This window comes from Psychrobacter sp. NZS113 (assembly GCF_015864825.1).
In the GTDB taxonomy this organism is placed as follows: domain Bacteria; phylum Pseudomonadota; class Gammaproteobacteria; order Pseudomonadales; family Moraxellaceae; genus Psychrobacter.
Genome location: NZ_JADYWL010000009.1, coordinates 56,938 through 114,608 on the forward strand (window position 1 = coordinate 56,938; position 57,671 = coordinate 114,608).

Below are 57,671 nucleotides of genomic sequence, written 5' to 3' on the forward strand. Positions count from 1 at the left end.
CGCGTTTAGGTGTCGATGAGACTACGGCCGATAACTATGCCGACGACATCAGTAAAGTACTAAAGCTTATGCATACGCTTGCTAACGTGGATACCACTGACATCAAACCATTATCGAACATCCATGAAGCTTGCCAAGAGTTACGCGCTGATGTTGCCAAACACGATATCAACCGCGAACGCAATCAATCGGTCGCACCAGCCGTTGAAGACGGTTTGTATCTGGTACCACAAGTGATTGAATAAGCGGTCGATTATCTCTCCTCCTTTATACCATTCGATTTTATGTTATTAACATTTTGACGGACGACACCTTATGTCTGAACTTCATTTATTAAGTACTCAGCAGCTGATTACGGGCTTACAAGACAAACAATTTAGTAGTCTTGAACTGACTGAACACTATATCAAGCGTATCGATGCGCTAGACAGCAAGATTAACAGCTTTATCACTCACACCTCTGAGACTGCACGCGCGCAAGCAAAAGCGGCAGATGAGATGCGTGCACAGGGCGATCAACGTCCCCTACTCGGCGTACCGATGGCGCACAAAGACATCTTTTGTACCCAAGGCGTGCTAACGACTTGTGGCTCAAAGATGCTGCATAACTTTGTGTCACCTTATGATGCAACTATCGTTTCTAACATCGATAAAGCAGGCATGATTAGCTTGGGCAAGCTCAACATGGATGAGTTTGCGATGGGCTCAGACAATAGCAGCTCATACTACGGCACGGTACAGAACCCTTGGAACCTAGAGCGCGTCCCTGGTGGCTCGTCAGGTGGTAGTGCTGCCGCCGTTGCCGCTGGTTTCGTCCCAGTTGCTACCGGTAGTGATACGGGTGGCTCTATTCGTCAGCCTGCCTCATTCTGCGGCTTAACGGGTATCAAGCCTACTTATGGCCGCGTATCACGCTTCGGTATGATTGCCTATGCCTCAAGTTTGGATCAAGCTGGCAGCATGGGACGCAGCGCTAAAGATTGCGCTTATTTGCTACAGCCAATGATTGGTCACGATCCACGCGATGCAACTTCTATCAAATATGACATGCCTGACTATGTACAAGACATCAATGATGCTGAAGCCGCTGCTGGTGACAAACCATTTGCTGGTTTGCGTATTGGCGTGGCTAAAGAGTACTTTAGTACAGGGCTTGATAGCGAAGTTGAACAAGCAGCACGTGCGGCTCTTAAGAAGTACGAAGAGCTGGGCGCAACGATTGTAGAAGTGAACATCACTGATCCTGAAATCACGCTTGCTACTTACTATATGCTGGCCCCTGCCGAAGCATCATCTAACCTGTCACGCTTCGATGGTGTACGTTTCGGCTATCGCTGTGAAAACCCAACGGATCTGATCGATCTATACACACGCTCACGCTCTGAAGGCTTTGGTCCTGAAGTACAGCGCCGCATCCTGACCGGTACTTATGCGCTCTCGGCAGGCTACTTTGATGCTTACTATACTAAAGCACAGAAAATCCGCCGCTTAATCGTCAAAGACTTCGATGAAGCATTTGCGAGCTGTGATGTGATTGCCAGTCCAACCGCACCAACTGCTGCCTATAAATTAAGCGACAATCTTGACCCTGCGACCATGTACTTAGGCGATGTTTATACCATCGCGGTCAACTTAGCGGGTCTGCCTGCGCTTAGCCAACCAGTTGGTTTGACTACAGAAGGTCTACCAATTGGCTTACAATTAATCGGTAAGCACTGGCAAGAGAGTCAACTGCTCACGACCGCGCATCTGTTCCAGCAGCATACCGATCATCATCTACAACACTCTGCCATCGCAAAGGAGACGGTATAATGAGTACAGCTACTACTGATAACAATGCCGTCCGTGAACACGCCGTGCGTAAAGAGCTATTCATCGATGGCTATGAAGTCGTCATCGGCATTGAGATTCACTGCCAGTTGAACACGGAGAGCAAGATATTCTCAAGTGCGCCGACTGACTTTGGTCATGAGCCAAACAGCCAAGCCAGCATTGTAGACTTGGGTCTACCTGGCGTATTGCCAGTGCTAAATGCTGGCGTGGTCGATCGCGCGCTAAAATTCGGTATCGGCGTCAATGCTGAACTGGGTCTGTTTAATACGTTTGATCGCAAAAACTACTTTTACCCTGATTTGCCTAAAGGCTATCAAATCACTCAGATGGCCAATCCTATCGTCGGTGAAGGCTACATCGATGTCGTGGTCAATGAAGGTGAAAAGAACGAATATCCGAAACGTATGGGTATCACCCGCGCACATTTAGAAGAAGATGCTGGTAAATCTGTGCATGATGCCGTCGATGGTATGACGGGTGTCGATCTCAACCGTGCAGGTACGCCGCTGATCGAAATCGTCTCTGAACCTGATATGCGCTCTGCTCACGAAGCACTTGCCTACATCAAAGCGATTCATCAGTTGGTCACTTGGCTGGGTATCTCTGACGCTATCATGGCAGAAGGCTCGTTCCGCTGCGATTGTAACGTCTCTGTGCGCAGACCAGGTGATGAGCTTGGTACGCGTACCGAGCTAAAGAACTTGAACTCGTTCCGCTTTATCGAACGTGCTATCAATCGTGAAATCGAGCGTCAAATCGACATCATCGAGGAAGGTGGTAAAGTCGTTCAAGCAACTATGCTGTATGATCCAGAGCGCGATGAAACTCGTGTGATGCGTACCAAAGAAGATGCCAATGACTATCGCTATTTCCCTGATCCTGATCTGCTGCCTGTCCGTATTGAGCAGCATACGGTTGATGCGATTAAAGCAGCCATGCCTGAGCTACCTGTAGCACGTCGTGCGCGCTTCGAAGAAGCACTTGGTCTATCAGAATATGATGCTCGTATCCTCACTGGTAGTCGTCAAATTGCCGATTACTTCGAAGATGTGGTCGCAGAAGTGGGTCAGTCAGATGCCAAAATGGCTGGCAACTGGGTCATGGGCGATTTGCTGGGTGCGTTGAATAAAGACGACAAAGAAATCACTGACTCCCCTATCAGCGCTAAGCAATTGGCTGGTATGCTAAAACGTATCAAAGATGACACGCTATCGGGCAAACTGGCTAAGAAAGTCTTTAGTGCTCTATACGAGCGTGAAGGCGGCGATGCTGATGATGCAGCCGATAAGATCATCGAAGCAAAAGGTCTTAAGCAAGAAACTGATACGGGCGCTATCAAAGCCATCGTTGAAGAAGTCATCGCTAAGAATCAAGCGATGGTCGATGAGTATCGTGGTGGTAAAGAAAAAGCCTTTAACGGTCTGGTTGGACAAGTCATGAAAGCCAGTCGCGGTAGTGCCAATCCGCAACAAGTGAACCAAATCCTAAAAGAGCTTTTGGGTTAAGGTAAACGACTAAATGGCTATGCTGATGGCTATACGCAAAATTGCGAGTTAGAGTTTGGGCAAAATAAATAGCTCTTGCAATATGTGCAATTTTGCGTAAAATAGTCAGTCATTCGGGGCGTAGCGCAGTCTGGTAGCGCACTACACTGGGGGTGTAGTGGTCGCAGGTTCAAATCCTGCCGTTCCGACCAAACATAGCAGTAAAGAGAAAAGCCAATCATTGTTTTCAATGGTTGGCTTTTTTTTGTGCTAAATTTGACTGGTAATTGTATGATGGTTCATCAAGGAAGTAATAATAAATCTTGTAAGGCTAGGACTAATTACCCGAACGACAGCTATTTACACACCCTTATGCTGTCACTGCCTTGCACCTATTTTGATTAAAGGGTGTAGGGGTGTGTATTGTGGCTTTATATGACATTAATGAATATTTAACACTAAATGATGTTGCTGAGTATTTAACAGATAAATGCAGCTATGATTTTGATTTAGAATGCTCAATAGACCAAAATAGACTCATTGAAACTATCATTCAACTTGTGCGAAATGATAAATTGCACCCAGTATTTCATTATAGTGGTAGTGTGGATTTTTTAGAAAAAAAAGTAATAACAAGTAAATCAGGTCGTTTCATTAACCATGAAATGGTTTTATTAAATATCACTGGTAGTATGAGTGTTAGAGATTATTATTTTCTTAGTGATAAGAATTTTGACAAGTTAATTGAGAATAACTGTTCAAACTATATTAATATTATCAACTGTACTATTGAGCCTTATCACATAGATGGAAAGCAAGAAATTGTCGAAAATAATATTCTTTATTATCGTGAAATAAAAGAGGATTTTTCAATTATTTTTCACGATTTACTTTATCCAAAGTTAGACCTAGATAAACTTTTCAACCAAACCGATACCGCAGTTATCGAGAAGCCAAGACAAAAAGTGGCAGACCTTCAAAACGAGCTAGCACAAGCCAAAACTGAAATAGAAGACAAGTCAGCCGATGACAATAAAGAGTTAAACCCCAAAGATAGTGCTTATCATTTGATAGCAGTTTTGAAGGATTTGTTATTAGACCCTAATACTACACCCTATATGTTTAAGACCGATAACCAGAAAAGCACTAACCAGCCAACGCAAGCAGGATTAGCCGAGTATATTGATGCAATGAATCTTAAAGGTTTAAAAGCGAGGAATATAAACGGTATGTTTTCGGATGCAAATAGACTGCTAAGTGATTTGAAAAAATATTGATCTCATGAATTGCAAATGCAAGCTACATATTGCAAATGCAATGTGATAAAAAACCTTATCTCTTAGGATAGTTTCAAGTAAGCCGTATCAATCAAGTTACGGTAAATTATGGAGCTAGACACATGAAACAGAAAACTCATATTCCAACCAATCCAAAACAAAAACCATATCAATATCAGCCTAAATGGCAACTCTCTCTACTCAAAGCAGTAGTTAGCATCCTATTACCTTACTTGCTATCACTGCCTGATATCAGCATTCATATCTATCACATTAATATCATGTTTTAGCGCCAAAAGCTTAGCACTACCCTAGCCGATACTCGTATCCTATAGACTTTTATATAGCGAGCCGTTAGGGTAAATGCTACACCTTTATACTGGTTTATCCTATGTCCGAGCCTATCGCTCAACCCACCTCTACCCGCCCTATAGATGATGCCCCTTGGGAGCGTTACCGTCGACCCTACGTGCGTGATTTGGCTTATGCGCTTGCTTGTCCTAACGTATTAACTCAGTGGATAGACTTTGCACCGCATGAGAATACACATGCTATTTCAGTACATAGTTCTCACTTTTGGCAAGCACAGTTTGAGGCGTATGAGCAGCGGTTAACAGAGCTGGATACCACCACTGACTATCAAGCGTTGACTCGATATTTACTTAAGCGCCCAAGTCCTAATCGACTGGGGTTTCACTTTGAAGGGTTATTATCATTTTGGTTAGAAGATGGATTTGCGCACCAATTGCATCCGTACGAGACACTCGCTAATAACGTGCAGTTATTTAACGGTAAGCAAACGACTGGTGAAATAGATTTAATCTTGTATAACCATCAAGACAAGCTGGTTGAGCATTGGGAGCTGGCCATCAAGTTTTTTATGGGATCAGCCCCTTTTGAACCTGTGAACTGGGTGGGGATTAATGCCAATGACAATTTGCAGCGCAAGATGACACACATGCAGACCAAGCAGTTTCGGGCGGTGTGGGTAGATACAGACAATCATGGGCAAGTTAAAATTGACAAACGTTATGGCATTATAAAAGGTCGATTCTTTTTGCCTATAGGCATAAATAACTTTAACTACCCTGCTTGGCTAACACCCAGCTTTCCGATGCATGAATGGTGCGATAAGAATAATATGGCTAATCTCGCTAGCATCGACATGACACAGTTACGAGCCGCGCATTATATAGAATGGTTTACCAAGCGCGACTTTTACGATGCGTATCAAACACAAACGGTTTGGTCAGATAATGAGCCGCCTGCGACAGGATTATATTTTGTGAAAGATAGACCAATCGTTATTTGTCCCAATCAACCAAACCAAATAGATGAAGCGTCTTAGCTAACCTAGGGCGTGTCATCAATTAGCACATTAATACATTTAGTGGCCTTAAAATGGCTAAATTTTGCTAAACATCGTCAGCAATTTTGCCAATATGTTCATATTGACGGCAATTTCTTCCTTGTTTATCTACAATTTTTCTCATTTTAAGCCTCACAATCTAATTGAGGACACGCCCTAGATACTTAAAACGGACAAGCTTAATAATTTTCAATCACCTGCATCAGCTCATATCTAAGCATGTCTGCACTGGGCATACGCTCTGCATGAAAGCGCACCATCGCAATACCAGCACTGGCAAGCGCTTTGTCTTTCTTGTCATCAGCCTTTTGCCGCGCTTTACTACTATGCGTCCAATCATCAAGCTCGATAGCCACCAGCGTGGTCTGAGCATCGACATCCACGATCACGTAGTCAACGCTCTGGCGACAGATACGATTGAACCAAAAGCTACGTTCTGATGTCTCACTACTATTGGCTTCAATGATTCGTGATAGCTGAACTTGCACGAATATGTGATATTCAGGCAGCGCGTTTTTTAACTTATTAAAAAATATCACTTCAGTATCCGTCATAATCGGCATCGGCGCAAACGGCCAAATAGCCAACTCATCACCGCGTACTGGCTTTGGATCAGGCTCAACGACGGTGCGTTTTTCTAACAGTTTTGGTACGGTAATCAGCCCTAAAAACCCAACGGCCAAAATTAAAAATATAACACCAAACGACATGGTTTTACCTTATACATGATTAAAGCGGTCAGATAGCTATGGTGACTTCGTGGAAGTGGCAACACATAACTGACCACGGCAAGGCAGTCTTGATAGACTGACAGGTTATAAAAAGAGAAGTAGAGAAAAACGGTGCTTATCGTAACCAAGCTGACCTAAATCGGCAAACGATAAAACAAAAAACACGACAATAGATGTCGTGTTTTCATGATGACGATAAGGTCAATTCGGTATACTAGAATACAAACTTAGCAAACCAGCTATCAAGCTATCACCAGTATAATACCCAAGCGCCCGTTGTATTCACTTTAGGGTCACTATTAATCTTATCCTTTAGCGCCAAGGCTGCGATTTTACCACGCTCAGGGCCGACCACGACCCGGACGCCGCGACTGGTACGACTGGTTTTAACCTGATAGCCTGCTGCTTGGAACTTTTTTACCAAATCATCAGCTCTATTCTGATCATTTGCCAAGGCCACTTGTACCCCAAAGCTACCTTTGGCATCTGTCTCTTTGACTTCTTTACGAGCTTCGCTGAGTTTCTGCTGTGCTTCCCGCTTGGCTTCTGCTGTTTTCTTAGCCAAGTCAGCTTCTTTTTGACGAGCCTGCTCAGCGGCGGCGGCTTCACGTTCTAAGCGCTGCACTTGAGCCCGTGACGGAATCGTTATACTTTGACCCAATTGTAACGAGGCCAGCGGCGAGATATTATTGGCTTGAGCCAATACTTCGACAGGCATATTGTATTGTCTTGCTAGCTTGATGAGCCCATCACCTCTTTTGACTTCATAATCAGAAGGTGACTTTGGTGGCTCTTTCTTAGCCGCTTCGGTAGCTTCTCGCTTTTGTGCTGCCAGTGCTTGTGCTTCAGCCTGCTTTTTGGCCTCTGCTTGCCTCTTTACTTTCGCTTGCTCGTTTGCTTCAGCTGCTTTTTTACTATCCGCTAATTTTTGAGCAGCGGCTTCTGCTTTAATGGCAGCTTGACGCTGGGCTTCTTGTTGCGCTTGAACAGCCTTTTGCTTTTCAGCATCACTAGTTTTCTTGGCATCAGCAGCCAACTCACTATCCGTACGAGGCTGAACGGTCAGATCTTGAGCGACATCTTTTGCCGCTTCTGGAGTCTCAGCATCTTCAACAACGGGTGCACTGTTGGCTACATATTGCTGACTTTCAGCACGTGCTTTCGCCAATGCTTCGGCCTCAGCTGCTTCTTGTTCTGTTAAAAATTGCTGTGCACGCTTCTCTTGTTCTGCGACACGAGCAGCCCGCTCTTTTTGTTTCTGTGCCAAGATGCGTTTTTCTGTCTCGATATCAGTTGTCAACGGTTGTGCAGCTGCTTGCTCAGTATTTGGCGTATCTACCATCGCTGAGGTTGGAGCAGGCTGCTCATTGCTATCGCCTATCTGTTGCACCATAGCGTATAGCATCACGCTACCGCCTATAATCATCCCAATGCCCAATAAGGCTTGTCTCGAAAAGTTCATCCGTTTACGTCTCTTAGTTGGTAATAAGGTTGATTGAGCGGCGCAGCTGTCGTCTCAAAGTTATATCGTAAAACAGTGATGACTAGCGATTGCCGCGGGTTACATGTATCAGTTTTCAAATGCACTATCGATCTTTTAGTATCAGTGCTCTTAGTTTCAATACTTTTAATCTCAATACTTTTAGTTTCAATGCTCTGAAGTATTTTGATTATAAAGCATATTTTCTATACTGTCTGCCATCACGCTACCGTTAAGATTAACATTAAATAGCGGCGGTTTTAACTTAAATTATCGGCATCTAATGCAGATAGAGCTTCTCCTATTGTATGGAAAGAGCCACATACTACGATTAAATCTTGCGGCTGACTGGCCGCTCTCACTGCATAGGTTGCTGCTTGCAAACGCTCGAACTCATGTACTTGTGCACTATCGACATGATTTGTCAGTATACCCTGCAAATGCTCAGTGCTGGCTGCTCGTGGATAGTCAATTTCAGCGATAAACCACTCACTAATTGGCAAACCTGCCTCGGATAAACGCTGTACCACTTTTTCAATGTCTTTATCAGCCAACATGGAAAACAGCATTTTAATGGTTACAGGTGCGCTATCAGTACGCTCAGCGGTATTTTGATCTACCACATGCTGCTGCCAAAGCGGTAATAGTTGTGCCAATAAAAACTCAACACCTTGCTCGTTGTGCGCCACATCAAACAACCAATGACGATCATCTATCTCGCGATAATCGAAGCGACCTGCCAATTTAACCGTTTGCAATGCTGTTTCGATAGCATGGGTATCGACATTTAACGGACTTGCGAGTACCGCTGATAATGCATTAGCAGTATTGGTCAATGACAATGCTGGGCGTGGCAACTGCATGGTAATAGAGGCATTGCTATATTGCCAAGTCGTTGAATCAATATCACGATGGCTGAAATCTTGCCCCACTTGATAACAGTTTGCTTGATGCTTATCAATCGCGTGCTGAACGCTGCTCGGCATTTCGATAGCACCATAGATTAGACTAATATTATCACGCAATATACCTGCTTTTTCTGCGCCGATATCTTCCACATTGTCACCTAACCAGTCGACATGATCGATTGCAATATTGGTAATCACGGCCATATCAGGATCAATAATATTGACGACATCTAGACGGCCACCTAGCCCCACCTCTAACACCCACACATCACAATCTGCTTCAGCAAATATAAGTAATGCTGCGAGTGTCGTCATCTCAAAAAACGATAGCGTCAAATCGCACTGTAGACGTGCAGCTTCTACTTTGCTAAAGGCGCTAATCAATGTCTGGTCACTGACCATCTCGCCATTAATGCGCACACGCTCGTTAAAGACACTCAAATGCGGTGATTGATATAGGGCTGTTTTATAACCTGCTGCTTGACACATTTTCGCGATGACAGCGGTCGTCGAGCCTTTACCATTGGTACCTGCCACCGTAAACACGTAAGCATCATCTTTAGCTGACTGCACTACACCTAAGGCTTCAGCGACTGGCAATACGCGTGATAACCCCATGTCTATCGCCGACACGTGTATCTGCTGCATATAATCCAGCCACTCCGTTAGGCTAGCATTGTTATTAGGGCTATTCGGGTTATAAAGTGAAGTGTCAGACATAGATGAAACCTATATTGAAATATTCGAATAGAAAATTGGTGATTAGAAAGCTATCGGTTAGAAAGTCATCGATTAGAAGATACGCCCTAGTATATAACTACCTGGCCAAAACCAAAAATAGCATTTACCGTTATATGACGATAAATGCTATTCAAGAGTTCTGCATATTTAGAGATAGATAGTAGCATGCTACTAAGCAGTTAACCAACCGCCTGCTTATTTGGAAGGAAGCCTCTACAATGTATTAAGCATCAACATTAGGCATGCGGCTTAACTTTGCCAACAAGCGATAGATCGTTTCAATCATCTGATGGCGATGTACCACTTCATCTACCACGCCATGCTCTAATAAGAACTCTGCACGCTGGAACGGTTCTTCCAATGTCTCACGTACCGTCTGCTCAATCACGCGCTTGCCCGCAAAGCCAATCATCGCCTTTGGTTCAGCTAAATGAATATCACCAAGCATAGCAAGTGATGCAGTCACGCCACCATAGACAGGATTGGTCAAGACAACAATATACGGAATACCGGCAATTCTCAAACGCTCAATCGCAGCAGCCGTTCGTGCCATTTGCATTAATGACAATAGGCCTTCTTGCATGCGTGCACCACCAGAAGCAGCGAAACACACTAAAGGTACTTTATCTTCGAGGGCTTTTTCGGCAGCTTGCACGAAACGATCGCCAACGACTGACCCCATAGAGCCACCCATAAAGCGGAAATCAAAGGCACAAGTCACCACATCGAGGTTACGCAGTTTGCCATATAACACAATCAGCGCCTCAGACTCACCTGTTTTTTCTTGGGCTTCCGCCATACGCGCAGGATATGGCTTACTATCCACAAAACGCAGCGGATCTTTGGCCACGAATTCTTGCCCGAGTTCACCATTGACCTGATCAAGTAGCCAGTTTAGACGCTCACGAGCACTCATCGGTAAATGATGATCGCAATGCGGGCACACATAACTGTTAAAAATCAGCGATGTATTAGTAATCATCGAATGACAATTACTGCATTTGGTTGATGGTTCGGTTTCTACCGCACTCAATGGTGCAGTCAATTGCTGCTTAACGCCTGGTATCGGACGATTAAACCAAGATTGCCCAGCAACGTTATTGTTAGGCTCAGCATTATTAGAAGTAGTCATATCAGGTTTTGTTATCGTATCAGTCATATTATTCGCCATTATCAAAGGCTTATCGACAAGCTGGCTCATTCACTTGTCCCTAAGAGTAAATTTAAAAGTCACATACAGTCATAACATGAGCAGTTATAAGGCACGCCTACGCGAAACTGTAACAATTTATGTGTGATGTTAGTTTACACACGTAAACTAACTTTAGCAAAGTCATTTGACAGTGTCTTTATAAACATTGTTATTTATAAAGACTGCGGTTTATAAATAACGCTATTAGCACTATAACGAAAACTTAAGTGACGATAATTTAACGTTGCTTAACTCAGGCACTCAAACTATCAAGCGCACCACGTAACTCGTCCATTTTTACCATGATTCGTTGCTGAGCAGCTGCAACAGCATCGGCATCATTGGCATCTATATCAGCAAAGTTCTGTACCAATGCACTACCAACAATCACACCATCTGCATGAGTACCAATTGCTTTGGCAGAGGCACCATCACGGATACCAAAACCGACGCATACTGGCAAATCCGTCTCTGCTTTGATGGCTTGGACTTGAGTCGCGACAGCATCAGTATCGAGCGTGGCCGAACCTGTCACACCTTTTAATGACACGTAATAGATATAACCACCACAATGCGTCAATACTTGCTCACGGCGCTCAGGCAAAGTCGTTGGCGATAGTAAGAAAATCTCATTCATCGAATGATCGGTCAAGTGCTGCGTGAAGCTACCCGCCTCTGCTGGTGGCAAATCAACCATCAAGATACCGTCAACACCTGACTGCTCACATAGCGCGACGAAGTTATCATAACCAATGATTTCAACTGGATTAAGATAGCCCATTAGGATAATTGGCGTCTGCGTGTCTGTTTGACGAAACTCTTCGACCATTTTTAGTGCATCACGAGTGCTCGTACCTGCTGCTAATGCCCGCTCACCTGCCAATGCGACGGTTGGGCCATCTGCCATTGGATCAGAGAACGGCAAGCCAACTTCGATCATATCTGCGCCATGTTTCACTAAATCGTGCAATAGACCTACAGTGGTCGCAGGATTAGGATCGCCTGCCATCACATAAGGAATGAGGGCTTTTTTGTTTTGTGATTTTAAAGTTGCAAAAGTGCTTTCAATTCTAGTCATAGTGGTCTCTTAATTGTTATAAACCGACTCATTTGACCCCTTATTAAATAATCTCTATTGAGTAATTTAAGTAATAAGGGGAACTGAGCCATTTTTCTTATAAGATGTAGATTAATAGCATATAAAAGCTACTACAACTCAATGCCTTCCGCCTTCATCACTGAATGCAAATCTTTGTCACCACGACCTGACATATTGACGATAATGGTTTGATCTGGTGTCATTGTCTTAGCCAGCTTTAGTGCATAAGCAACGGCATGAGCAGACTCTAGCGCAGGAATGATGCCTTCTTTGCGCGTGACTTCATGGAAGCCTTCTAACGACTCTTTGTCAGTACAGCCCACATATTCAACACGCTTCATATCTTTTAAGAAGCTATGCTCAGGGCCAACACCAGGATAATCCAGTCCAGCTGAGATAGAATGCGTCTCTTGGATTTGACCTTCGTCATCTGCCATTAGGTAAGTACGGTTGCCGTGTAGCACGCCGATACGACCAGCCGCTAGTGGCGCTGAATGGCGACCTGTTTCGATGCCATCACCGGTTGCTTCGACGCCGTACATTTTGACATCAGTATCATTTAGGAAGTCAAAGAACAAACCAATCGCATTTGAGCCACCACCAACACAAGCAACCAAGGCATCGGGTAATTTGCCTGTTTTTTCTACATGCTGAATGCGTGCTTCTTTACCAATAATCGCTTGGAAATCACGAACCAGTAACGGATAAGGATGCGGGCCTGCAACCGTACCAATAATATAATACGTGCTATCGACATTGGTTACCCAGTCGCGCATGGCTTCGTTCATTGCGTCTTTGAGCGTACGTGAGCCAGAAGTCACTGGCACAACTGTCGCACCGAGCAAACGCATACGATAGACGTTCATCTTTTGACGCTCAACATCGTCCGCACCCATATAAACGATACACTCAAGACCTAAACGGGCTGCAATCGTCGCCGTCGCTACACCATGCTGTCCTGCACCAGTCTCAGCGATGATACGTTTCTTGCCACACATTTTGGCAAGTAATGCTTGTCCAATAGTGTTGTTAACTTTGTGTGCGCCAGTATGGTTTAAATCTTCACGTTTGAAATATATCTGCGCACCACCAATCTCATCACTCAAGCGCTTAGCATGATAAAGCGGCGTTGGACGACCGACATAATTGACCAAATCGTTGTGATACTCTTCCCAGAATGCAGGATCGGCTTTTACTTTGGTATATAGCACCTCTAGCTCTTCTAGTGCGGCCATCAACGTTTCAGAGACAAAGCGACCGCCGTGTACGCCAAAATGTCCACGGGCATCAGGGTATTGGTTAAAATCCTGTACGTCTGCTGGATTGGTAAAGGTATTGATAGCTTGTGCGGTAGCAGATAAATTATTGTTATCGACATGACTCATGGTAATTCCTACTATATTAAGTGGTATTTTTTAGGATAAATCAGGGAGAAATAGTTTAAGTAACGAGCTATTGAGCTGATATTAAGCTAGCTACTTGTGTTCGAAGGTTCGCTAGGCGTCGCGTTTTGCCATCGGTCGCGTTTTACCGCTTTCATAAAGGCGCGCATTTTTGCAGGATCTTTTTTACCTTTATCTATCTCAATACCGCCGCTGACATCGACTGCATAAACAGGCAGCACTAAAGTAGCCGCGATATTTTCAGCATCCAGTCCACCCGCTAAGATAATCGGTAACGAGCTATCTTGCGGTATGAGACTCCAATCAAAGCGTGCGCCCGTACCACCATACTTATGCTGATGGTAGGCATCTAATAAGATACTGCTCGCTCCTGCTTGGGCAAACTCGTCAATCTGAGCGCGCACGCTAGCAGCACTGTCAGTATCGGCATTGACGCGCAACGCTTTAATCCAGCGTTTATTGACTGTGCTCGCCAGCTGCTGACATTGCTCAGGACTCTCATCGCCGTGGAATTGTATGATATCAAAAGGCACATTGTCTGCTAGCTCAACTAACTCATCTTGAGGCATATTAACCACCAACGCCACCACGCTCACAAAAGCAGGTACAGCAGTACTTAATATCTGGGCTTGCGCTAGCGTCACGGCACGCGGACTGGGCGGATAAAACACCAAGCCGACCGCATCAACACCTAACTGTGTCGCAGTCTGTATATCACTAAGCTGAGTAAAACCGCAGAACTTGACGTGCATTTTGTGACCTTGCATTTCATGATACTAAATATGACACCGATTATAACGGCATCAGATAGGTTCAAGCTAAAGGTAAATCGTTATATGTGATGATGTTTTGTTAATCAAACAGCAAAGCCATTGCATCCAAAAACTTATCCTAGCATACTTTTATTCCCAGTTTTGTTTATGATTGCGATTGATTAATACAGGAATACTTGAATGTCTAAGACTGCATCGGTAACGGCTAATCCAACTGACTGCAACGACAGTGATAGTGGCAAAGTCACTGGCACAAATCCGCCGCATTACTTGATGTGGTTTCGCCGTGACCTACGAGTTCATGATAATACCGCCTTAGCCGCGATTTGTGAACGGGCAAACGAAGATAATGCACGAGTCAGTGCCATATTCTTTTTCACGCCTGAGCAGTGGCAAGCGCATGATACGTCGCTTGTACAAGTCGATCACATCGCCCGTACCTTGCCTATCCTCGCAAAAGACTTACAAGAACATTTAAACATCACTTTAACAGTACAGGTTTGCCCAAACTTTTCTGACTCTATTGACGCGCTATTAGCTATCTGCAATGCCAATCATATCAGCGCTATCATGGCCAACCATGAGTACGAAGGTAATGAGATCGATCGTGATGAACAATTAACTGCACAACTGGCAAAAAGCGATATTGAGTTTGTACGCTGGCATGATCAATGTATCTTACCACCGCAAACCATCACGACCAACGATGGTGACAGCATGTACCAAGTGTTTACGCCGTTCTACAAAAAATGGCGACATACGTTGGAGGTGAGCGATATACAAATGCATGAAGCACCCGCTGTTAGTGACAATAATAACGTGACTTTAGAGCCGACGGAAAATGCGGCAAACACGGTAAAAGAAATAAAAAATCTCAGCACAAAAACGGTCAACGCCTATCAAAAACAGTCAAACAGCAATGAAACTGATAATAATACAGATACAAGTGCCCAACTCGAAAATGCTCGTGACGCCTATCCTGCTGGTGAAACAGCGGCTTGCCAACGTTTAGAAGACTTTATCGCTGAGGATATCAATAACTATGATGTGAGTCGTGATGTGCCTAGCTTGCATGCGACCAGTCAGTTATCGGCTTACCTCACTATTGGCACAATCAGCCCCAGACTGTGCTATCTACAGGCAAATAAAGCTCAAGAAAAATTACACGGTAACGACAGCGACAACAACGACATCAATCGCTGGATAAGCGAGCTGGCATGGCGCGATTTTTATCGTCATGTCTTGGACTATAAGCCAGAGCTGATTCGCCATCAAGCGTATAAGCATGAGACCGATACTAAGATTAATTGGTCATACAATATTGATGACTTTGATAAGTGGTGCACGGGCAAAACAGGCGTACCGCTAGTTGACGCCGCGATGCGCTGTCTGAATGCAACAGGGTTTATGCACAATCGCCTGCGGATGGTGACGGCGATGTTTTTGACTAAAGATCTATTAATTGATTGGCGCTGGGGCGAGCGATACTTTATGCAGCAGCTGATAGATGGTGATTTTGCCTCTAACAATGGCGGCTGGCAATGGAGCGCTTCTACGGGCACTGACTCAGCGCCCTACTTCCGTATCATGAATCCCTTTAGCCAAGCCAAAACCCATGATACAAAGGGCGAGTTTATTAAGACTTGGCTACCTGAGCTAAAAGACATCCCTGCTACTATCCTGCACTCAGAAGAGAAAATGCGTAAAGCACTCGGTAAAAAAGGAGACTTCGCCGATACAGATTACCCTGTACCGATGGTTGAGCATAAAGCCGCTCGACTGTTGACAATCGCTGAGTTTAAAAAAGAAAGCTAATTTGAGGAAAAATAAACAGTAGATTAGCCATTCGTAACCGATGGAAACTGACATGCACCTGCGCCTTGCGTGGTTACTGTAACGATTGCACCAGTCATGGCAAACAATTGCTGCAACTGCGTCTGTGCATTTTGTAATGCCATCGTCATCACATCACCGCGACAAGCGCGTTCTAGGACTTCTTTCTTGGCCATGCTTTGCGCTTGTTGCCAGATTTTTGGATCGACTTGCATCATCCCAAATGCACCTGTTTGCCAGTCATAAATCTCTATATCATCTAAATATACTGAAAATATCTCTGATGGTGGTAAGGTGATATTGATTTGTGGCATGGTCGATGCAGTCGTGTTAGCTTCCGATGTTTGGTCATCATTTACATCGGATGCAACAGGCTGTACCACACGTACCATATCAGGTGTCAACGCGCTCAAATCAACCCCTGCCTCTACACGTCCATGCGCAATGAACAGTCCTTTTTGCTCATCTTGCCACAGCTTCTGCCAACTACCACCACGCTGGCTTGTGATAACGGTATCAACACTAAACGAAACGGTTTCTAAACGATTTAAGTTTTGAATTTGCGTAACCACGCCCTCACGAGTAATGGTTTCTATTGGCACTTCTTTAGTGCTGTTTTGAATGCTGTAAATCGCAAAAACGATGGCAGATAAACCGATAAGCAACACAATCCATGACATCATGGCAATAGGTTTTTTGGCCTGTGGATTGGTATTAGTAGTATTAACAGGAGTTCGATTATCAGGACTATTCATAGAGGCATCCTCAAAGTTTTATCGTATGAAGCACATGACAGATTGTGGTGTAAAATATAAATGCTATTTGCGCGAAGTAACTTCAAGTAATAGCTACCAATACTCTACATAATTACTAATGCGTTGCTGGTCAAAAAATTCGTCAATATTTGCTAAAAATAGGCTTAGAACTGGTAAATAATCGAGTTATAACAACCTCATCACTCCCTTTATGCAATGTTCGGTCTGAAAAGACAAAAAGTCATTGCGTCTTAGGCAAACTTTACCTAACATAGTCAGATTGTATGAATAAAATGTCAGTATCAAAGTATTTATCAGGCTTTTAGCCTGAATATTTTGTATTTCAGCATACTGATGCATCAATCAAGATTTCCCCTCTTCTATATTATTAGAGCGGTTTTACTAAGATGCTCTTTATGAGCATTTTTATTCGCTGAATGTTAGTCAATTGCTAAGTTATAAAGGTAAGCTTGCGGCGGCCATGAAACGATTAGCCATACGCTCAACATCCTACTATTTCTTCTTATTTTTTATCGTTGATAAGGTTACGCTTTATTTATGAAAGCCAGTCAATTTTTATTTGCTACATTAAAAGAAACTCCAAGTGATGCCGATATCGCCTCAAGCCAATTGATGGTGCGTGCTGGCCTTATTCGAAAAATCGCTTCTGGATTATATATTTGGCTGCCTATGGGGCTACGCATCTTGCAAAAAGTCGAGCGCATTGTTCGTGAAGAGATGCAGAATATCGGTGCACAAGAAGTGCTGATGCCGATGACTCAGCCTGCTGAACTTTGGCAAACGACTGGACGTTTTGACGATTATGGTCCTGAGCTATTACGCTTTAAAGACCGTCATGATCGTGATTTCGTGCTTGGTCCAACGCATGAAGAAGTCATTACCAATCTTGCCCAAGGTGAGCTACGTAGTTATAAACAGCTACCGATTACTTTCTTTCAAATTCAAAACAAATTCCGTGATGAGATTCGTCCACGCTTTGGTGTGATGCGCGCGCGCGAATTTACGATGAAAGATGCTTATTCATTCCACGTTGACCAAGCTTCATTGGCCAAAACTTACCATGATATGTATGACGCTTATACGCGCATCTTTACCCGTTTGGGTTTAGACTTCCGTGCAGTACAAGCGGATACAGGGTCTATCGGTGGTTTTGCTTCTCATGAGTTCCATGTATTGGCAGACAGTGGCGAAGACGATATCGCGTTCTCAGATTCTTCTGATTATGCAGCTAACGTTGAGCTGGCTGAATCGGTAAGCACCGCTGAGCGTCAACCGCCAAAAATGGAACGCGAAGACGTTTTAACGGAAGATATGACCAGCTGCAAAATGGTAGCTGAGCATCTAGATGTCCCGTTAGAGAATACAGTCAAAACCTTAATCGTCCACGGTCATACCGAAGACGATGAGCCACAACTGATTGCTATCGTGTTACGCGGTGATCATCAGCTCAATACTATCAAAGCTGAAAAAATTGAAGAGGCAAATGTGCCACTGACATTAGCTTCTGATGAAGAGTTAAAAGCAGCTGGTTTGCACAAAGGCTATATCGGTGTTGACCTAGACATGCCTGTCTTTGTCGATCGTTCAGCTGCTACGTTGTCAGACTTTGTATGCGGTGCTAATGAAGTCAATAAGCATACCATCGGTATGAACTGGGCTCGTGATGCTCGTATCACACGTATCGTCGATGTACGTAATGTGCAAGAAGGCGATCCATCTCCTGATGGTAAAGGCACATTAAGAATCAAACGTGGTATCGAAGTCGGTCACATCTTCCAGTTGGGTGATAAATACTCGCAAGCCATGAATTGCCGCGTTTCTGGTGAAGATGGCAAACCCGTCACGCTAATGATGGGTTGCTATGGTATCGGGGTGAGCCGTATCATCGCTGCTGCCATCGAACAGAATAATGATGAAAACGGTATCATGTGGCCGAAGACGCCAACGGTTAATGATTCAATCGCTCCTTTTGAAGTCGCTATCATACCGATGAAGTCAAAAGAAGAGACGGTCATGCAGACTGCTACAGCGCTGTATGAAGAACTCAAAGCTCAAGGCATTAACGTGTTGCTAGATGATCGTAACGAGCGTCCAGGCGTTAAGTTTGCTGATCTAGAATTGATTGGTATTCCGCATCGTATCGTGGTTTCAGACCGTAACTTGGCTGAAGGCAAGTACGAATACGTCAATCGCCGTGAAGCAGAAAAGCAAATGCTAAGCCGTGAAGAAGTCATGGCAAAAGTAAGCGGTAAATAGTTTTAATCTTAAAAACTGTGCCGTAAAAAGCGCCTATCTCATTCAATGAGATAGGCGCTTTTTTCGCGTATGATTTAGCTAAAAAAAACTACTTAATATTATATCTTTTAGCAATGACCTTGCTACGTTTCTGTGTCTCGTTAGCGGTGCAGACATCAGAATTAATCATGGCATATACCACGGTGTTATTCATAGGGCCGTCATGCTCAAAGTCACACTGCTTGCTGCGAGCTTTTAGCCAGGTAATCTGTTCTTTATCAAGCTGCTGCTTTTGAGTAGGTGATAAGGTACGATACGCATTCATGTATATTTTGTTAAGCCTATTTTTTTCAACTTGGACCGCATCCTTACCACAGTCATAAGCCACTTCCATATAGGCATCTTCACAAGTGTACTCACTTTCGGCGGATGCCGCTTGTGCTGATGACATCGTAGACAGAGATAGTACAGCTACACTTACTACTGTTACAGCATAAGTTATAAATTTCATACTGGTATCCTTACCTTAGATGAGCAAAGTTAATTGATTATAGGACGTAACCGCAACTCATAACATCGATATTTATTTACTGACGAATTAAACGGCTTGGCTGTGGTAGTAGATTTATATCACTGACACGGCAAGGATTGATATCGATACCGCCTCGGCGCGTGTACCATGCGCGAACCATCAATGCGCTTGGCTCATAGTATCGACTCAAATCAGCAAATATCTGCTCGACACATTGCTCATGGAAGCCATTATGCTGACGGAAACTTAAAATATAACGCAGTATATTAGCCGCATTAACAGGCTTATCCGTCGTAATCGATACTGCCAACGTTCCCCAGTCTGGCTGATTGGTCACCGGACAATTACTACGCAGCAAATTAGAATAAAAAGTATAAGGCTGAGGGTTGTCACTTATCACGCTCTCGCCACTCGTCTCTACTTCATTATCACGCAGCAATGACGCATCAGGATGCTCACACAGCGCCACTTTCTCACTGCTATTTGCCAAGGCATCATCAATACAAACGCCTTCAGGCTGTGCAATTAATAATCCCGACTGCTCATTGCCTTGCTCGTCATCTAAGCCAAATAAATCAACGGTGACTTCTGCCTGCACACAAGCTGATAAATCTTTAGCAATCAGCGTCTGCACCTCTACCCAACGGGCAAATTCGGTAAAATTAATACTGTTTAAATACAGCTTAAGCGATTTTGACTCAACGATAAACGGTGAGCTAGCAGGAATCCCAAAGCGCGCGATGGCCACTTGCGAAATACCTTGCGTGTTCAACCAAGACATCTCAAACGCCTGCCACCAATCGATGCCAACCGTTAATTTATCATCTTGCCAGCCAATTACATCACGCCCCATACTGCGGGCGATAGGATATAGCGTCTCTGGGCTATACTCAGTTGGATAGTCCGTGGTTTGCTCACCTAAAATACCGTGGATACTCATAAATTACCTTCTAAGCTAGAGAATACGTTCAAATAATAAAGGGGTTATTTTACAGTAATAATACGCTAGTCGATAATGAATTTGGTTTAAGCAAATATCAGTACTCAACCGACCAGCTTGCTTGTTAAAGCCACTGTTTCAACAGGCTGTCTCAGGTTACCGACCACCTCAACCTATAAAAATGTGCCATAAAAAAGCCCGACAATGTCAGGCTTTGATAGTAAAACGGTTTGTTTATTTATAACAATTTTGGCTACAAGCGTACACGTGAGCCATTACTAAGTAAGCGATAGGCGATAGTATAGAATATTGCACAGAATACGAAAATAGCAGCCATCGAGTACCAGACATTCACATCAGAGTAGCCAAGGATACCGTAACGGAATGAATTGACCATATATACGATAGGGTTCAATAATGAAATATTTTGCCAAAATGGTGACAAATTTTCCATCGAATAAAATACACCACCAAGATAGGTAAGTGGCGTCAATACAAAGCTTGGAATGATAGAAATATCATCAAATGAGCGAGCAAACACGGCATTGATAAAGCCGCCAAGCGAAAACAAGATAGAGGTGCCCAGTACCGTAAATATGGTCACAAATAAATGTTCAATGCCCAAGTCAGTAAAAAACAGCGCGACTATCGAGACAATGACACCAATGGCCAATCCACGGAAGATACCGCCACTGATATACCCCATCAAAATCGCATGTTTGGATACAGGCGAAACCAATAGCTCCTCAATACTAGAAGTGAATTTAGCACTAAAGAAGCTCGACACCACGTTGGAGTAACTGTTGGTAATAATCGACATCATAATCAAACCAGGCACGATGAACTGCATGTACGGCACTCCGCCCATCTCACCCACACGCGAACCAATCATTTTACCGAAGATGACAAAATAAAGACTCATGGTAATGACTGGTGGCAGCAATGTCTGTGGCCAAATACGTAAAATCCGGCGAACTTCTTTTAGTAATATAGTACGAAATGCAATCCACTTTTTGCTCAATGACATGGTTTTATTAGGATCTATCATTTCTTGACTCATAATCCCGCCTCCTTCATGCTGTCTGCACTTTGAATATTTTTGTCTACTAAGCGCATAAACAACTCTTCTAATCGATTGGCTTTGTTACGCATGCTTCCCACAGTGATGCCCTGCTCCGATAACTGGGCAAAGACGTTATTCATCGACTCGCCTTCTGTCAAGGTCACTTCGAGTGTTTGATTATCCGGCTGGGTTATCCCTGTCACACCTGTCAAAACCAATTGACTAGTAACGGGTACTTCCAAATCAAAGACGAATGTTTCCACCGATAGCTGTGCTAACAAATCTTTCATTTCCGTGTTAATACGAATCTCACCATGATCCAAGATAGCGATACGCTTACACAGCTGCTCTGCTTCTTCAAGATAGTGAGTAGTCAGAATAATAGTGGTCTTTTCTTCGATATTAATCTGTTGCATAAACTCCCACATAGATCGACGCAGCTCAATATCGACCCCAGCCGTTGGCTCATCTAAAATCAATAATTTTGGCTTGTGAATCAATGCACGTGCAATCATCAAACGACGTTTCATACCCCCTGATAGCTCACGTGATTTACTATCGCGCTTATCCCATAGACCCAGCGCTGTTAGTAGTCGTTTCGCTCGTGGCTTGGCTTCTTTTGCAGGAATACCGAAGTAACCTGCTTGTGTAATCAAAATATCTTCGACTTTTTCGAACATATTAAAATTAAACTCTTGCGGTACGATACCAAGGTACTGCTTTGCGACGGAAGGGTTTTCCAACAAGTCAGTGCCAAAGATATGCACGCTGCCTGTGGTCGGTTTAAACAGCGAACTGATGATACCAATCATGGTTGATTTACCAGCACCATTGGGACCCAATAATGCAAAGAATCCACCTTGTGGCACAGTTAAATCGACTCCTTTTAGAGCCGAAAACCCATTATCATAAGTTTTGGATAAGTTTTTTATCGTAAGTGCTGGTACTTCTGACATGAAGACCTCTTTGTTTGTTATAGATGTATATAAAAATACTTTGAGATGACGAATAGCTGGAATAGATGTCGTAAAATCATAAAATGAGGCTGCTGCTGACGAATTTCAACTACAATGCAGCTGAAGTCTCATATTGATAATATTTATGATGAAAAAAGCGCCTATCCCATTGAATGAGATAGGCGCTTTATAGATATCTATCGTAAAAGCTTGGGACAGATTAGCTTGCTGCTTCAACCATATAATCTACGGCATTTTGAACTTCTTCATCAGGGATATCCGCGCCACCTTTGGCAGGCATTGCATTGAAACCATTGATAGCATGGGTATATAGCGTATCTGTACCTTTTGCTATACGTGGTCCCCAAGCGCCGGCATCAGCAAAGACAGGAGAGCCTAACAAACCCGCTGCATGACAAGTATGACATACGGCATTGTATACGGCTTTACCATCGCGAGGTCCATCACCAGGTGCTGGGCCAGCAACACGTGCCGTCACATCACACACTTCATCATCTTCAAAGCATACGGTAGCAACAGGATGAATACGAGCAATCAGGTTAGGATATAGTGCAATCAGTTTTTGCACTTGTGGCGTATCTTGTGGAATCGGTTCTTCAACAGCAGCAGGTGCTGCAGCGGCTGTTTCTTCGGTAGCTTCGCCATCTACTGGTGCGGCTTCATCAGCAGGAGCTGCGCCATCTGTTGTATCTGCAGCAGCTTGGGCATCATCACCTGACTGCTCAGGAGCATTTTCTACGACTTCCTGTGTCTCTGCTACAGCAGAGACAGTTTCAGGCGTTTCTACAACACTTTCAGCTTGGCTCACCGCGATACTAGCGATTCCTAGAATGGCAGCTGCCGATAACATAACTACTTTTCTCATTCGTCACGTTCTCTTATTACGTATACAAAGGCCTGCACAGCTCAGACATTCTGCCTATCCTCCTTTGACAACCTTTAGTCATCAATAGCAAACAGCCATCCCGCGTGCCAGCACACTTGTAATCGGTGATTATAAATATGAATTCTCCATGACATTATAAGGGAAAAGACAGGTAAATTGCCATGCCTGTTTAATGACTATCTTGTTTTTTCTTAAAAAACATCAATCGCTACCGTCATTTATTGGCTTTATGGTTTTTATTTGTTAGACTAAGCGGTCTTTATTTTTCGACACTTATTCGATACTTAGTAATACGACTGATTATTCCTACCATTGATTGATATGTTGTGTTAGTTAAGTTAGCGCAGTATTCATCTATCAAGTGTCCGTGAATAGAGTCGTTGGTTTAGCATATTATGCGCTCGTAGCTCAGTTGGATAGAGTATCGGTCTCCGAAGCCGAGGGTCGTGGGTTCGATTCCCGCCGAGCGCACCAATCATCGTATTATAGCCTTCCCTAGCATTACCCCAAATTGCATATACATCTCAAACACACTTCAAAAGGTTTGCCACTTTTCTGTGCCTGTATACTTCTAAATTTCTCACCTATAGTCGGTTCAGTATAATTTGGGTACAAGGAAGCCGAGTGAAAGTACTACAAGTAGTAGACTGATCGAGATTGACACCGTACCCAATTCATAGAGGATTGACTATATAGCAAAATTACTCTGCGTCTTGCAAATGAGCAGTCAGCTGAGCGCGGCTGGGTACACGGTGGTAGTTAATTACAGGTACATCTCCTAAGCGTCGTTGGCCAACCTCTATCTTTTTATCAATAGTAATCATCGCAATTTTTTTGTCTTGCTTGCTGAGTAATAAATGATTCGCCTTACGGTTTACTCGATAATTAGGGAAATACTGTTTCAATAATGCTGAGGTTTTTTGCAGGCTGTCATTAATAGGTTTATTCGCCTTTGTACTCATTTTTTGGCTGTGTTTTTCGCCCGCTTTGGCACCGCGCGCCTTTGCCAATAGCCATAAGACTGCGATAATGGTAAACAGTATGACAAGCCACCAAATTCCATCTATCATAAGAAAAAACATCCATCATTAGCAAGGGTTCGCTCATGTTAGCAGAATTATCACCAGCGTTAATAGCAGAAGTAGAACTTGCCACCAAGTTATTGAAATCAAAACAGCGTATTTGCATTTTGACAGGGGCTGGTATTTCTGCAGAAAGCGGCATCCCGACGTTTCGAGACAAACAAACAGGGCTATGGGAAAACTATGGCGTAGAAGATTTGGCCACGCCAGATGCGTTCATCCGCGATCCAAAGCTAGTATGGTCATGGTATCAATGGCGTCGGCAAGTGGTCGCTGACAAAAAGCCGAATCCTGCACATGATGCCTTGGCACAGTGGCAGTATCATGCTCAGTCTTCCAATCAGCAGGTGACACTCATCACCCAAAACGTCGATGACTTGCACGAGCAAGCCGGTAGTACCGTGACCCATTTACATGGCAATCTGTGGTGCAATCGTTGTAGTCAATGCGAGATGCCGTACCCAAATCAAGCAAGAAATTTGTATAGTGGCGAAAATGCGCTTAGCTTTGATGAAACGCTGATAATCTGTGAACATTGCGATGGATATATCAGACCAGACATCGTGTGGTTTGGTGAAGCATTGCCTTTAAATGAGTGGCAAACAGCTGAAAATGCTGCGACTAACTGCGAAGTATTTATTAGTATTGGCACCTCAAGTCTCGTCTACCCTGCCGCTGGACTGGCGCAGTTAGCCAAACAGAGTGGTGCCAAAATTATCGAGATAAATCCAGACCCGACACCGAATACACTCGTTGATATAACGTTAGCAGAAAAAGCGGGCATCATTCTGCCATTATTAATACAAGAGATTACTGCGCTATAGCCGTAACGGTATGACAGATACTGACATCCAATATGGAATAGAGCTAAATGCTATGTCGTATGATGATTCCATTAAATGAAAGTCTTCTAATAGCATAATAAAAAAGGCTTAACGTTTCATAAAAAACGTTAAGCCTTAGATACTAAAACCTAATCATAGTTGATTTACTGTAGTGCCAGATCAACTTTCGCTAGATATTCCGCTTTTAACTCATCATCTATAAAAGAAGACCTAAATGAATTCTTTACTAAAGTAACGATGTCGTCTTCTGTTAACGGTAGATTTTCACAGATATTTATAAAGTTCTGATTGATATAGCCTTTGAAATACGCTGGATCATCAGAATTGACACTGATATTCAGACCGTAATCTAGCAGCTCTTTTATATTGTGTTCTTTATAATTCCCGAAGACTTTTAGTTCGATATTAGAGTTCGGGCAAACAGTCAGTGGCATTTGCTCATCTTTAAGCCTTTGCATAAGCTCTGGGCTTTTTATAGACTGCACGCCATGATCTATTCTATCGATATTCAATAAATCCAATGCTTCGTAAATGTAGGAAAAATCTGCCTCTTCACCAGCATGTGCGACCAACTTAAAGCCCGCTTCTTCTGCCGTTTTAAAGACATCTTTGAACTTCGAAGGAGGGTTGCCTAACTCTGAAGAGTCAAGACCAACGCCAATAATATCATCTTTAAACGCCATCGCTTCTTCTAGCGTTTTGAAGGCTTCTTCTTGTGATAAATGTCTTAAAAAACACATGATGATGCAAGAAGTGATGCCATACTTTTCTTTGGCATCAGCAAGCGCTTCTTTAATACCCGTAATTACAGCTTCAAAAGGTACGCCTCTTTCTGTATGAGTTTGTGGATCAAAAAATATCTCTGTGTGGATAACATTGTCTTCGACACATTTGAGAATATATTCCCATGTTAAATCATAGAAGTCATCTTTGGTGATAAGTACATTTGCGCCTGCATAGTAAATATCTAAAAACGTTTGCAGGTTGGTAAAATTATAGGCGTTACGCACATCTTCTATGTCTTTGTAAGGAATCTCTATCTGGTTTTTTTTCGCCAATCTAAACATCAGCTCAGGTTCTAACGAGCCTTCGATATGTAAATGCAGTTCAGCTTTCGGTAGTTTCTGTATTAAATCAATCATAGTATTCCAATAGTTGCTTTTTGTATTAGGGTGCTATCGAGAAAGGCATTTATAAAAGGACTTTCATATATAGAAATACTTTTATAAATACAGTATCTATATAAATGCTTAAGTTATATCTCAATCGTTCTCTTTCTAGAAACGCTATTATATTTCAATTCGCGCCAAAACTATAGAGAAGCAGTGGAATCTAGAACAACGGCTATCATATGCAATGATGGACATTACTTTAAAAACACCACAGTATCAGACAACTCGTTACCCGCTGGATCATGCTCAAGATGATAGTACTGGCGCATTACTTGCCCCACTTCATCCAGTAGTTCAGCCAGACTACCTTCCGTTTTTTGATTGGCAATGCCTGATACGGCTTTGTCGCACATTGCACGCCAGACGGTGGGGCTAACATGAGCGCTAATACCACGATCTGCAACGATCTCTAGCTGATGCTCGCAAACATTGACGTAGATTAAGACACCTGTGTTTTCTTCAGTATCCCAGACGCGATATTCACTAAATAAATCAATCGCACGGGCACGGCAGCCAACATGATAAGCATCTTGAATGGGTAGATGGTTTTCTACAATCAAAAACACCTCACCACGATGCCCACGCTCTGCCTGTGTTACCTTTTCTGTAAGACGGGCTTTGGCATCTTCTGTCAGCCACTTACTATGCAAGAGAGGGACAAACAAAACTTGACGCCACCAGCGGGCAAAACTGGGATTTGAAGTGTTGTTTTCTGCCATTGTATTATTTCCTCAAGTACGTCATTGCTAATGGGGGTTTAGTATTTGTTCACATCAAGAGTTCTAGCCAGCGTCTACCATGATCCACCAGCTCCACCGCCGCCAAACCCACCACCGCCACCGCCAAAGCCGCCGCCACCGAAACCACCACCGCCAAAGCCGCCGCTACTACCACCGCCCATGCCAGGCAGGAATATCATGCCACCACGTTTACGACCACCGCCAGAGCCACCTTTGCCGCCACCGCCGCCACGTGAGATCAAAAATAGCCATAAAAATATCGCCATAATCACGGTCATAAAAAAGCCGCCACCCAAAGCTAGTGAACCAGCAAAGAAGCCACCCGTCGTCAAGATAGAGCCAAACACACGACCAAAAATATTGGTAATAAAGCTACCAAATATCATCGCCATGATAAATAAGAAAATAGGCGACGGTACTTCGTCAGATCCCTGCTGTGTACTGCGCTCAGCTGCTTGGGCATCAGCACGAGCCAATACCTCAGGATCAGCAGTCAGGCGCGCCTTTAATGCCCCGACACCTGCCAGTATCCCAGCACCATAGTTATTTTGCTTAAACAACGGCGTGATATCTTCACGAATAATCCGGCTAACCGCCGCGTCTGGCAATACACCCTCTAATCCATAACCCGTCAAGATATACATATCACGGTCATTGACAGCGACCACCATCAGCAAGCCGTCATCAATAGCTTCATCACCTAGCTGCCATTTTTCAGCCACTTCTAATGCATAGTCAAATATTGGCACACCATTCGTTGTAGGAACGATTACCACTGCGGCTTGGGCAAAACCTTGCTGATAAATACTTCTAAGCTGTGCCTCTAGACGTAGCTTTTCTTGAGGATTTAAGATATTGGCCTGATCAACCACGGGCGAGTTCAGTATCAGCTTATCAGCATCGACACTCTCTGCACTTGACTGTATTGGTGCTTGAGCGGTTGGCTGCGAGTTTGATGTCGCTTCGTCGTTCGCCGCATTAGGATTAATCGCATCGTTGCCAAGGACTGCATCATTGATAGCATCATTACCCAATACAGCATCGTTGATGGCTTCATTGGACTCACCTGCTTTGGCAAGTGCCACCAAGTCTTCGACACTACGATCTTGCAAGCTCGACGTGTTATTGGTCGCAGTAACTTCGTTAGGCGCAGCGTGTAGCATAGGCACACCACTGACGCTGAGTGTGAGCAGTAATACTGATAAGATTGCTTTTGAATGATTCATCTAATCTATACCACCTCAAGTGACATCTGTACTATAGTCAATTCCATATAAATTGGATATAACATCAGGCTCGCTCAGTCTACCATCTGTAGTACTTTCACTCGCCTGCTTTGTATCCAACCTACTTTTGACTAACTATAAATTGATAGGTATTCATACTTATCAATACCTTTAAAATAAATCTGGCAGACTACTCTAAACAAATAGAGCAGCTAATACTGTTCTATCGATAGCTTCATTCAATGCGCTTTATTGAGCACTCGCTGCATCGTCATCACCAAAATCAACAGTCGGCGCCGTTGAAATAGCTTCTTCGTTCGCCACGCTAAAGTTTGGCTTGGTATCCATACCAAATACTTTGGCAGTGATATTGGTTGGGAACTGGCGCACCGTCGTATTATACGATTGTACTTCTTGAATATAACGGTTACGAGCGACCGTAATGCGATTTTCAGTGCCTTCTAACTGCGCCTGCAAATCTTGGAATAGCGCATCTGATTTTAGCTCAGGATAGCGCTCAGACACTGCCATTAGACGTGATAGCGCACCAGTCATCTGCTCTTGCGCAGCTGCATAACGCTCCATCGCTTCTGGATCATTGAGCACTTCTGGCGTCACTGTGATACCACCAGCACGTGAGCGAGCTTCTGCCACCTGAGTGAATACCTCTTGCTCTTGCTCAGCATACTGCTGAACCACTTTGACCAAGTTTGGCACCAAGTCAGAGCGGCGTTGGTATTGGTTGACCACTTCTGACCATGATGCCGTCACTTGCTCATCTTGCGCCTGCAGGTTGTTATAGCCACAACCGCTTAGACCAACGGTAGAAGTCGCTAATACGGCTGCCAACATAATGGGTTTTACAATTGATTGACGCTTCATCGTTGTTTCTCCTAATAATGATAAATAACAAAATACTTAGTAACACGTTTTTTAATAATTTTTGGGTACTGACTTCGAATGCTTATGTAGCTTTATATTACTGATATCACTTTATAAAGATTGATAGAGGTATCACTAGCGTATCAGTCATCATACCCCTACTTATATCTCTCTATTTATGTATCTCTATTTATAAGTGTCATATCATCGTCTATAAAGTATTCTAACAATGATGATGCTATCACAGCACTTTTACAATTCATGATTACCAAAAAACAACCGCCACCTGCTTTCACCCATCTGCTTTTATTGCCGACTATCAAACGATATTACATCGTAAACGCCATCGGAAAGCCAACGATTCCATGAGTTGACCTCATCTGGCTATAGGCTTTTCTAGGCTATTAGAGAGACTACTAACGTATAAATCAATCTATATATCCTTGTATCTGAATATAATATTTACAAAATGGCGACATATGTGATGTTATATGCTTAACCCTCACTGTATTCAACGCATCAAATATACATATATATGCTTATATAAAAAGAAAATTCTAGTAATTGGTACAAAAATATGGCAAATTGCAGTTACGTAGCCGTACGGTTTGAATACATTTGGTAGTGGACTTATAGTATGATTAGTATTAGCGAATTACTGATTTTTATATAAATATCAGTTAACTACTGGCTAAGTAGTTAACTGATACTTATTCGCGAAACTTAATCAGCCATATCAACAGTGTAATCAATCGGAACGACTCATAGCAAATTGAATACTATCATTAAGATAAGTGTTTGATTATATAACTGCCTGTTTTATCCACTGATATTAATATTGTCAATAGCAAGCACTATATAAACGGTCAATATTGCTAATAATATACGTGGATAAACAGAAAACCACAGTCCACTCTTAATGGTTAAACACGTATGAGACTCAAATAATACGCACGAGTCGATGTAGCTAATTTAACTGCTTAACTTAAATAAGTAAGTTAACCAGTTAGCTTACTCCTAGCATACAGAGCCACTTTGAGACAGTACTAGGAATATGAATATGGAAGGTTTAGTTAACTTAGCAAATGGAATTATCTGGAGCCCTGCGCTGATCTATCTGTGCTTAGGCGCGGGTCTATTTTATTCCATCTTAACGCGTTTTGTGCAAGTCCGCCTATTCGGTGAAATGATTAGACTGCTATTTAAGGGTAAACCTGATAATGATGGTATCTCGTCATTTCAGGCACTAGCCGTTTCTCTAGCTGGTCGTGTAGGTATGGGTAACATCGCTGGTGTTGCTGCTGCCATTGGGTTTGGTGGTCCAGGTGCTGTATTCTGGATGTGGGTTGTGGCCTTCTTAGGTGCTTCAACCGCTTATGTTGAATCTACCTTGGGTCAGATTTATAAAGAGCGTGACGTCGTAACGGGTGAATACCGCGGTGGCCCTGCTTACTACTTCGAGCGTGCGCTTGGTCAAAAGTGGTATGGTATTTTATTCGCCATTGCCTCTATCGTTTCTTGTGGTATCTTCTTACCTGGTGTACAGGCGAACGGCGTTATCAACGCTGTGGCTCAAGTCGCTGGTGAAGGTTCTGTCATGAACTTTATGGGTATTGAAACTGGCACGACTCGTATTATCGCTCTTGGTATTATCTTAGTAGTATTAGGATTCATCATCTTTGGTGGTATCAAACGTATTGCGACCTTTACTGAGTACGCTGTACCATTTATGGCAGTTGGTTATATTATCTTAGCCTTGCTTATCATGTTCTCTAACTTCAGCATGATCCCTCACGTATTTGGTTCAATCGTTGGTGATGCATTTACCGCTCAAGCAGGCTTTGGTGCTGCTATCGGTTGGGGTGTGAAGCGCGGTATTTACTCAAACGAAGCTGGTCAGGGTACAGGTCCTCACGCTGCCGCAGCTGCTGCAGTTGATCATCCCGCACAGCAGGGTTTGGTACAAGCATTCTCAGTTTATGTGGATACCTTACTTGTTTGTTCTGCGACTGCCTTCATGATTTTGTCTACAGGCATGTACAACATTCAAGGCACGTTACCTGATGGCCAGTTCTTGGTCCAAAACGTAGCCGCAGATGTTGAGATTAACGCGCCTGCATTCACCCAAATGGCGATGGAATCAGTTTACGGTACTTTTGGTAATACGTTCATTGCCATCGCTGTATTCTTCTTTGCCTTTACAACTATCTTGGCGTACTACTACATCGCCGAAGTCAACATCTCGTACCTTACCCGCTCTATGGGCAAAGGCGCTAGTAAAGCAGGTCAGTTCGTTGTTAAGCTTATCATCATGTTTATGGTTGCTTACGGCGCACTAAACAGCTCTGGATATATCTGGGGACTTGGCGACGTTGGTGTTGGCCTGATGGCTTGGTTGAACATCGTTGGTATCATTGTGATCTTCTTTGTCGCACGCCCTGCTATCGATATCTTACGAGATTACGAAGCACAGCTCAAAGCTGGTGGCGGTACGACTGCCAAAAGATTCGTTTTTGATCCTAAGAAATTTGGTATCAAGAATGCGACTTATTGGGAAGAGCGTCATGCAGAAGAGCAACAAAGAATGGCTGCAAATCCACTTAATAAAGAGCTTAAGTAGCACATTTAACTAAGACTCTTTAAAGTAGTGGTTCTTTAAACCTATATAAAAAGCCCAAGACAAGCGTCTTGGGCTTTTTTATTTATGCAGTTTCGATGAACAAATCTAAAACGAGTACAGCTAGAATCTAGTTAGAAGCAATATGGCTATACACAATATCGCTAGTCATAAGGTACGCACCTACTCTCTTATGTACTTATACAGATATGGTATGCCTCTATATTTGCTTCTGCGCACGCATATAGTGCCTACTTTTCTAATCACAAGTCCTTGCTGTAGGCAATCTGCCATACAACAAGAACTTGTGATTAGCTGTCCGAACTTATAGTTGCGTTGAATCAGCTGTCAATTTCATATGATAGACTTATACCAGTGCTACGATGAACTGACGATAGACAACCTTTGAGCACAAAAAAGCCCAGCTAAAAGCTAGGCCTTTTCGATATCATTGATAAAGTATAAACAAATAGATTAGAAGCTTACTCAGGCATTAATACTGCATCGATAGTGTGTACTACACCATTCGTTGCCATAATATCTGTACCAGTGATATTAGCAGTGTTACCAGTAGCATCAGTGATGACGTTGTCTTCGCTAATAGAAATAGTTGCACCATTGGCTGTTTCGATATCAGTACCATAAGGGATATCAGCAGCCAATACTTCCATCGCTAACACGTGATAAGGAAGTACTTTTTTAAGCAAATCAGTATTAGCTAATAGCTCTTCTTTGGTCACGCCTAGCTTTTCTAATACAGGAGCAAATGCATCATCAGTTGGTGCAAATACAGTATGCTTAGTTTCTTCCATTAGCATAGTGTCAAGACCAGCTGCTTGTAGTGCCGCAGTTAGAATCGTTAAGTTTTCGTTGCCTGCTGCAATTTCAGCGATGGTTTGCGTAGCCATCGTGTCTTCCATGCCATCAGTTTCAGCCATAGGATCAGTTTCGCCCATTGCGTCAGTTTCAACCATTGGCTCTGCCACAACTTCTTCAGTAGTCGCTTCAGGTTCTACTGGATCAGTAGTGGCTTCTTTGTCAGCACATGCAGCTAGTGACATGGCAGCGGTAACAACAGCGATAGATAGTAGATTCTTCTTCAACATAGGTATTTCCTTATCAATTAATGTTCAATTAAGTTATTTGATGAACAAATAAGTTCTCTCAGTTAATGAATATAACAGTTAACAACTTATTTATTGCAAGCGATACCGATTGGTTGGAGTCGATCACATCAAATCTGCTATATCAATAACTATGATTCTAACTGATTAATTTTGAATTAATGCTTACTTAGGTAGCAACACTGTATCAATCACGTGTACGACACCATTATTAACTTGTATATCGGTCACCGTGATATTAGAGATACGGATGCCTTTAATGAAACGAGCGCTTTTAATAAAATGGACGCTTGTAATAAAACAGCCATCTTATGACAGATAAAAGCTGGTATTCATACCAGCTTCATCATATATAGGTATACGGTTATCACATCTTAACTAAAGCTATTTTATAGTCGTACGTTATTTAGGTAATAGCACTTTATCGATTACGTGTACAACACCATTGGTAGCAGCAATATCGGTTTTTAGGATGTTAGCTGTACGACCGTTTTCGTCTTGCAGCTGACCTTTCGCTGTCACCATTAGCGTGTCTTTGCTAAGCATAGCAATGTTTCCTGGCTTCACATCTGCTGCATATACTGGCGCCGCACCATTAATTACATGGTAACCCAAGATTTTGGTTAGCAATGGCTTGTTAGCAAACAGTTGCGCTTTGGTCATGCCTGTTTCTTGCAACACTTGTGCAAACGCTTCGTTGGTTGGTGCAAATATCGTGAAGTTGGCATCAGGATTAGATAATGGTTCAGCGATACCGGCAGCTTGTACGGCTTCAACTAGCAATGAAAAATCAGCGTTGCTCTGTGCAATTTGTACTACATTCATGTCTGACATTGCTTGGCTGCTAGTAGGCGTTTGCGTCGCTGCATTTTCGCCATCACTTGGCATCATATTATTACATGCGCTTAGGCCTGCAACTGAAAGGGCTAGTGTACCGATGGCAGCAATTTTAGTGAGCTTCATAATTATATCCTTGATGATTAAATAGTAGTAACTGAAGTATTAGTGATTTAAATATTAATAGCTTAGATATCAATGTCTTAAATATCAGTGACTAGAAATTTTTGGATGATAGTAATGTTATCTAATTAACTTACATTTCGTAGGCGATCATTACATCGATATAAATATTCATATCTTATAAAAACAATACACACTTATTAGTAAGTATTGCTTACGAAATGCCAGTTCTTCTGAAATCAAATTAACATCTCAAAAAAGTTTATCAAGGTACCTTTACACTGTTTTTGTAGCGGCGCTGTAAACTCTGTCTTACTTTTAAGAGTAATGTCTGACTTTTGAGAGTAATGTCTAACTTTAATTTACAAAAGCAAAGCTTTATGTAATCAGTGAGTGCACAGATATTCATTTGTGCCTATCTGTTTTATGCAATAAACTCTAATATTGATATTAAACAAACAGACAATATAGTCACTTCTCTATAAAAGAATGACAACGTTAACCTTGCTTGAAGTATCACATATACGTCTGCACTCGGTTGCCTTGTTCTTCTTTTAAACTGAATCAACTATATGTTGATGATATTGCCGAAGAGGAATAAGTACTGTCCCTCGTGCCGTGTGATTTTCATGCTAAAATAATGCGACTTTTTCGACGCCTTTTATATACATTTACACCCTATTTGTTATTCCCTCCTTTTATAATATTGACGATATAAGCAGCGCTCCTATGACCCAAACAATGACTTCAAACACTGATGCCACCTCGCACTCATCACAATCTGCTGATGACTTTATACTGACGCCACCTGCCGTGTTTCCATACAAAGAGCAGCAGCTAACAGCACGTGCCCGTATCACTGAGCAAATGGCCTCAAGAATTTTGATGTTAGACGGGGCGATGGGTACGCAGATTCAAACCTATAAATTAGAAGAAGCAGATTATCGTGGTGAGCGTTTTGCGGATATAGACCAAGATGTGCGCGGTAACAATGACTTGCTCGTACTGTCACAACCACAAATGATTGTAGAGATTCATCACGATCATTTGGCGGCTGGTGCCGATATCATCGAGACCAACAGCTTTAATGGTACGCGCCTATCGATGGCCGACTATGACATGCAGTATTTGGTGCCCGAATTAAACAAAGAAGCAGCTAGACTGGCGCGCGAAGCTGCCGATGCCTTTACTGCAAAAACCCCAGATAAGCCACGTTTCGTCGCGGGTGTGGTTGGCCCTACCTCACGCACTTGCTCGCTATCACCGGATGTCAACGATCCTGCGTTTCGTAACATTACCTTTGATGAATTGGTGCTTAACTACCGTGAAGCGACATTGGCCTTAATTGAAGGCGGTGTCGACCTCATCCTAATCGAGACAATCTTTGATACGCTCAATGCAAAAGCAGCAATCTTTGCCATTACTGGCGTGTTTGATGATATTGGCTTTGAATTACCGATTATGATTTCGGGTACGATTACTGATGCCTCAGGTCGTACCTTATCAGGGCAAACGGCTGAAGCATTTTACAACTCAATTCGTCATGCCAAACCCTTATCGGTTGGCTTCAACTGTGCGCTTGGTGCTGATGCGCTACGTCCACATATTCAAACGCTATCTAATATCGCTGATACTTATGTGTCAGCGCATCCAAATGCAGGCCTGCCCAATGAGTTTGGTGAATATGACGAAACGGCTGATGAAACCACTGCACTGCTAGAAGGCTTTGCCAAAGCAGGCATCTTAAACATCGTCGGCGGCTGTTGTGGTACGACACCAGAACATATTCGCCAAATCGCTAACATGGTAAAAAACTATGCGCCGCGCGTGATTCCTGAAATCGCCCCTGCCTGCCGCTTATCTGGACTTGAGCCATTTACCATCACAGCAGACAGCTTGTTCGTCAACGTGGGTGAACGTACCAACGTGACAGGCTCTAAAAAGTTTTTGCGCTTGATTAAAACCGAAGCCTATACCGAAGCGCTCGATGTCGCTCGCGATCAGGTAGAAGGCGGCGCGCAAATCGTCGATATCAACATGGATGAGGGCATGCTCGACTCCAAGCAGGCGATGATTCACTTCATCAACTTGGTATCAGGCGAGCCAGACATCAGCCGCGTACCACTCATGATTGACTCCTCTAAATGGGACATCATCGAAGAAGGTCTAAAGCGCACGCAAGGTAAATCTGTCGTCAACTCTATCTCCTTAAAAGAAGGTCATGCTGAGTTCGTCGAGCGCGCCAAACTGTGTATGCGCTATGGTGCCGCCGTTATCGTCATGGCATTTGATGAAGATGGTCAAGCCGATACTTACGAGCGTAAAATCCAGATTTGTCAGCGCAGCTATGATGTGTTGGTTAATGAAGTCGGTTTCCCTTCTGAAGATATTATCTTTGATCCGAACATTTTTGCGGTTGCCACTGGTATCACTGAGCACAACAACTACGGTGCTGATTTCATCAACGCCACTAAGTGGATTACGGATAACTTGCCAAACGCCATGGTATCGGGCGGCGTGTCTAACGTGTCGTTTAGTTTCCGTGGCAACCCTATCCGTGAAGCCATCAACTCTGTTTTCTTATTTCATGCGATTACCAATGGCCTGACCATGGGTATCGTTAACCCAGCCATGCTTGAGTTATACGATGATATTCCAAAGGAAGCGCGTGACGCTATCGAAGATGTCATGCTCAACCGCAACCAAGGCGAAACAGGTCAAGACGCGACTGAACGCCTAATGACAGCTGCTGAAAACTATCAAGACGGTGGCAAGAAAAAAGAAAGCACTATCGACATGAGCTGGCGTGAAGGCACGGTCGAAGCCCGTATTGCCCATGCGCTAGTAAAAGGCGTAACGACATTTATCGAAGAAGATACCAAAGAAGCGTGGGAGAAATATCCAAAACCGCTAGAAGTTATCGAAGGCCCACTCATGGACGGTATGAATATCGTCGGTGATTTATTCGGTGCCGGTAAAATGTTCCTACCGCAAGTGGTCAAATCAGCACGCGTGATGAAGCAATCAGTCGCTTGGTTGAACCCGTACATTGAAGCCGAAAAAGTCGAAGGCGAAACCAAAGGTAAAATCCTGATGGCGACGGTCAAAGGCGATGTGCATGATATCGGTAAAAACATCGTGGGCGTGGTGCTAGGTTGTAACGGTTACGATATTATTGACTTGGGTGTGATGGTACCTTGTGAAAAAATCCTCGATACCGCTATCGCCGAAAAAGTCGATATCATCGGACTGTCTGGCTTGATTACTCCAAGTCTCGATGAAATGGTGTACGTGGCCAAGCAAATGCAAGAGCGCGGCATGACGCTACCACTCATGATCGGCGGTGCAACGACTTCTAAAGCGCATACTGCGGTCAAGGTGGAGCCACAATATCAAAACGATGGCGTGATCTACGTCACAGATGCCTCACGCTCGGTCGGTGTGGTCACCAAATTACTGTCAAAAGAGCATCGTCAAGCGCTGATCGATGAGACACGCGAAGATTATGCCAAGGTGCGTGAGCGTCTGGCCAAGCGTCAGCCAAAAGCCGCCAAGGTATCGTATGCTGAGTCGATTAAGATTGGCTTTAAATCTGACTGGGACAACTATGTACCACCAGTGCCTAATAAGTTAGGCCAAGTAATATTGGATGACTACCCTATCACCAACCTACTGCCATATATTGATTGGACACCGTTCTTTATCTCTTGGGGTCTGACAGGTAAATACCCGAAAATCTTGCAAGATGATGTGGTCGGCGAAGCAGCACGAGATTTATTTGATAATGCCAATGAGCTGATGCAAAAAATGATCGATGAGAAATCACTCGTGGCCAAAGGGGTGTTTAAGCTTATGCCTGCCCGCCGTACTGGTGCGGATACCGTGACTGTGTATGACAATGCGCCTGCTGATGGCGGCAAACCGACCTATGAGTTTGAGCACTTACGTCAGCAAAGCGACAAAGCCAGTGGCAAGCCAAACTTTAGCTTGGCGGACTTTATCTCGCCATCGGATACCCATACCGATCACTTGGGCGGCTTTACCGTCTCTATCGTCGGTACAGAGACACTCGCTGAGCAATATAAAGCGGCAGGTGATGATTATAATGCCATCATGGTGCAAGCACTATCTGACCGTTTAGCTGAAGCCTTTGCCGAGCATTTACATGAGCTCATCCGTAAAGAGTATTGGGGCTATCAGCCAACCGAATCACTCACCAATGATGAGATGATCAAAGAGAAATACGTGGGTATCCGCCCTGCACCTGGCTATCCTGCTTGCCCTGAGCATACCGAAAAAGGCAAATTGTTTGATTGGCTGGGTACGGTAGATGCGATCGGTACGACGTTGACCGAAAGCTATGCGATGTGGCCTGCGTCATCTGTCAGCGGATTCTATTACTCACATCCTGATAGTGAGTATTTCAATGTCGGTAAAATCAGCCGTGACCAGTTAGAAAGTTATGCTGAGCGTAAAGGCTGGGATATGAAGACTGCTGAGAAATGGTTGAATCCGAATTTGTAAGGCTAAGAGTTTGTAATATTATTAAACTCACCTATTTTTAGGTGAGTTTTTTTAAAACAAAGAAGTACCTATTCTTGAGACATGATTTGCATAAGTATTTCCGATATAATCCATCATTTCTTTCTTAAAATTAAATAAATGCTTTATGTTATTTTCATCTAATTCATTATGGTTAAGTGTTAATACAAAATTTTTATTCAAAAATATATTAAAATATTCGTTATTTACTTCATCGAAGAAACTTGATTTTAAATCCAATACAGATTGCTTCAAAACATTGCAATGCACTTGCAAGCTATCCATGTATAAATCGTAGCATTCTTTTGGAATCTTGAGACCAACTATATATTTATTAAACCGAACCTTGTCTTGTGAATAGTCACAAGCAGAACTTACTTCTATTAGTATAAATTGAACCTCTCCACGAGAAGCACTGGGAAAGTCAATTATAGTTTCTGCAATAACTCTTTTTTGGTTATTGTAGTTGAATTTTTCCTTAAAAAAAGCTTTAGGATCCTCTACCCTAAAAACAGCTCCTCTTGTATCGAATGACTTTGGGTGTTCATCTATATGAAATAAGCTATTTAATTTAGGTAAATTGTTATTTTCAGTAAAATGACAATCTCTTTTATTTACATTACTAAAATCTAGCAATTCATCCCAAACATTCTCTCTACTAGCACTTTTAACAAATTTATCGATAATTATAGGGACCAAAGCTTCAGTTAAGCTTTTTGATGGATGGGCTTTTGCACGATTAAAACCAGCATGGGTACTAGCTATAGTACGTAAGAAAAGCTGTAGATTAACATGATAACTATCCTCATCCCAAACACTCATGCTATCTTCATTAGCAATATCCAAAATATTAAACATAAAGTTTTGGACTTCATCTTGTAGTATTTTTTCGAACGTCATTAAGTTATAAAATATAGTATTTTTTATTACACTTTCAACCATAGACTTTTTATCAGATTCGTTTTTAAACTTCACTTTATCAAGACCTGAAATATGAACTGGATTAGGAAGACTAACTTCTCTTTCGAGGATATATTTCTTGAATTCGTCCACAACTTCGATATGCTTTGTCCAAAAAATTAAGGCATACGGAGTATTTTTACTATGTATTACATCGATAATAGCTTGAGCCAAATCATTAAAGACTTTCCTTAAAGAAGAGTTAGTTCTCCAGTTTATATCCTCTATAGAATTTGTATCAATGGCTGTTGCAGTAATATTTACATCAAAAAAAACAATCCTGATATTTTCGTGCTTTTTATGATTCAGCTCATCTTGTTCATACAAATAAGTTAAAACTTCACAACTCATATCATTTTTAAAAATATAAGCTAAATCATCTATTTCACCCTGCTCATCATCAACAATTAAAATATTTTTAAAGGAATCCAGTTTCATAATACAGCCCTATTTCTTTGGAAAAACTAATGCAATACAAGCACCATTGTAAATTTTTGGAATGTCATAGTCAGAACTATCTAATATTAGTAACTGTCCACCCATTGACTCAAGTACAATATTTGATAAATACAAACCAATTCCCATACTATTATCTTTAGAAGTTACAAACGGCTGTATTACTACTTCACTATCCAAACTGAAACCTGGACCATTATCAGTTATTATCAAAGCATTACCATTAAAATTATCAACATCAGTCGTAATATGAATTGCTTTTTGAGTATTCTTATCGTTATAACCTAGAAAATAGATAGAATTATCAATAATATTATTTATAGCTGACAATATTAGATTGCTTTTACCCCTAATTTGAAAATCACTCACTTCCTCCGTAAGAATAGGGGATGAGAATAAGACGTTGTGTGAACTAAATCGACGTTCATAGATTTGATAAGCTCTTTTGATTGAATCGGAAACCTTGAAATCTTTTTCTTTTGTTGATTTCAAAAGAGGTGTGAAGGTATCAATTACACTTACTAGACTTTTTACCTTTATCCTGACATCGTCAATTTCCGATTTAGAGTCTGTATATTCTAATCTTTTCTCAATATCACGTAACTCTCTATCTACTTCATGAAACACAATACTTAGATTTAAGCCAGACATTCCCGATTGAACCATAACATCTCTCATAACAATATAGTCTTGCTCGATTCTTCCGACAAGTGGCTCAAACTCTTTTTCTATACCTTTATCCTTTAACTTATCTTTAAGTTCGTCAATAGTTTCTGACAGTCCAGCTTTCTTAACAGGCTTAAACCCATCTACATATTCCTGTATCAGATCTCTATCGCTACCTGCCTCTCTTTCAAACTTTCTAAAAACTTCTAATATAGTTATCTTAAGTATGTCGAAGTATTTATTTTCTGTAAAACCTTCTCTATTTGTTTTCTCTATTAAAGTCTCGTTGGTGTCACCAAGTGGTAAATTGATTGCACCGATAGTAACCTTTCGAGAAAAGTGGTCACCAGCTCTTTGAATTTTTTGATAATCCAAACCTAGCCAATCGTCACCTACTTCGCCATAGTTAAAAACTCTCACTCCATCTCTATATATTCTTACGCCATAATTATCTTTAATAAATTGTTTAATAGCTGTTTTTTCATTTTGAAAAAATAAACTGACAATATTACCATTTAAATTATATACATAGAATTCACCCTGAACTTTACCAATACCATCGAGATCAGCATTTGTTAATTTTCTTTTACTGTCTTTTTCAGAATCATCATAGTATTCGTTTAGTAAATCTTTAACATCTAATGTATCTTCATTTTTAATAACAGTTCTATTACTAAATTTTGAATCAGCAACATTTTGTTCATTAAAAACGTATCTCCATGAAAATTTTGCTACATCTATATCTTTATCACTGGATTTTTCTAAGACAAAGTTAAACTTATAAACCGCTTTTTTTAGTATTGCTTTAGGTCCGTGAATATCTGCTATCCAGTCATTTTTATCACCTAAATCAATTGAGACGTTAAACTCATCCTCGTTATTTTCAGTAATTTCAAAAGGGGATTTAATAGAACTAACCTTACGGTAAAAATCACGAATTTTAGTTTTATTCCATTTCTTATCTTTAAAGTCTGTCAGAATTATCTCTGTACCTTGCCCATCTGAAAACTCTTCTTTATTGTCTTCATAAGAATTCAGTTCAACTTCAATATTTTGTATGTACTCTTCACTATCTATTAAATTTTGCCAGTTAAAAGAAAGATGATGAACTATATTTGAATCTAATACTTTAGTTTTCAAGTCTATGTTTGAGGCTATTTTATGCACTGCAAGACGTCCAACGCCTTTATTGCCAAGAGATATCCGACCTTTGTTACTTACCTTGCGATTTGACCCTCTTTTGAAGTCAGTCCCTAGCGTCAACCAAACCTTGTCAATTACTTTACTGGTCATACCGTGACCATTATCTCTTATAGTTAACCTCTGATTATCAGTGCCAATACCTTCAAAAATAATATCAACATTTGTAGCATCTGCATCGTATGAGTTTTTAACCAGTTCAAAAACTGCTAAGGCATCACTACCAATTAACTCATCACCTAATAGTGATAAAATATGGCTTCTAGCTTTTAACTTTGCTTTTGTCATAAACTTCCCTTTATTTCTTCAGCTATTTTTAAAGCCATCAATGGCGGTACAGCATTACCAATCTGTTTAAAAGCGGCGCTCCTGCCACCTTCAAAATAATAATCATCAGGAAAAGACTGAATACGAGCTGCTTCCCTTACTGACAATGATCGCACTTGCTCTGCACTAGGATATATATAGTAATGACCATCTTTAGCAATATGCGCAAGCACGGTATGACTATAGCTATTTATATCAACTACCTTAAAACGGTCTATAAATGAATTCTGATTTTTATGTGTTTTTAGTTGTTCTGGTAAATCACCATATTTAAGTCTTTCTCTGTTATTTAACCACTTATCAATAGCTATTTTATATATCTCTAAATCTCTATCATTATGCGGTCTTGCCACATGCTGAGTGACAAAATTCATATCACTACGTATTTCTGATTTTTCCAAGTATTCATTAGTATTTTTAGCATACTTAGTGATATTGTTTTTATCGCCCGGCTGGAGATAAGCTAAATCTTCTAGGATGTTGGCTACAGTATATGGATTAGATTCTGCTACAAGATCAGGATAAGAAAAATCACTACCTTTCTTCCAGCCAATAATAATTACACGCTTGCGGTTTTGAAGTACACCATAATCAGATGTATTTAATACTCTTGAATCTAGCTCATAACCTAACGTTTTAAAATACTCTTTTATATCGCAAAAATAGCTTCCATTGTCTGCACTTAACAAACCTAAAACATTTTCAAAAACAAATACTTTTGGACTATATTTTTCAAGAAAAAGACCATACTGCTTATACAGCAAATTTCTTGGATCATCCTCTTCAAGCTTGTTGATACGATGCCGACCGACGACAGAATAGGCTTGGCAAGGAGGGCCACCAATAATCAGATCAATCTCTCTGCCTTGGCACAACTCATCAATACGATTGAATATATTTGTATTATCCTCACCAATCGACGCATTGATAACATTATCAAGTTTATTCGGTACACTTTCAGATAAGTCTTCGTGCGAAATATTACCCAATAAATAGTCGTAATATACCTGTAATTTATTAGCACTTTTCAAAGCATAATAGTAATTTCTAGTTTCAAGTGTTTTACAAGCATGAGCATCCATTTCAACATGGGCAATTGGCTCAAACCCTGCTTTCACAAAACCTTCTGACAACCCGCCAGCACCAGCGAACAGGTCAATAAAAGTCATTTTTTTCATCAAGCACTCACTTAAAAACATGTAACTTTAAATGATATCATGTTATCAGAATCAGGCTCATTTTGATTCAAGATTATTAATATTCACCTTCCCCCGCCGACACCGCTCAGAACAATAAATCACCTGTTCCCAGTCTTTCTCCCACTTCTTACGCCACGTAAATGGGCGCTGGCAAACGGGGCAAGTTTTTTGCGGTAAGTTTATTTTTTTATGTGCCATGAGCTGCCCCCTTGTGCCGTATATCTAATATCTATGGTTAATTATTACTGCCTATTTATCTTCTTTTTGATGATCCAGCCCTTCATACTTTTTCACCCGTCGGCATTGGTCTGAGCAATAAACCATGCTCTCCCAGTTTTTATCTAGCTTCTTAGTCCAACTAAATTCGCGCTCGCAGACGGGGCAAAGTTTTTTGCGGACGTTCTTCTTTTTGTGCGCCATAATTTTCTCATTGGTTTGATATAGTCGATTCACTACCATCGGATACGGTGTCAGGCTCACTTAATCTACTATTTATAGTGATTTCACTCGCCGTTATCGTATCCAAAGTAGCTGTTGCCGACTATATTACCACTGTCTCTTAATCATAAGCCCTATTTATAGTGCTATTCATAAGTGATGTTCATAAGTGATGTTCATAAGTGCAAGTCATCAGCATTGCTCATAAGCGTTAATAATTAAGCATTAACGCTTAATCGTTAGCCATCAATCATAGCTGTTAACCAGTAGTGACTAATCGTCAGCTATTAATCAGTAGTGATTAATCATAATCATCAAAGATTTTATTAAGTCGATTGAGACTATTGACGATTAGCTTACCAGATTGATCGGTGCTGGTATCAATCGCCAGCTTCTCATCCATCCGCATCGTCAATGGCTCTAATGCTTGCTTGAGGGCAGTTGCCATCAATGCGGTCTGCTGATGAATATTAGGGATATCGCTATCGGCTGTTTGATTATCATTATTGCTAACCAAGCTATCCGCCATTTTTTGCGCCAGTTGTTCAACGGCATTGACCAGCTGCACCATGAGCTGTTTTTGTGCATATTGGTTTTGCTTGAGATACTCGCCTTCTGACTTATGATCGTGCTTATATATTTGCAGCAATTGACTCACGCTTTTCTCAAAGCCGTTATCAATACTGTCGCTGACGACTTTGGCATTATTAATGACGCTATCGGCAAGGATTTTCTGTGCTTCTAATTGGCCGTTTAGCTGGGCATCGAGTTGCGCTTGTTGACCTGCTTCTCGTAAGCGAGCGATTTGCTCTGGGTCGTTTTTCGTTAAGTATGTCTCAAACTGGCTACTGATGGCATTGAAGCCACTGGCCAAGTCGACCAACTGGGCAACGATACGCGCGCCCGTATCACCATCTTCACCGCCCATGGCTTTGTTACGCAAGAAATCAGCTTTGATTTGTGCCCAACGCTGCATTTCTTCTTCGGTCAAGACACCACGCATCTCACCAAGCTTGAGCAAGTTGCTCTCTGCGCCTTGGGTCAATAGCTGCGACTCGCCCAGATAGTGATCATCTATCAGCTGGTTCAGCTCTTCTTCATTCATGACCGCCGATAGTTTTTCGGTCATCTTGTTCATATTACGATAACTGCCCTGTAGCTTAAATATCGGCTCAACGCGATATTTATCGTCTTGCGAGGCGGAGGCAATATAGGCTTGGTTGACGTCCAGAATGACTTCTTGCACCCTAAACATATGGCGCAAGATGGCGATAATCTCGTTAACTTCTGAAGTGCTATACGGATACGTCAGATCGCTGCTTTGTGCTTGGGCAAGATTCGCATTGTCCGTTTTTGCCATTTTAATCAAACGATGTACATCGCTTAAGTCACGGTTGGCCATTGGTGCGAGGACGGTATTAGAGGTCAGCGAGTTTTCGATATAACTGAGTGCAAACACTTCTTCCATGCCGCTCATGATATCGCCTAAGTTGTAGATATCGGCACGATTGGCAAGCATGTCAGGCACTTTAAAGGCCTCGCCGCTTTCGGTATACGGGTTACCTGCCATGACCACGCAGAACTTTTTGCCACGCATGTCATAGGTCTTGGTTTTACCTTGCCAGACACCATCGATACGGCGTGTACCGTCGCCCAATGAGATAAACTTCTGCAAAAATTCCGCATGTGTATGTTGAATATCATCGAGATAAAGCATGACGTTATTGCCCATTTCAAAGGCCAAGTTGATTTTATTCAACTCTTCTCGCGCAGTAGCATTGGGTGCTTTTTCGGGATCTAATGAGGTGACGTCATGACCGAGTGACGGACAGTTAATCTTCATAAAGATAAGGCCGAGACGATTTGCCACGTACTCCATCAAGGTGGTTTTACCATACCCTGGTGGCGATATCATCATGAGAATACCCATCAAATCAGTACGCTTATCCTCGCCGACCGTGCCCATCTGTTTGGCAAGATTGTCACCAATAAGTGGCAGATAGCTCTCGTTAATCAGACGGTTACGCACAAATGAAGACAATGGACGCGGCATAAATTCGTCCAGTCGCAACGTCTCTTTTGAGTCATGCAATATCTCGGAGCGCATGGCCAGATATCGTCTATAGGCAGGGATAACTTGGGTATCATGATGATGCAGACGATTTAAGAAATCATCGACGGCAAAGGTTAAGGTCTGCTGATGAATACGTATATGCTCACCCAGCAAGTTATTAACTTGTATCTCAAGCGATACCTTACCCGTGCTACGCTCAAAGCTTTGCACTTGATTGAGCGGATTATTAATACTGGTCAATGAAGCCGTTGATGAGGTAATTGAGGAATATGACAAGGCCGATGGTGTGCCACTCGCGCCTTGATTGCCTAGTCCGTTACTACCTAAACCTTGGTTACCCAACCCTTTATTGCCTAGCCCTTTATCAAAGCTAGCACCTGAATCAATGAGGCGCTGTACCAAGGCTTCACGCTGGGCATCATTTAACTGGGTAAGTAAAACAGCAATCGCTTCCGGCACATAATGACGGCCACTTTCTAATTGCTGCTTGCGTAGCGCTTCTTTTTCCTTACTCTCAGCAAGCTGCTCTTCACTGAGTGTCTCGCCTGCCTCATCCGTGCCATTAGCTGTTGCGTTAGCCGACTCATTACGACCATAGGTTTTATCAAGTAAGGCATGAAACCATGTGGCTAGTAGCTCATAGGCTGATTTGGGTTGGAAGCCAAGCTTGCCGATTGAAGACTGTAATTGGTCAAAACTGGCCGTATTTTGCGTGCTGCCTGACGTGCTATTCAATGTTTGGCTTAGCTGCTCACACAACTGCTGTGCTTGTTGACTGGTTTGCCATTTTATTATGTTATGTGCGCCTGCATTCGATTCCGCTGACTGCCCCATGACGCTCACCAAGTATTCACAAGCAAGCTGAACATAACTTGGTTTAAAAATATTGGCGTTATGAACATCACTGGTATTTGAATCTGGTTCTGAATGCTTACTAGCACCGTTGTCAGCGCTAAGACTGTCATCATTATGAGCCATAACAAAATGACGCATTACTTGGCTCATGTCCTCGACCAATAGAGACTTCGCAGTATCGCTGCCCAATGCACGGCGCAGTTGCTCGGCGGTAGCGGCTCTATCCGTCCAGTTATTTGCACGTGTCAGCACTGATTCATTTAACCAAGCGTCATAACCAAATTGACGCAAGCTGTCTAGACCAAGCGCTTGTACGATGTTTAGTTGCCAATAAAACAACTGCGCCAACGCACGTACTTGCGGGGTATAAATCAGCAACCCTGCTTCACGCAACGTTGGCAGGATTTGCATCAATAACAGCGTGGCATCATGGTCATGAATGCCTTTGTCATAACCAAGCTGATAGCGAGGGGTGGCATAAGCTTTGACCAGTTTAGACAATGAGCTGTCATTATCAATGTCGCCATTAACATCTAGGGTAATGACAGTCGCATCGTATGCTTGATATAGACGGGCTTCGGTCAGTCCGTCTTGACTGCTCTTAGCACTTTCGATAATGCTATAGGCTAAGTACTCGGCGCGGTACACCTTGTCAGACTCGGAGGCGATATTCATGTCCCAGTACGGGCGCAAGGCGTTTAGCTCAGCATTATTAAGCACTTCATAATAATCTGTACCCGTTAGATGCAAGTTCAGCACGCGCTTGCCATCTGACTGTTGACGACTCAATAAGGTCAAATCAAGCGGCTGAGTATTAACCGAAAAGCGGTGCTTACCCAGCTTAATGATTTGACCACCATCTTCAAACAAGTCCGACTTGTCTTTTAGACTCTTATAGCTCTCGATTTGAATGGCTTTTAGACGGGCATCGATGTCATCTGCTTTTACGCTAAAGCCCATCGCTTGCAGCTCTTTTGCGATGTTGCGGACTTTTTGTACCAGACCATCAGCCGCAAAATAAGTATTTAACGCTTCTTCTTCTGTAAAGCCTGTGACACCCGTACTTTGCGTACGCTTTTTAATACTCTCCAGCATCCGCAGCGCGCCATCACCTAAGTTTTGTGCTTTGCGGTTGCGAGCATCGAGCAATTGCTGCTTATGGTTTTCAAAGGTTTCGTAAATCTCTTCACGCTTGCTGATGATATCGGCTAAAAACTGATCGCCGCTGTTGGTCTCTGGATCAGCGAACTGGCTCTCTAACTCTTCTAGCTGGACCAGCAATTTTGCCATTTGCTCGTCTGATTTCTCAGGCGTATTGGCAATGGATAAGGCGTTGGCAATGGACTGACCGAATAGCTTAAACTGCGCGCCAAATTGCGCAACGGCCTCTGCTGAGCCTAAATTTTTGCGTTTGTGATTAAGCTTGGCTTTGCTTTGGTTTAGGCTGGCATAAATGGTCGATATGTCATCGATAATTTGCGTACGCACGGTAGCATCGGCTACATCTAGCGTGCCTAGCAGCTCGGTTAATAAATCTAACCCTTGCGCTGTCTCATCGATTTTTTCTAGTACAGGTTTTAGCTCAGCATTAGTTTCAGCCGTGTTTAAACGCTCACTGACATCGACCAATATGCCTTCGTAACTTGATAGCGCTTCTTCGCCACTTAAAAACAATACCGTTTTTTCAGCCAGCTCGCTTTCTGCCTCTTCTAGCTGCGTCTGTAATGCTTGTAGCTTATCGGCATCTAGATATCGCAAATCTTCCAAGCTGACTAAGCGGCCTTTTTGGCGTCTTAATGCTGACAGCTGATCGACATAATCACTGGCCGACTCAAAGCTAGTGACCCGTATCTGCCGCAAAATATCACTTTGCTGCGTATCAGCATCAGCTAGCGCCGTTTGGGTTTGCTTTTGGATACTTTGTACTTTAGCGAACTCATCAATGACCAGCTCCGCTGTCGCTGTCACTTCCTTAATACTACTGGCGACTTCGCTCAGCTCAGGCTCAGACAACCAATAATAGCTGTCAAAGAGTCGGCTGGTATTATTGGTAAGCTCTTCATAGAGCTTCTGTGACACGCTTTGATTATCAATCAGGCGAGTAATGCTATACAGGTCTGAGATGCCGCGCACCAGCTCTTTATTGCCAATCTTGCCATAGAAACTCGTGCTCTCTGGCAGCTCACTCACATACTCGTGTGAGGCATAAGGCGTGTGCCATATCTGCATTGGGTGAATACGAGACGGCTCACTTTGGTCACTAAACAGCACCAAGCGGCCATTCTCAGCCAAAGCCATACCGTTACAATAGATAGGGTTTGCCAACTGCTTTTTAATCAGGTTATAAGGAAACAACCCCGTGACGCCCAAGTCTCTATCATAAAATAAGAATAGAATATCTTCCCCATTCGGCGATACAATTTTACGCTTAAACCGTAAGTCAGTAGCGCCAACATTATTGGCCTCGAACAGCTTATACTCACCCGTCTGTAGATAGTAACCACCCGGAAACATGATGCCGTGGTCTTCTGGTAGCTGAACACACGACTGTCCAATCGCATCCAAACGCAGCACCGCTTCGGTCAAGGTGTTATAAACAAAATAACGGTAGTCTTCTTCACGATAAGGCAATATTTTGAGCAGTATTAGACTGCCGACTTTGGCATACGCAATCTCAGCATCGGTCAGCGACTGGGTGCGGTCATTGACTGGTTCGCTATAAATACCTTGCCCTGACTGTGTATTGTCCTCAATCTTAATGGTCAAATCACCACCGACCGTTTCTACAAATATCGTGTCTAAGATATTCATATGGGGATATTTGCCATTCACCATTTGATCGCGTGTGGTCTCAATCCAGTCAAAATCATAAGCAGGTGGCAGTTCAATGTCACGCTCGCCTCGATTGTCCACATAAGCGACTTGCGCCGACTCTGGTGTGCCTTGGCTAAAATCTAACGCAAAACGGAACACCCGAATATCAGTGATGCGCTCACCAATCTGAAATGCCAACAGCAATTTGCTGTCTTTCACCGTTATTTGAATCAGGCGTGTTTGCTTGTAATATCGATACAGCTCATTGAAGTCTTGGACAAAAGCGTCTTGAGCCAAAAAAGTGCCTTTTAAGTCAACCTCTTCGAGCTGATACTCTTCTTCATTACCAGCTGGCTCGTTCAGGCGATATAACGACAATACGTCTTTGATGTTGCTCGCGCGTTTGAGCCCCATAAAAACGTTGTAGCCAAACAGTAAATAATCGCCGACCTGCACCATGTCTTGTGCCACACAGTTGTATTCGGTACGAATACGGGTACGGGCGATGACTTGCATTTGGGTGCTGCCAAACTCTTCGAGACGCGCATTATTTAGCGTCTGCGTCTGCTGCTCTAAACGGCCGCCTTGTTCCGTCAGACGTTTTTTGATCAGCTCATAAGCATTGCCTGAAGCAACTGCCTGATCGGTTTGGTTGGCTTGATTAGCGTTATCGTTGCTGTCTGAATTTGTTGAGTTTTGCGTGTCCGCCATCGTTGCTCGTCCGTTTCTGTTTTTACATAATATAGCCAATCCTTTATAAAAGAGCTACAGAGTTAACCTCGCTTGAAGTATCACATATACATCTGCACTCGGTTGCCTTGTATCTCTTTTAAACTGAATCCACTATAAGAGAATTTTGGGCAATAAAGAATCATTGAAAGTAAAGAAGCACTTGGCTAATCTAAAAAAACGAGTCGTCACTGCTATTTTTTTAGATTAGCCAACTCATCATCTAGGAGCTTTTTGCAACAGTATATTTACCATGTCATCGAAGTCTGCTTTATTCACAAAATTGACATCTGGTATGACAATCTTTCCCTGAGAAGAATCGATGCGTAATTGACGAACTTTGGATATTTTTTGTATTTTAATCTTACTTAGTTCACTATACCTAACCGTTAGCATTTTATTACTAATTGAACTTTTAGGTGTTGTCATTTGAGAATCGTATAGCGTAATCAGGCTGGAATCTTGAAACGATTTCTTAATTGTTAATAAACCTTCAGTCGCTACCATCAAGCACAAAACAGATATTCCCCACCAAAAATAATTGGCCATATTGGGCGATAACTCAATCATGTTGAAAAAACTTAAACCTTTGTTGCTATACAAAGCGTTATAAATACCGAATAAAGCAATTAGTCCAGCGAAAATAAAAACTCGAATTCCGTGAGATTTAGAAACTTTATACTCGTACTGCCTTAATACTTGATCGCTCATAAGTTTTTCCATACCCTATACTTTTACTACTATAAAATATTAATATTTCATACAGACGCAGACGTCATAGCCTTGGAATGTATAAAAAAACGTATTGTCAAATTTCACTACAATTTTAACGTTGCAAGGTTCAAAAGCTGGGTTAAAAGCGCCAGCCTAGAACAACGAAGTCAAATTAGCCAAAAAAATCTGCCGCCTAAACGACAGATTTTTTATTTTAAAGAATATTACTCATTCATACTGTTGGATAAAAACCTGCTCACTAATATTTGCCCATTAAGACTAGGCATTTTGACCCTATTAATAAGTCGTTTTATCATCATTTTTCTGGTTTGATTTCATGGCTTGACTGGCCATCACGCCATTGATGATACCGCTCAATGTGTCTGACTTACCCGCTAGGCCATCGATGGCTTTACCGATAGACAGTGACTTGGCAAAGTTATCAAAGAAATGCGCTTCGCCGCCAACAATATCGATTTTGGCTTTCTGTAACGCGACTGCCAATACTTCAGCATTTTCTTTCGCAATCTCTTTACCAGCGTCAATCGATGCCAATGCTTCTTGCAATGCTGTCTCAAGGCTCATACGGAATTCTTCGTGCTCACGTGCTTCTTTGCTCATGCTACCCATGGCATTGAATTTCTCGACCAGACCATCTGCTTCGGCTTGGAAATGTGCGCGAGTAACTTCGGCTTTTGCCAATCCAACTTCGCGTTCTGCTTTGGCATTTGACTCACCGCGAGCCGCAATGACTTGAGCCTCTGCCATACCTTTTTCACGCTCAGCTCTGGCGGTAGATTCACCGCGAGCGGCGATGATTTCTGCATCGACCATACCGATATCACGCTCAGCTTTTGCCTTGGATTCGCCACGAGCCGCGATAACCTCAGCATCTGCCATGCCTTTTTCACGATCTGATTGCGCTTCAGCTTGTCCAGTTGCTTTGATAACATTGGCTTTCGCAATGCCTTCTTTTTCCAGAGAAGCCGCTTTGACTTCTTGGATAGCCGCTTCAGCGAAGCCATGTGCTGACTCTTCTGCTTTGGTACCTTCGGCCATCTTGATTTTGGCTTCTGAATCTTTGGCAGATGCTTCAAGATTCGCGGCAGCCAATGTGGTAATTTCGACGGCTTTGTGCTTGGCAGACAGCTCTTCTGCTTCGGCTTTTTTCACCTGACGTACTTTGATTTCTTCCGCATCGGCTTCTGCTGCTAGGACGCGTGTTTGCTTAGAACGCTCAGCCTCGCTAATTTCGCGAACTTCTTTGATACGCTCTTCTTCTTGCGCGACAGTTTTGTCCACTGCGATACGCTCACGAATGACGTTGGCAATTTCTTTTTTCTCAAGCTCAATCGCACGTTCAGCTTCGATACGTTGCAAGTCAACTTCACGCTCACGGGAGACAATTTCTAAATCACGAGCACGCGTGACTTTTTCTTCTTCGATGACGACTGCACGCAGACGATTTTGACCTGCTACTTCGATTTCACGCTGCTGATTCTCACGTTGAATGGCCAAATCCTGCTCAACCGAGATAACGGCAGTTTCAGACTTTTTACGCTCTTCTTCTTCAATCTTGCGAGTTTCAGCCGTTTCACGTGCAATCACTGACGAGATTTCACGTTGCTGTTTGGCTTCGGCATCGGCTTGCTGACGCTCTAGCTCTAGCATCGCCTCTCTGGTTTCGACATTCTTTTTCTTAACGGCCAGCTCTTCATCACGTTCAAGCTCATTGGTGATGACGTTTTGAAAGGCCGTTAATTGAGTAATCTTTTTGATACCTTCAGCATCTAAGATATTACTTGAATCTAATGACGCTTTTGGCGTTTGCTCTAAATAATCAATCGCCACATCTTCTAAGACATAGCCATTCAGATCGTTACCAATTTCTTGGACGATACTGTCACGAAACTCACTGCGGTTTTCAAACAGTTTGACGAAATCAATCTGCTTACCAACTGTTTTCAACGCTTCTGAGAACTTAGCATTAAACAGCTCGTTGACAGCGACTTTATCTGACGCACGCTCAACCCCAACCGATTTGGCGACTTTTAGCACATCTTCTTCGGTTTCATTGACGCGTAAATAAAATGCCACGGTGATATCAGCACGCATGTTGTCTGCGCAAATCAAACCTTCTTTACCGCGTCTGTCCACTTCTAAGGTGATGAGCGAGATTCTCATCAACTCTTTTTTGTTGATGACTGGCCAAACAAAACCACCATCAAAACGTACGGCAATTTTACTCACACCGTTAATAATGAGTGCTTTGCCCTGCTCGACCTTAAAGTAAAAGGCCTTGAGCATCAGTAGTGCGACCATCATAAAAACAAACGCCAGCACTACAACCACGCCGACGATAATGAGTGTGTCCATATCCATTCCTTTAATTAAAACATTCCATAATCAATTCTATATAAATCAGATACGCTATCAGGCCTGTTAAATGTACTGTTTATAGCACCTTTTATAGCACGTGTGCTTTATAGCCCTGTCGCGCACTATTCGTATATCTGCATTACTCTGAATCGACTATAACCAAATTTAAAACCGTTTAAATCATTGCTAAAAATATTATTCATAAACCAGAAATTCTTCTAAAAACTCTGACTAAATCCCTGTTTATTCTGTGAACTTATTCTGTGCTAATAGTAATGATGATGTGCTGAAAATAATGATGGCGAATCATCGTGACTAAATTACTTACTAGTGGCTAAATTATTTATATAGTCGATTCAATTTAAAAGTAGTACAAGGCAACCGAGTGTAGATGTATATCAAATACTTCAAGCGAGGTTAACGCAGTAACACTTTTATAGTGGAGTGACTATAGTGGTTATTTATCTTTTACAGGGGCGACGCGATAGGTATTGGCTGCCTCTAAATATTCCACCAACATCACTCGATCGCCTTGTTTCAGCGAGCCATCATTGATGTCTGAGCGAATTTTGAGTATCAATCCTGCACCGCCATCATTCAGCTCCACTTCGCCATGTTTGTCCGTGACACTAAGGGTACGCACAACCGCGATTTTGCCAATATTGCTAGCAGCATTGCGTCTAGGTATTTTGGCTATTTTATTGCGGATGGGAGAGATGATGATACCTGTCAGCCACATGGAGATGACCAATACAAAGATTAGCGCTCCGGTGCCGAATAGATAATATAAGATGCCTGAATCAAAATTTTGATGTAAAAAACTGGTATAGAAGTAACTTAACAACCAACCAATTAAACTGATTAAGCTAAGGATAACGATAAGCGGCACGCCATACAGACCGAATTTGAGCAGCAGCCCCGACACAAAACCTGATGAGGTCAAATTGCTACCCTCACCACTTGCATCGCCAATATCTACCGTATCCATATCTGCCATACCAAGTAGAGAAACCATCCAATACAAGGTCACAAACATCACCAATCCTGTAAAGACTATCGTCGGGTACAAGCTGATTTTGGTGATGAATATCAAAAACGACTCTTGCATTATGTACTTTCTCCTTTTGCTCACCTAACCCAGTATCTCTATATACAGCATGTTTATATATAGTATTTTGATACGCAGAATCTTGATGAGCCGTTTATAAAATTTATGTGATGTTCATGAAAACTTAAGTCATAGAATCAACTTATGTTTCTTTATTAATTATATAGACATCTCACCCTATAATACATAGATTTCGCCATTAGCGTCCCCAAATCGGTGAACGCACCATCCCGCCAGCGTCACTATTAATACTGTAGCTTGTGTTGCCAGATAACGAGCGGATGACGAGGCTACCTATATTTCTAGTGCCTTGGCTGCTCACTTGCGAGCTACGCATTGGATAAACTGCATACTGTCCAGACGGTGATAACCGTGCAGGCTCATCGAGTCCTGTTTCTGCGAGATCGATAGTTTGACGGCTAGCCAATGTCATAACCGCAGCCTTGCGACCGTTGAGATACGCTAACTGCTGACCATCTGCACTAAGCTGAGGACTCGCGACATATCCACTAGTCGGCATAGGTATCGCATTGCCAGTGGCAAAGTCATAGCGATAGATGCTTGGGCGTCCAGCACGGACTTTATCACTGGTATAGACAAAGCTTTTGCCATCAGACGCATAGCTTGGCTGTACCTCAGTGCTTGATAATGTAGTCAACTGTTTGGTATTACCATCGCTGAGACGCATCTCATAAATATCTGCGTTGCCACCGACAGTTGAGCTATAGATGAGTTTTTGACCATCAGGTGAGAATGACGCGGACATGTTACTGCCTTCAGCATTTACGATTAGACGTTGGGTGTTATTTTTTCGGTCATAGATATAAATTTTTGGGTTCTGACGTGGTGCTTGTTTACTATAGGCAAGCCGTTGACCATCAGCAGACCATGCAGGCGCATAGATATAGCCATTTATCTGATCAATCAACTGACGATCGCTACCATCAGGACGTATGCTATACAGTGTCGATATTTTTGCGGTGCCTGTACCCTGCTCATCCACATAGGCTATGCGCCCTTGACGGTCCATCACAGGCATACGCGCAGTTAGTGGATTACTCTCGACGGTACTGGTAGACGTATTGGCTGGTTTGCTAGGCAGCGTCTGACAGCCAGCTAAAGCGCTGAAAGCTGCTATAGCGACCGTGCTGCTTATCATACGTACACTGATCGTTGGTTTTAACAAATAGGTTTTTAGCATAAGGTAAAGTCCAATAGGTACGCTATGAAAGATACGTCGCAAAATGTTGGTTAGACGCAGCGTGGCTCAGATGCAGTGTTGGTCAAATACAACCTGTTACACTAGTGTAACGTAAATTGGACTTTAGTTTTGAACAAAAAAAGCCCCACTATAAAGTGAGGCTTGATCAAAATACTACTTTGCTTTGAAAGCTTGTATTGCAACACAGCTTGTAGAGAGACTAAGTTGCTTAAAGATTGGATTAGTTATAAACAGCTTTATTTAGCAATGGCTTTGAAATGTGCGATTTGACTGTCATTCTTGATGGTCAAAATAGGGACATTATTGGCATTTTTATTGAGGCTATACTTACCTTGTACAGTTGCCAAAGCCGCTGTGTCAAAGCTGGCTTGTGGCTCTGGGCAAGCCATCATAGTACTAATGCCGTTTTTAATTTGTACATCGCCATTAACAACACTATAGCCCGCACTCATATTATTGCAGGTGTTCATAAATGCTACGTAATCGCTGCCGTCATTATTCATAAAATTTAGCGTTAACGGTTTGGCAGGATCAAAGAACAGTTGGCTAATTTTATCACCGTTGGTGAGCTTAGCATCGACCAATTGCCATTTATATGCCTGTAAAGCAGCAGAAGTTACTGGTTGAGTGACAGGTGCCGTAATATTTGTGGTTTGGCAACCAGCAGCAAGCGTACCTATAGCTAGCGTTGCAGCCATCATTATTTTAGTTGTGTTCTTCATATAAACTCCTATATCGATTCCATTTAAAGTGTTAAGTATAGATGCCTAGTACTAATCTAGTACAAATGGCGTTTTATATTTTCCATCAATGAGTTTTATTATTAATAATTATCAAACTTGTCAATCTGCATAGCGCATTCTATTGTGCATAATTAATACCTGATTGTCATCATAGCTTCAGTATAGTCATTCCACTATAGAAATATTATTGCGTCAACCTCGTTTGAAGTATTTGATATACACCTACACTCGCTTGTGAACCATGCTGATAGCGCCTGTTATGTAGGTAGCTATTCGATAATACGAACACAATACTCATCAGTACAAAAATCTTGAAATTTTTGAGAACAGGACTATTAATACCAGTGTACGGATAATATAGCGCCAGACTTGCTCGCCACTCTCTCAAAACAGTCGCGCCTGCATTTATGCTATAATCCACCACATTAATTCCATAACTATAAGTACGATTATGATGACTAAAAAATCCTTGATCCAATCTCCAGAAGCCATAGAAAAAATGCGTATCGCTGGTAAACTGGCCAGCGACTTACTGGTTATGTTAGACGAACACGTTAAAGTGGGTGTCAGCACCGAAGCATTGAACCGTCTTGCTCATGACTATATCGTTAATGTACAAGACGCTATCCCTGCGCCACTCAACTATAATGGCTTTCCAAAATCAATCTGTACCTCGGTCAACCATGTGGTTTGTCACGGTATCCCAAGCGAAAACAAACTGCTAAAAGATGGCGATATTATCAATATTGATGTGACCGTCATCAAAGATGGCTATTACGGCGATACATCAAAAATGTGGATTGTCGGTAATGGCTCTATTATGGCCAAGCGTATCTGTAAAGTGGCACAAGATGCCCTCTATGCAGGTATGAGTGTCGTCAAAAACGGTGCACGTCTAGGCGATGTAGGTGCTGCGATTCAAGAAGTGGTTGAGCCGGAGCGTTTCAGTATCGTACGTGAATTCTGTGGCCATGGTATAAGTAATGAATTCCATCACGAGCCACAAGTCATGCACTACGGCAAAAAAGGCACAGGCTTTGAGCTAAAAACAGGCATGACGTTCAC

Annotated in this window: 44 protein-coding genes and 2 tRNA genes (2 of these 46 only partly in view); 14 read left to right on the forward strand and 32 right to left on the reverse strand. The window is 42.5% G+C overall.

Annotation, left to right across the window (positions count from 1 at the left end):
- The 7 genes from gatC to I6E61_RS12800 all read left to right on the forward strand — a co-directional run.
- A protein-coding gene (gene gatC / locus I6E61_RS12770) for an Asp-tRNA(Asn)/Glu-tRNA(Gln) amidotransferase subunit GatC (RefSeq protein ID WP_194198029.1) crosses the window boundary here: on the forward strand, nucleotides 1–245 show its 3' portion. The gene continues 70 nt to the left of window position 1, outside the view; only the last 245 of its 315 coding nucleotides appear in the window; its start codon lies off the left edge, out of view; the stop codon is at nucleotides 243–245.
- Nucleotides 246–315: 70 nt separating this feature from the next.
- On the forward strand, nucleotides 316–1,812 hold the full coding sequence (gene gatA / locus I6E61_RS12775) for an Asp-tRNA(Asn)/Glu-tRNA(Gln) amidotransferase subunit GatA (protein ID WP_197135099.1): 1,497 nt from the start codon (nucleotides 316–318) through the stop codon (nucleotides 1,810–1,812).
- Nucleotides 1,812–3,338, forward strand: coding sequence for an Asp-tRNA(Asn)/Glu-tRNA(Gln) amidotransferase subunit GatB (gene gatB, locus I6E61_RS12780; RefSeq protein ID WP_197135100.1), 1,527 nt, complete (start codon nucleotides 1,812–1,814; stop codon nucleotides 3,336–3,338). Before gatA ends, gatB begins: the two co-directional genes overlap by 1 nt.
- A gap of 114 nt (nucleotides 3,339–3,452) precedes the next feature.
- Nucleotides 3,453–3,529 (forward strand) — tRNA-Pro (locus tag I6E61_RS12785).
- 213 nt (nucleotides 3,530–3,742) lie between these two features.
- Complete coding sequence (locus I6E61_RS12790; protein ID WP_197135101.1) at nucleotides 3,743–4,594, forward strand: hypothetical protein; 852 nt, start codon at nucleotides 3,743–3,745, stop codon at nucleotides 4,592–4,594.
- A gap of 122 nt (nucleotides 4,595–4,716) precedes the next feature.
- Nucleotides 4,717–4,884: a hypothetical protein gene (locus tag I6E61_RS12795; protein ID WP_197135102.1), complete on the forward strand. Its 168-nt coding sequence runs from the start codon at nucleotides 4,717–4,719 to the stop codon at nucleotides 4,882–4,884.
- Between the two features lie 101 nt (nucleotides 4,885–4,985).
- Nucleotides 4,986–5,942, forward strand: a complete 957-nt coding sequence (locus I6E61_RS12800) for a DUF1853 family protein (protein ID WP_197135103.1) — start codon at nucleotides 4,986–4,988, stop codon at nucleotides 5,940–5,942.
- A 200-nt stretch (nucleotides 5,943–6,142) separates the two neighbouring features.
- Here the strand turns inward: I6E61_RS12800 and I6E61_RS12805 are convergent, their stop codons facing one another.
- The 7 genes from I6E61_RS12805 to I6E61_RS12835 form a co-directional block, all read right to left on the reverse strand.
- The gene (locus I6E61_RS12805; protein WP_197135104.1) at nucleotides 6,143–6,673 is read right to left on the reverse strand and encodes a DUF2726 domain-containing protein; all 531 of its coding nucleotides are present in this window, start codon (nucleotides 6,671–6,673) and stop codon (nucleotides 6,143–6,145) included.
- 271 nt (nucleotides 6,674–6,944) lie between these two features.
- On the reverse strand, nucleotides 6,945–8,156 hold the full coding sequence (locus I6E61_RS12810; protein ID WP_197135105.1) for a LysM domain-containing protein: 1,212 nt from the start codon (nucleotides 8,154–8,156) through the stop codon (nucleotides 6,945–6,947).
- A 278-nt stretch (nucleotides 8,157–8,434) separates the two neighbouring features.
- Nucleotides 8,435–9,802, reverse strand: a complete 1,368-nt coding sequence (locus tag I6E61_RS12815) for a folylpolyglutamate synthase/dihydrofolate synthase family protein (protein ID WP_197135106.1) — start codon at nucleotides 9,800–9,802, stop codon at nucleotides 8,435–8,437.
- A 244-nt stretch (nucleotides 9,803–10,046) separates the two neighbouring features.
- A complete protein-coding gene (gene accD / locus I6E61_RS12820; protein WP_197135156.1) occupies nucleotides 10,047–10,955 on the reverse strand; it encodes an acetyl-CoA carboxylase, carboxyltransferase subunit beta in 909 nt (302 codons plus the stop codon).
- A gap of 313 nt (nucleotides 10,956–11,268) precedes the next feature.
- Nucleotides 11,269–12,093: a tryptophan synthase subunit alpha gene (gene trpA, locus I6E61_RS12825; RefSeq protein WP_197135107.1), complete on the reverse strand. Its 825-nt coding sequence runs from the start codon at nucleotides 12,091–12,093 to the stop codon at nucleotides 11,269–11,271.
- A gap of 131 nt (nucleotides 12,094–12,224) precedes the next feature.
- Complete coding sequence (gene trpB / locus I6E61_RS12830; protein WP_227685914.1) at nucleotides 12,225–13,499, reverse strand: tryptophan synthase subunit beta; 1,275 nt, start codon at nucleotides 13,497–13,499, stop codon at nucleotides 12,225–12,227.
- A gap of 86 nt (nucleotides 13,500–13,585) precedes the next feature.
- Entirely contained in the window at nucleotides 13,586–14,269 is a 684-nt protein-coding gene (locus I6E61_RS12835; protein ID WP_197135108.1) for a phosphoribosylanthranilate isomerase, read from the reverse strand.
- A 201-nt stretch (nucleotides 14,270–14,470) separates the two neighbouring features.
- Between I6E61_RS12835 and I6E61_RS12840 the strand changes: the two genes are divergently transcribed.
- Entirely contained in the window at nucleotides 14,471–16,105 is a 1,635-nt protein-coding gene (locus I6E61_RS12840) for a deoxyribodipyrimidine photo-lyase (protein WP_197135109.1), read from the forward strand.
- Between the two features lie 23 nt (nucleotides 16,106–16,128).
- On the opposite strand, the gene I6E61_RS12845 is transcribed toward I6E61_RS12840, so the two are convergent.
- Complete coding sequence (locus tag I6E61_RS12845; RefSeq protein WP_197135110.1) at nucleotides 16,129–16,878, reverse strand: DUF4230 domain-containing protein; 750 nt, start codon at nucleotides 16,876–16,878, stop codon at nucleotides 16,129–16,131.
- 558 nt (nucleotides 16,879–17,436) lie between these two features.
- Here I6E61_RS12845 and I6E61_RS12850 point away from each other — a divergent pair.
- Entirely contained in the window at nucleotides 17,437–19,155 is a 1,719-nt protein-coding gene (locus tag I6E61_RS12850; RefSeq protein ID WP_197135111.1) for a proline--tRNA ligase, read from the forward strand.
- A gap of 88 nt (nucleotides 19,156–19,243) precedes the next feature.
- Here the strand turns inward: I6E61_RS12850 and I6E61_RS12855 are convergent, their stop codons facing one another.
- From I6E61_RS12855 to I6E61_RS12875, 5 genes are all read right to left on the reverse strand, one after another.
- Nucleotides 19,244–19,645 carry a lysozyme inhibitor LprI family protein gene (locus tag I6E61_RS12855; protein WP_197135112.1) on the reverse strand — a complete coding sequence of 134 codons (402 nt, stop codon included), beginning with the start codon at nucleotides 19,643–19,645 and terminating at the stop codon, nucleotides 19,244–19,246.
- Nucleotides 19,646–19,721: 76 nt separating this feature from the next.
- The gene (queF, locus tag I6E61_RS12860; protein WP_197135113.1) at nucleotides 19,722–20,606 is read right to left on the reverse strand and encodes an NADPH-dependent 7-cyano-7-deazaguanine reductase QueF; all 885 of its coding nucleotides are present in this window, start codon (nucleotides 20,604–20,606) and stop codon (nucleotides 19,722–19,724) included.
- Between the two features lie 253 nt (nucleotides 20,607–20,859).
- Nucleotides 20,860–21,633, reverse strand: coding sequence for an ABC transporter permease (locus tag I6E61_RS12865; protein WP_194198088.1), 774 nt, complete (start codon nucleotides 21,631–21,633; stop codon nucleotides 20,860–20,862).
- A 29-nt stretch (nucleotides 21,634–21,662) separates the two neighbouring features.
- Nucleotides 21,663–22,625: an ABC transporter ATP-binding protein gene (locus I6E61_RS12870; RefSeq protein ID WP_197135114.1), complete on the reverse strand. Its 963-nt coding sequence runs from the start codon at nucleotides 22,623–22,625 to the stop codon at nucleotides 21,663–21,665.
- Nucleotides 22,626–22,845: 220 nt separating this feature from the next.
- Complete coding sequence (locus I6E61_RS12875; protein WP_197135115.1) at nucleotides 22,846–23,511, reverse strand: cytochrome c5 family protein; 666 nt, start codon at nucleotides 23,509–23,511, stop codon at nucleotides 22,846–22,848.
- A 418-nt stretch (nucleotides 23,512–23,929) separates the two neighbouring features.
- Here I6E61_RS12875 and I6E61_RS12880 point away from each other — a divergent pair.
- Nucleotides 23,930–24,006 (forward strand) — tRNA-Arg (locus I6E61_RS12880).
- A gap of 227 nt (nucleotides 24,007–24,233) precedes the next feature.
- On the opposite strand, the gene I6E61_RS12885 is transcribed toward I6E61_RS12880, so the two are convergent.
- Nucleotides 24,234–24,602, reverse strand: a complete 369-nt coding sequence (locus I6E61_RS12885; RefSeq protein WP_197135116.1) for a hypothetical protein — start codon at nucleotides 24,600–24,602, stop codon at nucleotides 24,234–24,236.
- 35 nt (nucleotides 24,603–24,637) lie between these two features.
- On the opposite strand from I6E61_RS12885, the gene I6E61_RS12890 reads away from it, so the two are divergent.
- On the forward strand, nucleotides 24,638–25,438 hold the full coding sequence (locus tag I6E61_RS12890; RefSeq protein WP_197135117.1) for an NAD-dependent deacylase: 801 nt from the start codon (nucleotides 24,638–24,640) through the stop codon (nucleotides 25,436–25,438).
- 164 nt (nucleotides 25,439–25,602) lie between these two features.
- On the opposite strand, the gene I6E61_RS12895 is transcribed toward I6E61_RS12890, so the two are convergent.
- From I6E61_RS12895 to I6E61_RS12910, 4 genes are all read right to left on the reverse strand, one after another.
- A complete protein-coding gene (locus tag I6E61_RS12895) occupies nucleotides 25,603–26,601 on the reverse strand; it encodes an adenosine deaminase (RefSeq protein WP_197135118.1) in 999 nt (332 codons plus the stop codon).
- A gap of 224 nt (nucleotides 26,602–26,825) precedes the next feature.
- Entirely contained in the window at nucleotides 26,826–27,350 is a 525-nt protein-coding gene (locus tag I6E61_RS12900) for a TPM domain-containing protein (protein WP_197135119.1), read from the reverse strand.
- Nucleotides 27,351–27,424: 74 nt separating this feature from the next.
- Nucleotides 27,425–28,597 carry a YgcG family protein gene (locus I6E61_RS12905; protein ID WP_197135120.1) on the reverse strand — a complete coding sequence of 391 codons (1,173 nt, stop codon included), beginning with the start codon at nucleotides 28,595–28,597 and terminating at the stop codon, nucleotides 27,425–27,427.
- 249 nt (nucleotides 28,598–28,846) lie between these two features.
- Nucleotides 28,847–29,479 carry a LemA family protein gene (locus tag I6E61_RS12910; protein ID WP_197135121.1) on the reverse strand — a complete coding sequence of 211 codons (633 nt, stop codon included), beginning with the start codon at nucleotides 29,477–29,479 and terminating at the stop codon, nucleotides 28,847–28,849.
- 1,060 nt (nucleotides 29,480–30,539) lie between these two features.
- Here I6E61_RS12910 and I6E61_RS12915 point away from each other — a divergent pair.
- The gene (locus tag I6E61_RS12915) at nucleotides 30,540–32,099 is read left to right on the forward strand and encodes a sodium:alanine symporter family protein (RefSeq protein WP_197135122.1); all 1,560 of its coding nucleotides are present in this window, start codon (nucleotides 30,540–30,542) and stop codon (nucleotides 32,097–32,099) included.
- Nucleotides 32,100–32,578: 479 nt separating this feature from the next.
- On the opposite strand, the gene I6E61_RS12920 is transcribed toward I6E61_RS12915, so the two are convergent.
- The 3 genes from I6E61_RS12920 to I6E61_RS12930 form a co-directional block, all read right to left on the reverse strand.
- Nucleotides 32,579–33,202, reverse strand: a complete 624-nt coding sequence (locus I6E61_RS12920) for a fasciclin domain-containing protein (protein WP_197135123.1) — start codon at nucleotides 33,200–33,202, stop codon at nucleotides 32,579–32,581.
- A 183-nt stretch (nucleotides 33,203–33,385) separates the two neighbouring features.
- Complete coding sequence (locus tag I6E61_RS14365; protein WP_197135158.1) at nucleotides 33,386–33,517, reverse strand: fasciclin domain-containing protein; 132 nt, start codon at nucleotides 33,515–33,517, stop codon at nucleotides 33,386–33,388.
- Between the two features lie 105 nt (nucleotides 33,518–33,622).
- Nucleotides 33,623–34,183 (reverse strand): fasciclin domain-containing protein, encoded by a 561-nt coding sequence (locus I6E61_RS12930; RefSeq protein ID WP_197135124.1) that lies wholly within the window; start codon nucleotides 34,181–34,183, stop codon nucleotides 33,623–33,625.
- Nucleotides 34,184–34,909: 726 nt separating this feature from the next.
- Between I6E61_RS12930 and metH the strand changes: the two genes are divergently transcribed.
- Nucleotides 34,910–38,704: a methionine synthase gene (metH, locus tag I6E61_RS12935; RefSeq protein ID WP_197135125.1), complete on the forward strand. Its 3,795-nt coding sequence runs from the start codon at nucleotides 34,910–34,912 to the stop codon at nucleotides 38,702–38,704.
- Between the two features lie 51 nt (nucleotides 38,705–38,755).
- Here the strand turns inward: metH and I6E61_RS12940 are convergent, their stop codons facing one another.
- From I6E61_RS12940 to I6E61_RS12990, 11 genes are all read right to left on the reverse strand, one after another.
- Nucleotides 38,756–40,120: a hypothetical protein gene (locus I6E61_RS12940; protein WP_197135126.1), complete on the reverse strand. Its 1,365-nt coding sequence runs from the start codon at nucleotides 40,118–40,120 to the stop codon at nucleotides 38,756–38,758.
- Nucleotides 40,121–40,129: 9 nt separating this feature from the next.
- Nucleotides 40,130–42,292 (reverse strand): ATP-binding protein, encoded by a 2,163-nt coding sequence (locus tag I6E61_RS12945; protein WP_197135127.1) that lies wholly within the window; start codon nucleotides 42,290–42,292, stop codon nucleotides 40,130–40,132.
- The gene (locus I6E61_RS12950) at nucleotides 42,289–43,509 is read right to left on the reverse strand and encodes a DNA cytosine methyltransferase (protein ID WP_265091301.1); all 1,221 of its coding nucleotides are present in this window, start codon (nucleotides 43,507–43,509) and stop codon (nucleotides 42,289–42,291) included. Before I6E61_RS12950 ends, I6E61_RS12945 begins: the two co-directional genes overlap by 4 nt.
- A 57-nt stretch (nucleotides 43,510–43,566) precedes the next feature.
- Nucleotides 43,567–43,728 (reverse strand): DUF2256 domain-containing protein, encoded by a 162-nt coding sequence (locus tag I6E61_RS12955; protein ID WP_197135129.1) that lies wholly within the window; start codon nucleotides 43,726–43,728, stop codon nucleotides 43,567–43,569.
- Between the two features lie 51 nt (nucleotides 43,729–43,779).
- Nucleotides 43,780–44,010 carry a DUF2256 domain-containing protein gene (locus I6E61_RS12960; protein WP_320158593.1) on the reverse strand — a complete coding sequence of 77 codons (231 nt, stop codon included), beginning with the start codon at nucleotides 44,008–44,010 and terminating at the stop codon, nucleotides 43,780–43,782.
- A 259-nt stretch (nucleotides 44,011–44,269) separates the two neighbouring features.
- Complete coding sequence (locus tag I6E61_RS12965) at nucleotides 44,270–50,422, reverse strand: DNA repair ATPase (RefSeq protein ID WP_197135130.1); 6,153 nt, start codon at nucleotides 50,420–50,422, stop codon at nucleotides 44,270–44,272.
- A 237-nt stretch (nucleotides 50,423–50,659) separates the two neighbouring features.
- Nucleotides 50,660–51,151 carry a hypothetical protein gene (locus tag I6E61_RS12970; RefSeq protein WP_197135131.1) on the reverse strand — a complete coding sequence of 164 codons (492 nt, stop codon included), beginning with the start codon at nucleotides 51,149–51,151 and terminating at the stop codon, nucleotides 50,660–50,662.
- Between the two features lie 300 nt (nucleotides 51,152–51,451).
- Nucleotides 51,452–53,530: a flotillin family protein gene (locus tag I6E61_RS12975; protein WP_197135132.1), complete on the reverse strand. Its 2,079-nt coding sequence runs from the start codon at nucleotides 53,528–53,530 to the stop codon at nucleotides 51,452–51,454.
- Nucleotides 53,531–53,990: 460 nt separating this feature from the next.
- Nucleotides 53,991–54,641 (reverse strand): DUF1449 domain-containing protein, encoded by a 651-nt coding sequence (locus I6E61_RS12980; RefSeq protein WP_194365112.1) that lies wholly within the window; start codon nucleotides 54,639–54,641, stop codon nucleotides 53,991–53,993.
- Nucleotides 54,642–54,840: 199 nt separating this feature from the next.
- Complete coding sequence (locus I6E61_RS12985; protein ID WP_197135133.1) at nucleotides 54,841–55,842, reverse strand: PD40 domain-containing protein; 1,002 nt, start codon at nucleotides 55,840–55,842, stop codon at nucleotides 54,841–54,843.
- Nucleotides 55,843–56,099: 257 nt separating this feature from the next.
- The gene (locus tag I6E61_RS12990; RefSeq protein WP_197135134.1) at nucleotides 56,100–56,585 is read right to left on the reverse strand and encodes an META domain-containing protein; all 486 of its coding nucleotides are present in this window, start codon (nucleotides 56,583–56,585) and stop codon (nucleotides 56,100–56,102) included.
- Nucleotides 56,586–57,057: 472 nt separating this feature from the next.
- On the opposite strand from I6E61_RS12990, the gene map reads away from it, so the two are divergent.
- Nucleotides 57,058–57,671: the 5' portion of a type I methionyl aminopeptidase gene (gene map, locus I6E61_RS12995; protein ID WP_197135135.1), read on the forward strand. The gene runs 181 nt beyond the window's last position; only the first 614 of its 795 coding nucleotides appear in the window; it begins with the start codon at nucleotides 57,058–57,060; the stop codon falls past the right edge of the window.

Excerpts from the sequence above, each read along its gene's own strand:
- I6E61_RS12855 (WP_197135112.1), bottom strand. The coding sequence starts at position 19,645 with ATGAAATTTATAACTTATGCTGTAACAGTAGTAAGTGTAGCTGTACTA.
- I6E61_RS12890 (WP_197135117.1), top strand. The coding sequence starts at position 24,638 with ATGTTAGCAGAATTATCACCAGCGTTAATAGCAGAAGTAGAACTTGCC.
- gatB (WP_197135100.1), top strand. The coding sequence starts at position 1,812 with ATGAGTACAGCTACTACTGATAACAATGCCGTCCGTGAACACGCCGTG.
- I6E61_RS12965 (WP_197135130.1), bottom strand. The coding sequence starts at position 50,422 with ATGGCGGACACGCAAAACTCAACAAATTCAGACAGCAACGATAACGCT.
- I6E61_RS12885 (WP_197135116.1), bottom strand. The coding sequence starts at position 24,602 with ATGATAGATGGAATTTGGTGGCTTGTCATACTGTTTACCATTATCGCA.
- gatA (WP_197135099.1), top strand. The coding sequence starts at position 316 with ATGTCTGAACTTCATTTATTAAGTACTCAGCAGCTGATTACGGGCTTA.
- I6E61_RS12975 (WP_197135132.1), bottom strand. The coding sequence starts at position 53,530 with ATGGACACACTCATTATCGTCGGCGTGGTTGTAGTGCTGGCGTTTGTT.
- I6E61_RS12980 (WP_194365112.1), bottom strand. The coding sequence starts at position 54,641 with ATGCAAGAGTCGTTTTTGATATTCATCACCAAAATCAGCTTGTACCCG.
- I6E61_RS12875 (WP_197135115.1), bottom strand. The coding sequence starts at position 23,511 with ATGAGAAAAGTAGTTATGTTATCGGCAGCTGCCATTCTAGGAATCGCT.
- queF (WP_197135113.1), bottom strand. The coding sequence starts at position 20,606 with ATGAGTATCCACGGTATTTTAGGTGAGCAAACCACGGACTATCCAACT.
- I6E61_RS12930 (WP_197135124.1), bottom strand. The coding sequence starts at position 34,183 with ATGAAGCTCACTAAAATTGCTGCCATCGGTACACTAGCCCTTTCAGTT.
- I6E61_RS12805 (WP_197135104.1), bottom strand. The coding sequence starts at position 6,673 with ATGTCGTTTGGTGTTATATTTTTAATTTTGGCCGTTGGGTTTTTAGGG.
- trpA (WP_197135107.1), bottom strand. The coding sequence starts at position 12,093 with ATGACTAGAATTGAAAGCACTTTTGCAACTTTAAAATCACAAAACAAA.
- I6E61_RS12955 (WP_197135129.1), bottom strand. The coding sequence starts at position 43,728 with ATGGCACATAAAAAAATAAACTTACCGCAAAAAACTTGCCCCGTTTGC.
- I6E61_RS12985 (WP_197135133.1), bottom strand. The coding sequence starts at position 55,842 with ATGCTAAAAACCTATTTGTTAAAACCAACGATCAGTGTACGTATGATA.
- I6E61_RS12905 (WP_197135120.1), bottom strand. The coding sequence starts at position 28,597 with ATGAATCATTCAAAAGCAATCTTATCAGTATTACTGCTCACACTCAGC.
- accD (WP_197135156.1), bottom strand. The coding sequence starts at position 10,955 with ATGACTACTTCTAATAATGCTGAGCCTAACAATAACGTTGCTGGGCAA.
- I6E61_RS12810 (WP_197135105.1), bottom strand. The coding sequence starts at position 8,156 with ATGAACTTTTCGAGACAAGCCTTATTGGGCATTGGGATGATTATAGGC.
- I6E61_RS12915 (WP_197135122.1), top strand. The coding sequence starts at position 30,540 with ATGGAAGGTTTAGTTAACTTAGCAAATGGAATTATCTGGAGCCCTGCG.
- I6E61_RS12940 (WP_197135126.1), bottom strand. The coding sequence starts at position 40,120 with ATGAAACTGGATTCCTTTAAAAATATTTTAATTGTTGATGATGAGCAG.
- I6E61_RS12815 (WP_197135106.1), bottom strand. The coding sequence starts at position 9,802 with ATGTCTGACACTTCACTTTATAACCCGAATAGCCCTAATAACAATGCT.
- I6E61_RS12910 (WP_197135121.1), bottom strand. The coding sequence starts at position 29,479 with ATGAAGCGTCAATCAATTGTAAAACCCATTATGTTGGCAGCCGTATTA.
- I6E61_RS12970 (WP_197135131.1), bottom strand. The coding sequence starts at position 51,151 with ATGAGCGATCAAGTATTAAGGCAGTACGAGTATAAAGTTTCTAAATCT.
- I6E61_RS12920 (WP_197135123.1), bottom strand. The coding sequence starts at position 33,202 with ATGTTGAAGAAGAATCTACTATCTATCGCTGTTGTTACCGCTGCCATG.
- I6E61_RS12870 (WP_197135114.1), bottom strand. The coding sequence starts at position 22,625 with ATGTCAGAAGTACCAGCACTTACGATAAAAAACTTATCCAAAACTTAT.
- I6E61_RS12895 (WP_197135118.1), bottom strand. The coding sequence starts at position 26,601 with ATGATTGATTTAATACAGAAACTACCGAAAGCTGAACTGCATTTACAT.
- I6E61_RS12945 (WP_197135127.1), bottom strand. The coding sequence starts at position 42,292 with ATGACAAAAGCAAAGTTAAAAGCTAGAAGCCATATTTTATCACTATTA.
- metH (WP_197135125.1), top strand. The coding sequence starts at position 34,910 with ATGACCCAAACAATGACTTCAAACACTGATGCCACCTCGCACTCATCA.
- I6E61_RS12990 (WP_197135134.1), bottom strand. The coding sequence starts at position 56,585 with ATGAAGAACACAACTAAAATAATGATGGCTGCAACGCTAGCTATAGGT.
- trpB (WP_227685914.1), bottom strand. The coding sequence starts at position 13,499 with ATGAGTCATGTCGATAACAATAATTTATCTGCTACCGCACAAGCTATC.
- I6E61_RS12850 (WP_197135111.1), top strand. The coding sequence starts at position 17,437 with ATGAAAGCCAGTCAATTTTTATTTGCTACATTAAAAGAAACTCCAAGT.
- I6E61_RS12835 (WP_197135108.1), bottom strand. The coding sequence starts at position 14,269 with ATGCACGTCAAGTTCTGCGGTTTTACTCAGCTTAGTGATATACAGACT.
- I6E61_RS12900 (WP_197135119.1), bottom strand. The coding sequence starts at position 27,350 with ATGGCAGAAAACAACACTTCAAATCCCAGTTTTGCCCGCTGGTGGCGT.
- I6E61_RS12795 (WP_197135102.1), top strand. The coding sequence starts at position 4,717 with ATGAAACAGAAAACTCATATTCCAACCAATCCAAAACAAAAACCATAT.
- I6E61_RS12800 (WP_197135103.1), top strand. The coding sequence starts at position 4,986 with ATGTCCGAGCCTATCGCTCAACCCACCTCTACCCGCCCTATAGATGAT.
- I6E61_RS12865 (WP_194198088.1), bottom strand. The coding sequence starts at position 21,633 with ATGTCATTGAGCAAAAAGTGGATTGCATTTCGTACTATATTACTAAAA.
- I6E61_RS12950 (WP_265091301.1), bottom strand. The coding sequence starts at position 43,509 with ATGAAAAAAATGACTTTTATTGACCTGTTCGCTGGTGCTGGCGGGTTG.
- I6E61_RS12845 (WP_197135110.1), bottom strand. The coding sequence starts at position 16,878 with ATGAATAGTCCTGATAATCGAACTCCTGTTAATACTACTAATACCAAT.
- I6E61_RS12840 (WP_197135109.1), top strand. The coding sequence starts at position 14,471 with ATGTCTAAGACTGCATCGGTAACGGCTAATCCAACTGACTGCAACGAC.